The sequence below is a fragment of the Alkalihalobacillus sp. BA299 genome (assembly GCF_017745675.1).
Taxonomy (GTDB): Bacteria; Bacillota; Bacilli; order Bacillales; family Bacillaceae_F; genus Alkalihalobacterium.
Genome location: NZ_JAFLJM010000007.1, coordinates 56,721 through 114,391, shown reverse-complemented (window position 1 = coordinate 114,391; position 57,671 = coordinate 56,721). Strand labels below are relative to the sequence as shown.

At 36.9% G+C, this 57,671-nt stretch carries 56 protein-coding genes and 1 tRNA gene (2 of these 57 cut by a window edge); 7 read left to right on the top strand and 50 right to left on the bottom strand.

Going from position 1 to position 57,671, the window contains the following annotated elements:
* From bioB to cobA, 4 genes are all read right to left on the bottom strand, one after another.
* Nucleotides 1-63, bottom strand: the 5' portion of a protein-coding gene (gene bioB / locus J0N78_RS11295; protein ID WP_209123192.1) for a biotin synthase BioB. The gene continues 939 nt to the left of window position 1, outside the view; 63 of the gene's 1,002 nt are visible here — the first part of the coding sequence; it begins with the start codon at nucleotides 61-63; its stop codon lies beyond the left edge, outside the window.
* Nucleotides 64-163: 100 nt separating this feature from the next.
* Nucleotides 164-793 carry a precorrin-2 dehydrogenase/sirohydrochlorin ferrochelatase family protein gene (locus J0N78_RS11290; protein ID WP_209123191.1) on the bottom strand — a complete coding sequence of 210 codons (630 nt, stop codon included), beginning with the start codon at nucleotides 791-793 and terminating at the stop codon, nucleotides 164-166.
* The gene (locus J0N78_RS11285) at nucleotides 774-1,541 is read right to left on the bottom strand and encodes a sirohydrochlorin chelatase (RefSeq protein ID WP_209123189.1); all 768 of its coding nucleotides are present in this window, start codon (nucleotides 1,539-1,541) and stop codon (nucleotides 774-776) included. Before J0N78_RS11285 ends, J0N78_RS11290 begins: the two co-directional genes overlap by 20 nt.
* 12 nt (nucleotides 1,542-1,553) lie before the next feature.
* A complete protein-coding gene (gene cobA / locus J0N78_RS11280; RefSeq protein ID WP_209123188.1) occupies nucleotides 1,554-3,020 on the bottom strand; it encodes a uroporphyrinogen-III C-methyltransferase in 1,467 nt (488 codons plus the stop codon).
* Nucleotides 3,021-3,417: 397 nt separating this feature from the next.
* Between cobA and J0N78_RS11275 the strand changes: the two genes are divergently transcribed.
* The 4 genes from J0N78_RS11275 to J0N78_RS11260 all read left to right on the top strand — a co-directional run bounded on the left by J0N78_RS11275 (nucleotide 3,418) and on the right by J0N78_RS11260 (nucleotide 7,486).
* The gene (locus tag J0N78_RS11275; protein WP_209123186.1) at nucleotides 3,418-3,720 is read left to right on the top strand and encodes a MerR family transcriptional regulator; all 303 of its coding nucleotides are present in this window, start codon (nucleotides 3,418-3,420) and stop codon (nucleotides 3,718-3,720) included.
* Between the two features lie 107 nt (nucleotides 3,721-3,827).
* Nucleotides 3,828-4,730: an NAD(P)/FAD-dependent oxidoreductase gene (locus J0N78_RS11270; RefSeq protein ID WP_209123185.1), complete on the top strand. Its 903-nt coding sequence runs from the start codon at nucleotides 3,828-3,830 to the stop codon at nucleotides 4,728-4,730.
* Between the two features lie 18 nt (nucleotides 4,731-4,748).
* Entirely contained in the window at nucleotides 4,749-5,570 is an 822-nt protein-coding gene (locus tag J0N78_RS11265) for a divergent polysaccharide deacetylase family protein (RefSeq protein ID WP_209123184.1), read from the top strand.
* 140 nt (nucleotides 5,571-5,710) lie between these two features.
* On the top strand, nucleotides 5,711-7,486 hold the full coding sequence (locus J0N78_RS11260; protein ID WP_209123182.1) for a S8 family peptidase: 1,776 nt from the start codon (nucleotides 5,711-5,713) through the stop codon (nucleotides 7,484-7,486).
* A 104-nt stretch (nucleotides 7,487-7,590) separates the two neighbouring features.
* Here the strand turns inward: J0N78_RS11260 and J0N78_RS11255 are convergent, their stop codons facing one another.
* The 9 genes from J0N78_RS11255 to J0N78_RS11215 form a co-directional block, all read right to left on the bottom strand.
* Nucleotides 7,591-7,788, bottom strand: a complete 198-nt coding sequence (locus J0N78_RS11255) for a DUF3906 family protein (protein WP_209123181.1) — start codon at nucleotides 7,786-7,788, stop codon at nucleotides 7,591-7,593.
* Nucleotides 7,789-7,797: 9 nt separating this feature from the next.
* Nucleotides 7,798-9,417 carry a nitrite/sulfite reductase gene (locus J0N78_RS11250; protein WP_209123180.1) on the bottom strand — a complete coding sequence of 540 codons (1,620 nt, stop codon included), beginning with the start codon at nucleotides 9,415-9,417 and terminating at the stop codon, nucleotides 7,798-7,800.
* Nucleotides 9,418-9,445: 28 nt separating this feature from the next.
* The gene (gene cysC / locus J0N78_RS11245; RefSeq protein WP_209123178.1) at nucleotides 9,446-10,039 is read right to left on the bottom strand and encodes an adenylyl-sulfate kinase; all 594 of its coding nucleotides are present in this window, start codon (nucleotides 10,037-10,039) and stop codon (nucleotides 9,446-9,448) included.
* An 85-nt stretch (nucleotides 10,040-10,124) separates the two neighbouring features.
* Nucleotides 10,125-11,204: a sulfate permease gene (locus tag J0N78_RS11240; RefSeq protein ID WP_209123177.1), complete on the bottom strand. Its 1,080-nt coding sequence runs from the start codon at nucleotides 11,202-11,204 to the stop codon at nucleotides 10,125-10,127.
* Nucleotides 11,205-11,260: 56 nt separating this feature from the next.
* A complete protein-coding gene (sat, locus tag J0N78_RS11235) occupies nucleotides 11,261-12,403 on the bottom strand; it encodes a sulfate adenylyltransferase (protein ID WP_209123175.1) in 1,143 nt (380 codons plus the stop codon).
* Between the two features lie 33 nt (nucleotides 12,404-12,436).
* A complete protein-coding gene (locus J0N78_RS11230) occupies nucleotides 12,437-13,165 on the bottom strand; it encodes a phosphoadenylyl-sulfate reductase (protein ID WP_209123174.1) in 729 nt (242 codons plus the stop codon).
* A gap of 157 nt (nucleotides 13,166-13,322) precedes the next feature.
* Nucleotides 13,323-13,472: a YezD family protein gene (locus tag J0N78_RS11225; protein ID WP_209123172.1), complete on the bottom strand. Its 150-nt coding sequence runs from the start codon at nucleotides 13,470-13,472 to the stop codon at nucleotides 13,323-13,325.
* A 189-nt stretch (nucleotides 13,473-13,661) separates the two neighbouring features.
* Nucleotides 13,662-14,423: a DUF4097 family beta strand repeat-containing protein gene (locus tag J0N78_RS11220; RefSeq protein ID WP_209123170.1), complete on the bottom strand. Its 762-nt coding sequence runs from the start codon at nucleotides 14,421-14,423 to the stop codon at nucleotides 13,662-13,664.
* An 80-nt stretch (nucleotides 14,424-14,503) separates the two neighbouring features.
* Nucleotides 14,504-14,755: a hypothetical protein gene (locus tag J0N78_RS11215; protein WP_209123168.1), complete on the bottom strand. Its 252-nt coding sequence runs from the start codon at nucleotides 14,753-14,755 to the stop codon at nucleotides 14,504-14,506.
* Between the two features lie 428 nt (nucleotides 14,756-15,183).
* On the opposite strand from J0N78_RS11215, the gene cbpB reads away from it, so the two are divergent.
* Nucleotides 15,184-15,621 (top strand): cyclic-di-AMP-binding protein CbpB, encoded by a 438-nt coding sequence (cbpB, locus tag J0N78_RS11210; RefSeq protein ID WP_209123166.1) that lies wholly within the window; start codon nucleotides 15,184-15,186, stop codon nucleotides 15,619-15,621.
* A gap of 98 nt (nucleotides 15,622-15,719) precedes the next feature.
* Complete coding sequence (gene namA / locus J0N78_RS11205) at nucleotides 15,720-16,739, top strand: NADPH dehydrogenase NamA (protein WP_209123164.1); 1,020 nt, start codon at nucleotides 15,720-15,722, stop codon at nucleotides 16,737-16,739.
* A 120-nt stretch (nucleotides 16,740-16,859) separates the two neighbouring features.
* Here namA and J0N78_RS11200 read toward each other — a convergent pair whose 3' ends face one another.
* From J0N78_RS11200 to mce, 9 genes are all read right to left on the bottom strand, one after another.
* Complete coding sequence (locus tag J0N78_RS11200) at nucleotides 16,860-17,297, bottom strand: YaaR family protein (protein WP_209123162.1); 438 nt, start codon at nucleotides 17,295-17,297, stop codon at nucleotides 16,860-16,862.
* A 116-nt stretch (nucleotides 17,298-17,413) separates the two neighbouring features.
* On the bottom strand, nucleotides 17,414-19,096 hold the full coding sequence (locus tag J0N78_RS11195) for a flagellin N-terminal helical domain-containing protein (protein WP_209123161.1): 1,683 nt from the start codon (nucleotides 19,094-19,096) through the stop codon (nucleotides 17,414-17,416).
* A 21-nt stretch (nucleotides 19,097-19,117) separates the two neighbouring features.
* Nucleotides 19,118-19,540, bottom strand: coding sequence for a flagellar export chaperone FliS (fliS, locus tag J0N78_RS11190; RefSeq protein WP_209123160.1), 423 nt, complete (start codon nucleotides 19,538-19,540; stop codon nucleotides 19,118-19,120).
* Nucleotides 19,541-19,596: 56 nt separating this feature from the next.
* Complete coding sequence (locus J0N78_RS11185) at nucleotides 19,597-19,896, bottom strand: EscU/YscU/HrcU family type III secretion system export apparatus switch protein (protein WP_209123158.1); 300 nt, start codon at nucleotides 19,894-19,896, stop codon at nucleotides 19,597-19,599.
* Nucleotides 19,893-22,700, bottom strand: a complete 2,808-nt coding sequence (locus tag J0N78_RS11180) for a coiled-coil domain-containing protein (protein WP_209123156.1) — start codon at nucleotides 22,698-22,700, stop codon at nucleotides 19,893-19,895. The genes J0N78_RS11185 and J0N78_RS11180 overlap by 4 nt, the downstream gene beginning before the upstream one ends.
* 314 nt (nucleotides 22,701-23,014) lie before the next feature.
* Nucleotides 23,015-24,259, bottom strand: coding sequence for a DNA polymerase IV (locus tag J0N78_RS11175; RefSeq protein WP_209123323.1), 1,245 nt, complete (start codon nucleotides 24,257-24,259; stop codon nucleotides 23,015-23,017).
* A gap of 338 nt (nucleotides 24,260-24,597) precedes the next feature.
* On the bottom strand, nucleotides 24,598-25,104 hold the full coding sequence (locus J0N78_RS11170; protein WP_209123155.1) for a MarR family winged helix-turn-helix transcriptional regulator: 507 nt from the start codon (nucleotides 25,102-25,104) through the stop codon (nucleotides 24,598-24,600).
* A 132-nt stretch (nucleotides 25,105-25,236) separates the two neighbouring features.
* Nucleotides 25,237-26,358 (bottom strand): M20/M25/M40 family metallo-hydrolase, encoded by a 1,122-nt coding sequence (locus J0N78_RS11165; RefSeq protein WP_209123153.1) that lies wholly within the window; start codon nucleotides 26,356-26,358, stop codon nucleotides 25,237-25,239.
* Nucleotides 26,359-26,448: 90 nt separating this feature from the next.
* Nucleotides 26,449-26,874, bottom strand: coding sequence for a methylmalonyl-CoA epimerase (gene mce / locus J0N78_RS11160; RefSeq protein WP_209123151.1), 426 nt, complete (start codon nucleotides 26,872-26,874; stop codon nucleotides 26,449-26,451).
* 216 nt (nucleotides 26,875-27,090) lie between these two features.
* Between mce and prli42 the strand changes: the two genes are divergently transcribed.
* Nucleotides 27,091-27,183 carry a stressosome-associated protein Prli42 gene (gene prli42, locus J0N78_RS11155; protein WP_209123149.1) on the top strand — a complete coding sequence of 31 codons (93 nt, stop codon included), beginning with the start codon at nucleotides 27,091-27,093 and terminating at the stop codon, nucleotides 27,181-27,183.
* 47 nt (nucleotides 27,184-27,230) lie between these two features.
* On the opposite strand, the gene J0N78_RS11150 is transcribed toward prli42, so the two are convergent.
* From J0N78_RS11150 to J0N78_RS11015, 28 genes are all read right to left on the bottom strand, one after another.
* Nucleotides 27,231-27,740: a L,D-transpeptidase gene (locus tag J0N78_RS11150; protein ID WP_209123147.1), complete on the bottom strand. Its 510-nt coding sequence runs from the start codon at nucleotides 27,738-27,740 to the stop codon at nucleotides 27,231-27,233.
* 246 nt (nucleotides 27,741-27,986) lie between these two features.
* On the bottom strand, nucleotides 27,987-28,958 hold the full coding sequence (locus J0N78_RS11145) for an aromatic acid exporter family protein (protein ID WP_209123146.1): 972 nt from the start codon (nucleotides 28,956-28,958) through the stop codon (nucleotides 27,987-27,989).
* 120 nt (nucleotides 28,959-29,078) lie between these two features.
* A complete protein-coding gene (locus J0N78_RS11140; protein WP_209123144.1) occupies nucleotides 29,079-29,801 on the bottom strand; it encodes an amino acid ABC transporter ATP-binding protein in 723 nt (240 codons plus the stop codon).
* Entirely contained in the window at nucleotides 29,794-30,453 is a 660-nt protein-coding gene (locus tag J0N78_RS11135; RefSeq protein ID WP_209123142.1) for an amino acid ABC transporter permease, read from the bottom strand. Before J0N78_RS11135 ends, J0N78_RS11140 begins: the two co-directional genes overlap by 8 nt.
* A 25-nt stretch (nucleotides 30,454-30,478) precedes the next feature.
* Nucleotides 30,479-31,231 (bottom strand): transporter substrate-binding domain-containing protein, encoded by a 753-nt coding sequence (locus J0N78_RS11130; RefSeq protein WP_209123140.1) that lies wholly within the window; start codon nucleotides 31,229-31,231, stop codon nucleotides 30,479-30,481.
* Between the two features lie 312 nt (nucleotides 31,232-31,543).
* Nucleotides 31,544-33,016, bottom strand: coding sequence for a sodium:solute symporter family protein (locus J0N78_RS11125; protein ID WP_209123138.1), 1,473 nt, complete (start codon nucleotides 33,014-33,016; stop codon nucleotides 31,544-31,546).
* Nucleotides 33,017-33,029: 13 nt separating this feature from the next.
* Nucleotides 33,030-33,269: a hypothetical protein gene (locus tag J0N78_RS11120; RefSeq protein ID WP_209123136.1), complete on the bottom strand. Its 240-nt coding sequence runs from the start codon at nucleotides 33,267-33,269 to the stop codon at nucleotides 33,030-33,032.
* Between the two features lie 124 nt (nucleotides 33,270-33,393).
* Entirely contained in the window at nucleotides 33,394-35,067 is a 1,674-nt protein-coding gene (locus tag J0N78_RS11115) for a class I adenylate-forming enzyme family protein (RefSeq protein ID WP_209123134.1), read from the bottom strand.
* Between the two features lie 74 nt (nucleotides 35,068-35,141).
* Nucleotides 35,142-36,683, bottom strand: coding sequence for an acyl-CoA carboxylase subunit beta (locus tag J0N78_RS11110; RefSeq protein ID WP_209123133.1), 1,542 nt, complete (start codon nucleotides 36,681-36,683; stop codon nucleotides 35,142-35,144).
* A 20-nt stretch (nucleotides 36,684-36,703) separates the two neighbouring features.
* Nucleotides 36,704-37,147, bottom strand: coding sequence for a hypothetical protein (locus J0N78_RS11105; RefSeq protein ID WP_209123131.1), 444 nt, complete (start codon nucleotides 37,145-37,147; stop codon nucleotides 36,704-36,706).
* Nucleotides 37,148-37,333: 186 nt separating this feature from the next.
* On the bottom strand, nucleotides 37,334-39,292 hold the full coding sequence (locus J0N78_RS11100; protein WP_209123130.1) for a TRAP transporter permease: 1,959 nt from the start codon (nucleotides 39,290-39,292) through the stop codon (nucleotides 37,334-37,336).
* 194 nt (nucleotides 39,293-39,486) lie between these two features.
* Nucleotides 39,487-40,548, bottom strand: coding sequence for a TAXI family TRAP transporter solute-binding subunit (locus J0N78_RS11095; protein ID WP_209123128.1), 1,062 nt, complete (start codon nucleotides 40,546-40,548; stop codon nucleotides 39,487-39,489).
* A gap of 212 nt (nucleotides 40,549-40,760) precedes the next feature.
* Complete coding sequence (locus tag J0N78_RS11090) at nucleotides 40,761-41,810, bottom strand: DctP family TRAP transporter solute-binding subunit (RefSeq protein ID WP_209123127.1); 1,050 nt, start codon at nucleotides 41,808-41,810, stop codon at nucleotides 40,761-40,763.
* A 9-nt stretch (nucleotides 41,811-41,819) separates the two neighbouring features.
* Nucleotides 41,820-42,509, bottom strand: a complete 690-nt coding sequence (locus tag J0N78_RS11085; protein WP_209123125.1) for a response regulator — start codon at nucleotides 42,507-42,509, stop codon at nucleotides 41,820-41,822.
* The gene (locus tag J0N78_RS11080) at nucleotides 42,502-44,109 is read right to left on the bottom strand and encodes an ATP-binding protein (RefSeq protein ID WP_247747251.1); all 1,608 of its coding nucleotides are present in this window, start codon (nucleotides 44,107-44,109) and stop codon (nucleotides 42,502-42,504) included. The genes J0N78_RS11085 and J0N78_RS11080 overlap by 8 nt, the downstream gene beginning before the upstream one ends.
* Before the next feature lie 262 nt (nucleotides 44,110-44,371).
* Nucleotides 44,372-44,446 (bottom strand) — tRNA-Arg (locus tag J0N78_RS11075).
* Between the two features lie 174 nt (nucleotides 44,447-44,620).
* Nucleotides 44,621-44,986, bottom strand: coding sequence for a hypothetical protein (locus J0N78_RS11070; protein WP_209123121.1), 366 nt, complete (start codon nucleotides 44,984-44,986; stop codon nucleotides 44,621-44,623).
* A 165-nt stretch (nucleotides 44,987-45,151) separates the two neighbouring features.
* On the bottom strand, nucleotides 45,152-45,574 hold the full coding sequence (locus J0N78_RS11065; protein WP_209123120.1) for a BrxA/BrxB family bacilliredoxin: 423 nt from the start codon (nucleotides 45,572-45,574) through the stop codon (nucleotides 45,152-45,154).
* A gap of 124 nt (nucleotides 45,575-45,698) precedes the next feature.
* Nucleotides 45,699-46,862: a metal ABC transporter solute-binding protein, Zn/Mn family gene (locus J0N78_RS11060; RefSeq protein ID WP_209123118.1), complete on the bottom strand. Its 1,164-nt coding sequence runs from the start codon at nucleotides 46,860-46,862 to the stop codon at nucleotides 45,699-45,701.
* 387 nt (nucleotides 46,863-47,249) lie between these two features.
* Nucleotides 47,250-47,729, bottom strand: coding sequence for a hypothetical protein (locus tag J0N78_RS11055; RefSeq protein ID WP_209123117.1), 480 nt, complete (start codon nucleotides 47,727-47,729; stop codon nucleotides 47,250-47,252).
* A gap of 236 nt (nucleotides 47,730-47,965) precedes the next feature.
* Nucleotides 47,966-49,246 (bottom strand): dihydrolipoamide acetyltransferase family protein, encoded by a 1,281-nt coding sequence (locus tag J0N78_RS11050; RefSeq protein ID WP_209123115.1) that lies wholly within the window; start codon nucleotides 49,244-49,246, stop codon nucleotides 47,966-47,968.
* A 17-nt stretch (nucleotides 49,247-49,263) separates the two neighbouring features.
* A complete protein-coding gene (locus tag J0N78_RS11045; RefSeq protein ID WP_209123114.1) occupies nucleotides 49,264-50,247 on the bottom strand; it encodes an alpha-ketoacid dehydrogenase subunit beta in 984 nt (327 codons plus the stop codon).
* A gap of 12 nt (nucleotides 50,248-50,259) precedes the next feature.
* Nucleotides 50,260-51,252 (bottom strand): thiamine pyrophosphate-dependent dehydrogenase E1 component subunit alpha, encoded by a 993-nt coding sequence (locus J0N78_RS11040; RefSeq protein ID WP_209123113.1) that lies wholly within the window; start codon nucleotides 51,250-51,252, stop codon nucleotides 50,260-50,262.
* Between the two features lie 14 nt (nucleotides 51,253-51,266).
* Nucleotides 51,267-52,688: a dihydrolipoyl dehydrogenase gene (gene lpdA, locus J0N78_RS11035; RefSeq protein WP_209123112.1), complete on the bottom strand. Its 1,422-nt coding sequence runs from the start codon at nucleotides 52,686-52,688 to the stop codon at nucleotides 51,267-51,269.
* A complete protein-coding gene (gene buk, locus J0N78_RS11030; RefSeq protein ID WP_209123111.1) occupies nucleotides 52,689-53,807 on the bottom strand; it encodes a butyrate kinase in 1,119 nt (372 codons plus the stop codon). It lies immediately after the preceding gene.
* Between the two features lie 17 nt (nucleotides 53,808-53,824).
* Nucleotides 53,825-54,919 carry a branched-chain amino acid dehydrogenase gene (gene bcd / locus J0N78_RS11025; RefSeq protein WP_209123110.1) on the bottom strand — a complete coding sequence of 365 codons (1,095 nt, stop codon included), beginning with the start codon at nucleotides 54,917-54,919 and terminating at the stop codon, nucleotides 53,825-53,827.
* 14 nt (nucleotides 54,920-54,933) lie between these two features.
* On the bottom strand, nucleotides 54,934-55,854 hold the full coding sequence (gene yqiS, locus J0N78_RS11020; RefSeq protein WP_209123109.1) for a phosphate butyryltransferase: 921 nt from the start codon (nucleotides 55,852-55,854) through the stop codon (nucleotides 54,934-54,936).
* Between the two features lie 133 nt (nucleotides 55,855-55,987).
* Nucleotides 55,988-57,671, bottom strand: the 3' portion of a protein-coding gene (locus J0N78_RS11015; RefSeq protein WP_209123108.1) for a sigma 54-interacting transcriptional regulator. The gene runs 383 nt beyond the window's last position; 1,684 of the gene's 2,067 nt are visible here — the last part of the coding sequence; the start codon falls outside the window, past its right edge; its stop codon occupies nucleotides 55,988-55,990.

Sequence of the window (57,671 nt, the reverse complement as noted above, 5' to 3'; positions counted from 1 at the left end):
TCCATTTAACGATTTATCTGCATATTGCTCCCAAACACTTTTAGTTGATGTAGTAGATGTCATAAACCCTCTCCCTTTCGTTAACTTATTATTAATTTAAGTTAACATTTTAAACAGGAGTTGACAAGAATTATTTACCATTTAAAAAAGGAATAGCCAAAAACTATTCCTTCTCTTCACTCATATAGTCCTTCATCCGATCATGAAACCACTGATCTCTCGTTGAATTATTTATAATTTCTTCATCGACTAATTCTTTAAGAAATTGATGACATTTACTTTTATCACTGATTTTTTCCAAAATTCTTTTCCTTGCATGATATAAGAATTCTGTATATTCTTCATATTCTTGTCCATACTCTTCACTAATTTGGTTGACAATTTTTTTAGCTAATAAAGGACTCGCACCCTCTGTTGAAACCGAAATCGTAAGTCTTCCTCTTTGTAAAGTAGAGGCCATATGAAAATCACTTAAATCTGGGTGGTCAACAACATTAATTAATTGGTGTGGCTTTCTATCTTTATAAATCGATAAATTCACGACTGAATCGTTAGTAGCCGCTATAATGAGAAACGCTTTTTCTAAAAATTTTTTATGATACTCCGTACGAATCCATTGAATTGAACGGTTATTGACGAGCTCAAGCAACGATTCACTTATCTGTGGTGAGACAACCGTTACAATAGCGTTATATTTTAATATCTTTATAGCTTTTCGCTCAGCTACCTTACCACCACCAATTATAATGACGGGCTTATCTTTTATACTGATATTAATTGGCATTAGACTCATGATATAAACCTTCCAGTAACCCTAGTGTTTTAGATCGAATGACTTCTTTTACCTGATCGTGATAACCAAGAAAGTTACATAAATGTATTTGCTTATTTTGTGTTTGTTGTAACTCAATAATTTTTAGACCCATAGTTTTCATTAATACACCTGTAAACAATAAATAAGGAAGCACATAAATCACTTCATTTTCCTCATGCAAAATATGTTTTAATCCGTCTTCGAATGTAGGGGTAGTCGCTGCTAAATAACATGTATTTACTTGCTTTAACCCTAGCTTTACTTTTAACCGTCTAGCAATTTCTTCAAAATCTGCTTTTGCATCTTTGTCACTACTACCTCTTCCGACAAGTAATACAGAAATTTTTCCTACATCACTTTCTCGTAGTCCTTTTTCCTTCAGGCGATCAAACACGATATCAACCATTCGGTCATCTACACCAATTGGCGAACCATAAAAAAAATGGATGCTTGGATACTTTTCTTTTGCTCGTCTTATTTCTTCAGGAATATCTTTTTTGGCGTGACCAGCTTCTAATAGTAATACGGGCTGAATAAAAATTTTCGTTGCCCCTTGTTCAATACATCGGTCAATTCCTTCAAGTATCGTTGGGTTAGTTAATTCGATAAAAGCAACTTCTTGAATCGGTAACGGAAGCTCTTCCATCACTTGACGAATAAACAATAAAAATTGTTTATTACCTGCTTGTACTCTCGACCCGTGCCCAATAAACAGTACCGCTTCCACACTTCTCCCTCCTTAATTGCTTTCGATTAAAGATTTTTTGAGAAAATATTCAACTAAAGCCGAATGAGTTGGCTCGTCCAAAACATGCTCAATCATAAACCCTGCATCAGTTGCTGCTTGTGCAGATTTCTTTCCAAAACAAACCACGTTCAATTTTAATAGCTTATCTGCAAAGTACTGAGAAATTTGTTCTGCTCCACTTTTCAACTCAGCTACTGATTTTGCACTTGGGAAAACAATCGTTGATAAAAACTGGTCATCCATCAACCGTTGTACAACAATTTGTGAAGCTTTTGTGATTTGCATTTCGTGGGTAATAAATACATCTATTTCACGATATGCAGCTACCGTTTTTTTCTCTCCAACAACTAATTGCTTAGGACCTACTTCAACTTCCTGTGCCTTTTCAGCCATACATCCAAACTTTTGCAGCTCTTTAAATGATTTTTCAGAAAGAACTTGAAACTGTGCTTGGATAGTACGAATATCTATTTGCTCAATATTTAGCCATGAAAAAAAATAATGCACACTATCAGGAGATGTAAAAATAATTTTTTCGTATTCGCTGATTTTTTTACTCAAGTGGTCATTTCCAATAGCTTGTAGTAGTAAATTGGGCTTAAAAGAAGGATAGCTGTATACATCTGCACCTAAACCTCGCAGCTTTTCTTCCACTAAACTCTTCTCTGAACTCGTTCTTGCTAATAAAATTTGCTCTCCAAGTAGCGGCTTTTCCTCAAACCATTTGATCTTTTTACGCAAAGTAACAATATCTCCAACTAATGTAATCGCTGGGTTTTGAAAATTTGTTTTTTCTACTTCTTGAGAGATTGTTTCCAATGTTCCTTCTAACGTTTTTTGTCTTCCATATGTTCCCCACTGGATCAGAACAACTGGAGTTTTCGGAGCTCTTCCATGTTTCATCAATTGAGTGGAAATATGAGTAATGTTACTTACTCCCATATAAAAAGCGATCGTATCGATCCCATTTGCAAGTGAACTCCAATCTATCAACGGTTGGCCTGAAATTGATTTATCATGTCCTGTTACAACGGCAAAAGTACCACCAAACTCACGATGTGTAACTGGAATCCCCGCATAACTCGCTGCTGCAATACTAGAAGTAATTCCTGGGATAATTTCAAACGGAATACCTGCTTGAGCTAAACTTTCAGCTTCCTCACCCACACGACCAAATACACTAGGATCGCCACCTTTTAATCGAACGACTACTTTCCCGGCTTCTCCTTTTTCGACGAGTGTCTCATTAATTTTTTCTTGTCTCATAATATGACGATTTGGAAGCTTCCCCGCATAAATAAATTCAGCATTTGGCTTAGCAAGTTGAAGAAGGGTTGGATTAACTAACCGATCATATACAATGACATCCGCTTCTTCTATCTTCTTTTTCGCTTTTATTGTAAGCAACTCTTCGTCACCTGGTCCAGCACCGACTAAATAGACTTTTCCTTTTTTCATTTCAGCTTCCCCTTTGCCATTCGTTGTAGGTAATTTAGTTTATTTATGTACTTTTAACGAGTTCATATACACTCCTCATTAGTGTACACCATTTATAAAGGTACTTTTATTCCCGAGTTTTTTTATATGTTTTATAAAGTATAATAAAAATAAAACAAACGTGCAACTAAAAATGAAAGTGAACTTTATTTATTGTACATACTATTTCGTGTCAATAGGTGGTAAACTTACGTTAAATTTTTACAAATTTCAAACCAATTATCTTTAGATTTATATACAATAATACATGTAAGATTATCTTACATCGAAGCCATTTCTTAATTCCGAATATGTTATAGTAAATAATAAGAAAAATAAAAATAGAAAGAAAGTTGTACTAATGGAGAGGAGTACGTTCATGTCTTATAAAGATAAAAAAGTGATTACGATTGGTATGGTTAGTGAGCTAACAGGCCTATCTGAAAGGAAAATTCGTTACTACGAAGAGCGGAAATTAATTTTCCCAGAACGTACCAAAGGCGGAACAAGGAAATATTCCTTTCTTGATGTAGAGCGCCTCGTCGATATCGCTAATAAGATGGAAGATGGAATGCAAACCTTCGAAATACGGAAAATGGAACAAAAAGAACTTAAGAAAAAAGAAGTTCGCGAACGCATGTTACGTGGCCAATTAAATGCCGCTTTCAATATGAGGAAATAAGCAAAGGAACGATTTTCGTTTCATTTGCTTATTTTTTTGTTTTCATAAGAAATTCAGTTTATGGAAAACTATGATCAATCAATATGTGTTTCAAAAGGAGGACTCTTATGTACGACTGTATTATCATCGGTGGCGGTATTGGTGGACTTCAAGCAGCGATCCAATTAGGGCGTTATAAACACAATGTCGCAATTGTTGATAACGGAAGTGGTCGTTCTACTTTATGTAAAGAATACCATAATTTAATTGGTTGGCCTGATGGGGTGAGTGGCGAATTTTTTCGTGAAGTAGGAAGGAAACAAGCAATATCTTATGACATAGAACTTATCGATGCTACAGTGATCTCCATTTCAAAAGAAGAGAACAACGACACTTTTCTTGTTCACTTAAAGGACAAGCCAAGTCTACAAGGAAAAAAACTACTGCTTGCTACAGGAATGACTGAACGAATTCCAGATTTCGAAGGAATTTACCCGTGCTTAGGAAGATCGATTTATATTTGTCCGGACTGTGATGGGTATCAAATATCAAATCAAAAAACAGTCGTTATCGGATCAGGTAACAAAGGGGCTCATCTATCATTGATATTATCGTATTGGTCAGAAGACATTATATTTGTGAATCACGACCTAGAAGAAATCGACAGCAAACTGAAAATTAAATTAAAAGAAAAGCATATTCCTTTATATCAAGAAAATATAAATGAATTACATTATGAGAAAGAAGGTTATCTATCAGGAGTCACTTTATTAAACGGGTACAAAATAGAAACAAACCATGCATTTCTTGCCATGAAAGGAACAAGAGTCAACTCGGATATTGCAAAAGATATTGGCGTTGAACGATTAGAAAATATGCATATTAATGTAAATCCTCGGACAAAAGAAACAAATGTACCAAACGTCTGGGCTGTTGGCGACTTGATTAACCACTCTCAATTATTAAGTGTTGCCATGGGTGATGGTGCACAAGCTGCCATCTGGATACACAAAAGTTTAGTATCTTCATAAAAGGAGCTGGTTTCATACATGAAAAAGGTCATTCTATTTATCATTTTGATCACATTTTTTATGTCGCTACAACTACAAGGTTTCGCTGTAGAAAGAGATAAAAAAAATAATATACTAGATCAACCCCTACAGGTTGCAATTATTATTGATGATTTTGGAGGAGATGTGAAGGGAGTCAATGAATTTTTTGCATCTAAAATCCCCATTACTGTAGCAATTATGCCTTTTTTAACAAATAGCTCAGAACAAGCTCAAAAAGCCCATGAACTTGGATTAGAGGTAATGTTACACCTTCCTCTAGAACCTAAAAAAGGAAAGAAATCTTGGCTAGGACCGAACCCAATCACAAGTGATTTAAGTGAAGAGGAAATTAGAAAAAGACTAACTACTGCCATCGAAAGTATTCCTCATGTAGCTGGGATCAATAATCATATGGGCTCCAAAATTGTTGAAGATGAAAAAATTATGCGCGTAATTCTTGAAGTTGTAAAAGAATATGACTTATATGTTATAGATAGTGGAACGAGTGGTAAATCTGTCATTCCAAAGTTGGCAGAAAATATGAATATTCCATGGTCTACTCGAGATATATTTCTTGATGATACCCATTCCTCAAATAGTCATGTTTATAAACAAATGCTTAAATTGGCTAAAGTAGCCAATAAACGTGGAAAAGCTATTGGAATTGGTCATGTAGGTATAAAAGGCCATGAAACGGTAAAGGGTGTTCAATCTGCTTTATCACACTTTAAAGAACTAGGCATTCAAATTGTTCCAGCTTCTCATTTATTAGAAACAAAGATCGAACAAAATCCTGAAAGGTTTTGGCAGTCAGATTGATTATACTTTGATAAGGAGGTTATTATCTTGTTACTTAAAGAGCAACCTAAACGAGTTCAAAAAGAACAAGTGTGCTTAAAAAACACTTTTGATGATAAAATTTTTATGGCGTACTTTTTTAATAAGGCAGGTGAACAATCATGAGAAGGATCTACCTAGCCGCATGGTTCGTAGGAGGTTTTCTATTTCTAGGGTTGATTGCTCTTATTCTGACTAACAGTGATCAAATAGGCATGCAACAAACTTTTCCATTTACCGATAATATAGAACGACTTGAGCAAAAGGAGATGGATCACGTGTTAGCAGATGATTTATCGATGACAACATCGATGTTTCTTTCACAGCTTTCCTTGCAACTTGACCGCTGGGCTGAGCAGGATAAAAGTGATCAACAACTACAAAAAGAGTTTGCTAAGGAAGTCCGTGAGCATCCTCATTTTCACGCTTTTACTATAGTTGAAAATGGAAAAATGTCAGAGACAGTTGGTAACATCCGTCAGGAAAGACTAAAACAACTCCGTTACCAGCATGGAGACTTATCTTTTTCAGATCCATATAAAATAAACGGTGAAGACTATTTTATCATCGGAAAAAAACTTGAAGAAAACAAAATGGTTGCTGGTGAAATTGATTTAACATTCGTGAAACACTTTATTAAAGACATGGCTTCTGTAGCTGATGCCAATGGTAACTTTTTTGTTTCAGGACAAGACCCAGACGTCCAATGGAAAACAACAAAAGATTTACCAAAAGGGGCATCAGCGCAAACCGTACCAGAACTCGGCTGGCAAATTGTTGTACATTCTGACCTTAAAAAAGGTGAAGAACAACATTATATTGATGGACAAGCTGTAATCAAACTAAACGATAACGAAAATAGTGAGGCTTGGATCGAACAACAAGATGACCTTTCCTTAATAAAAAACAATGATCCTTATTACATCGTAGAATCGGCTACTAAATCAACCGATCAACTCCTAAATGAATTATCTAATCACCCTGATGTTGAATTTGTTGAACCGAATTTCTTATTTACTAAACAAGCAAAAGGAACTATTCCAAATGACGAATTTTTCCAACCATATCAATGGAATTTAAGTCAAATTTCAGCTGAAGAAGGCTGGGAAGTAACAGAAGGTTCACAAGGAACGACAATCGCTGTATTAGATACAGGTGTAGATCCAAAGCATCTGGACTTAAAAGGAAAGGTGCTTGAGGGCTTTAATGCCTTTGATGGAACAAACAATTCAATTGATCAGCACGGACACGGCACACATGTTGCTGGGATTGCAGCTGCTATTAGTAATAACGTTACAGGGATCGCCGGAATTGCTTGGCAAAATAATATCCTGCCTGTCAAAGTGCTTAACGAAAAAGGAGAAGGCTCTTCTTTCGAGGTTGCCCGTGGAATCAGGTGGGCTGTTGACAATGGAGCGAAGGTTATTAATATGAGCTTAGGTGACTACCATAACTCTTACATCTTACATGATGCTATCAAATACGCACATCAAAATGACGTTGTCTTAATTGCAGCTAGTGGTAATGATAACGTCGGTGACCCTATGTATCCTGCTGAGTATGAAGAAGTACTAACCGTTGCAGCGACAGACGACAAACGAGAACGTGCATTTTTCTCAAATTACGGGAACCACGTTGATGTATCAGCACCAGGTGAACACATCCCAAGCCTTTTTCCAAATAACAACTATGTGATTATGTCGGGAACTTCTATGGCCGCACCACATGTTGCAGGCTTAGCTGGATTAATACGGTCGATTAACCCTGAACTTTCTAATGATGAAGTATATGAACTTATCACATCCACAGCAATTGACTTAGGAGAAAACGGACATGATCCTTTTTACGGTGCTGGTGAAATAAATGTTGGTAATGCATTAAAACAGTTAGCTAATTAATTTTCCATCGCACAATCATTCCTACTCACTAAAGAGTAGATACCAATAAATAAGTAAAAATAGAGACTGACATAAACTTGTCAGTCTCTATGAAATGATTCAAATTATTTTATTAGAAACCCATTTCCTTTTCGGACTGGTTTCTTTTCTAATAGCACCAGTTCTTTAATAACAGGTAGCCGCAAGTATTCTTTCTCCACCTCGACTTCAGCAAGATGAAAAGCCATTTCTTCATCAGGAGCAGCAACGATTACTGTGACATTTGCATCCTCTAACGTAACTTCAAATCGATATAGATACATCGTGATCACTTATGCATGAGCAGTAAGAATTTGATCTAAACTCTCTTGAATCGCATCAATACCTACTCGTTGGCTAAACTGATAGAAGTTTTCTTTTGGCCGTTTCTTTTCTTTAAAGAAGTACAACAATTGTTCGAGTACTACATTTAGCTCATCAGCATCAACTTTTCCTTTGAGCTTCTCATTAAACTGAGCCACATCTTTTTCTAATGTACCACCAACATAAATTTCAAATGCCTCAACCATTCCTTTATCCGGCGTCTTCATTTTAACTCCTTGAAGGCCAATATCAGCAATTTGTCTTTGACCACATGAATTCGGACAGCCGACCATATGGAAACGAACCGGTACATCTAGTGATAATTTAGTATCAAGGTATTCAGCAACTCGTCTCATTCTTTCCTTCGTTTCTACGATTGCTAGATTACAATATTCAATTCCTGTACAGGATACAGAATAACCAATAAAACCATTAGGGTTAACATGGATACGTTCGAATAGCTTTTCTTCAAGAAGCGCATCTACTTTTTCATTCGGTACATTTGGTACAATTAAATTTTGTGAATTACATGTACGAATTTCACCGTTTCCATACTCTCTTGCAATTCGAGCAAGATCAAACCACTCATCAGAACTCATACGACCTACAGGTACATTAAAACCAACATAGCTTAAACCTTCTTGTTTTTGTGGATATGCACCATAAAAATAACCGGCATTCCAGTCTTTTACTTGACACGTTCCTTTTGCTGGGAGTTCACCGTAATATTCTACTAGCTTGTCTTTAAACTTCTCAACACCCCAGTCAGCAATTAAAAACTTTAACCGAGCACGATGACGCTTTTCACGATATCCAAAGTCTCGGTATATTGACGTAATCGCAATGGCAACGTCTTTTACTTGCTCTGGTCGAACAAAAACGTCAAGTTCTTCTGCTAGATAAGGTTTTGCAGATAATCCACCACCGACTTTTACGTGGAAACCTACAACTTCTTCGCCATCGATTTCTTTTACTGCTGGTGTAAATGCTAAACAGTTAATAAGGTCGTTTCCAGCATTATGTACATTAGCTGAAATGGACATCTTATATTTACGCGGTAAGTTTGAGAAATCTTCATTAAGTTGGAAGAAACGATACACGTCTTCGACAATTTCACGTGTGTCAAACAATTCATTTGGATCAATTCCCGCTAATGGATTTCCGACAATCGTACGAGGAATATCTCCACATGCTCCAACTGAAGATAAACCAACACTTTCTAAACGTTTAAAAATATCAGGCATTTGTTCAATTGTTAACCAGTGATATTGGATCGCCTGTCTCGTTGTAATATCAATGACATCACGGCCGTAATCACGTCCAATACCAGCAAGTACTTCTGCTTGTTCATTCGTGATAATTCCAGAAGGAATATTGACGCGCATCATAAAATACCCGTCTTCTTTCGGCTTTTGCAAATAAAGACCTGCCCACTTAAACAAGCCCCACTCCTCTTTCGGAATAGCATCAAAGCCTTCCTTTGCATATTTATCGATGTCATTTAAAATTTCAAGACCATCTTTAACTAACTTTTGTTTCTCCTCTTTACTTATCTTTTCGCTTTTAGCCCACGTTTTCTCATAAGCCATTCTCTTTTGCCCCCTAAAAACTTCTGTATTAAATGATTTCTTTGTCCTCTAAATATTGTACGACAAGGTTAGCTGCTTCTTCAATTGATAATTTATCCGTTTCAATCGTTAACTCTGGAGAAGACGGTTCTTCATATGGTGAGCTAATCCCAGTAAAGTCAGGTATTTCTCCTGCTCTAGCCTTCTTGTATAACCCTTTTGGATCTCTTTGTTCACACTTTTCAAGAGAGCATTTCACGTAAATTTCAACAAACTCATCAGCTTCAACAATTTTTCTGACATTTTCACGATCCTCACGAAAAGGGGAAATAAAAGCTGTACTCGTAATGACCCCTGCATCAACAAAAAGCTTTGCCACTTCTCCGATGCGACGAATATTTTCTTTTCGATCTTCATCACTAAAACCTAAGCCTTTATTTAATCCGTGCCTGACATTGTCTCCGTCAAGAACATAACTATTAATCTTTCTTTCAAATAATAGATGGTCAACCGCATTTGCTAACGTGGATTTACCTGATCCAGACAAGCCTGTGAACCATAAAATAACACTCTTATGTTTATTTTTAACTTGTCTTTGAGATTTGTCTATAGTAGATTGATGCCAAACGATATTTTTACTCATACTTTCACCGCCTAAAATTATAAATTCATATAGTTTTACTATGTTTTAAAGTAGAAGAAATTAAAGCTATTGTCAATAGCTTTTCTTATATTCCTCCACCTTGATCATGTAGAGCACGTTTTTCTTTTTTAACTGCTCTAGCTAAACTAATCGAGCCAACCGTTGCGATAAAGACACTTACAATGACGACGGCCGTGTAAAAATCTGCTTGTAAGAATACGAGAATAAGACCATAGCTCATTACTAATGAAAAGACTGGAGAAACAACCCACACTTTTATAATCTTTTTTATAATTCCCTTTTGCCATAATTGGAATCCGTTATCTGCCGTCCCAATCCCAACGATCGCAGAAGTCGTTACTTGTGTTAACGGAACAGGTAATCCGAAAATTGAAGCGATAATGACTAATGTACCACCTGTTGTTGAGACGGCAGTTCCTTGCATTAATGAAAGCTTCGTAATCCGCTTGCCATTGGTTTCAAGAACACGTCCACCTAATAGTATTGCTCCTAATCCAACCAATAAGCCGCCGAGGATTACTGCTGTATTAAGATCAATTAAGCCTGCCCCAACGAGAGGTCCGACTGCATTTGCTACATTATTCATCCCTGCAGCATACGCTTCTAAACACCCCGATAATATTAACAAAACAACAAGTATCTTCTTCCATTTTCCTTTCCCCTTCAGGCTAGGAAACTTCTTCTCAAGCTTCGTAATCAGCTTTCCTGACACGTAAGCTAACAGAAACGCAATGACCGGTACAATAACCCAAAAAGAAACGATTAGCATCAGCTTTTGAAAATATAATGATTGAAACGCAATACCTGCCCCAACAATTGCCCCAACGACTACTTCACTTGTCGATAAAGGGATCCCTAATAAATTAGCAATAAATAAAGTTAAACAAGCTGAACCTAGAATGATGATGACTAACTTAACATCTATAAGCGAGGAGGGAATAATCCCTCCTCCAATCGTTTTAACAACTTCACCACCGGCCAATGCCCCAATAAATGCACTAACCGCAACTAAAATCATCGCTACTCTCTTTTTCGGAATAGCACCACTACCATAAGCAGGTCCCATCGCTGCAGCTGTGCCACTAGCACCAATATTCATAGCAAAAAATAAAGCAATAATGAAAGCAATTGAAGTTAATAGCATATTCCAATCACCACATTAGTCCGATGATGATATTTCCTCATAGTGATCTCTTCTCCTTATGCATGAACCTTGCTCATGCCACGTATTAAAACTTCTACAACTTCTTTACGGCTAAATTCTGGTGGTGGTGTTTGACCGTTACTTAACATTTCACGCACCTTTGTTCCTGATAAAATGACATGATCTTCTTTACCATGCGGGCACGTTTTCGTACTTGCCATGTTACCGCAAGCTTTGCAATAAAAGCTATGCTCAAAGAATAAAGGCAAAATTCCTAGTTCTTCTTGAGTGAAATTTTTAAAGATTAATTGAGCGTCATACGTACCGTAATAGTCACCTACTCCTGCATGATCACGACCAACAATGAAATGTGTGCAGCCATAATTTTTACGTACCATCGCATGGAAAATCGCTTCTCTTGGACCAGCATAGCGCATCGCAGCTGGGAACACTCCTAAAAATACTCGATTTTCCGGATAATAATTTTTTAATAACACTTGATAGCTTTCCATCCGTACATCTGCAGGAATATCATCCGATTTCGTTTCACCAACGAGCGGGTTTAAAAATAATCCGTCAACTATTTCTAGTGCTGATTTTTGAATATATTCATGGGCACGGTGTACAGGGTTTCGTGTTTGAAATCCTACGACAGTTGCCCAACCTTTTTGATGGAAAATTTCTCTCGTTTCTACCGGGTCAAGGTAAAACTCTTTAAATCTGTCACGCTCAATTCGCTTAACGAGTGTAATTGAGCCTGCTACGTAAATATTCGGTCGTGAAAATAGCTTTGCAACCCCTGGGTGAGCCAAGTCTTTCGTACGGTATACATTTTCTGCTTCTACTTCCTTATTTGGCTCATATATTTCAGTCACTTCAATGACACCATAAACGGAGCCATCTTTTACAAGCTTCACTTGTTCACCAATTATGAGCTCCGCGCTTTTTTCTTTTGTCACAGGCAACGTGATTGGGATGCTCCAAACGGTTCCATCAGCTAATCTCATTTTCTCTACAACAGATTGATAATCTGCTTGATTCATGAACCCTGTGAGTGGGCTAAATGCACCGTTAGCGATTAATTCTAAATCGGATAAGGCAAAATCATCTAATTCTATTTCCTTTACGATATGAGAAAAATCGTAGGATTCATTGATTAAGTTGATTAATTTACCACCATGTGCTTGTATTGTTGTCATTATTAAATCTCTCCTTTGTTATCGTTATTTTTTCTATAGATTGGAACTATCTAGTGAAAGATGTAGTCCACACTCCGTTTTTTGTGTATTCGCCCACCGACCACTTCTAGGGTCCATTCCTTCAGCTACTTGAGAAGTACAATGAAAACATCCAATACTTGGATAGTTATTATCATGTAATTCGTTATATGGTAGGTTGTGAAGCTTGATATACATCCAAACCTCATCTTCCTTCCAATGAATAAGTGGACATACTTTTATGGAATTAAACCTATGATCGATATTGACATATTGTGTATTTCTTCTTGTTGGAGACTGTTCTCTGCGTAACCCCGAAATCCAAGCTGAGTACTTGGAAAGCTCCTTTTCTAATGGTTCAAGCTTGCGCAATTGACAGCAACGATCAGGATCTCGCTCCCATAACTTATCACCGTACTCCTCTTTTTGCTTCTCTACAGTAAGTGGAGGCTGGATCATTTGAATATTTAGCCTAGGATACTTCTGTTTTACTTTATCAATCAGTTCATACGTTTCTTTAAAATGAAAGTTAGTGTCAAGGAAAATGATTGTTGCATCAGGTTTGATTTTACTAATTAAGTCAATTAACACTACTCCCTCCGCTCCGAAACTACAGGAATACACTAATTGGTCTCCATACGTTTCGTATGCCCACTTTAAAACATCTAGCGTGTCCTTACCCTTTAGTACTTCTTCATTTAAATGTTGTATTTCTTTTTCAGAAACCGTTTGAAAAGTTACCATTCCTACACTTCCCCTTCCCTTGAATATTAAAAATTTCACTTTAAACAAGACATCTAACGACATGACTTATTCCGTATAAAAAAAGACGGCATTCAGCAATTGATAAACGAAACTGAACGACGCCTCTAGTTTTTCTAGTCAGCTATTTTTTTGGGTATTATTTCAAGCGGATCTTTTCATTTTTTTCAATTTGAATAATTTTCTCATCTTGAACGACAATAGTGATTGAGCCGTACTTTAAATCGTTGAGGAGGAGCTTTATTTTTTCATATACTTGCTCTAGATCCTGTTCATTTCTTTTCCCCATCGGCTCTGCCTCCCTAAAATTTTAATTCCTTGTAATTTCATCAGATTTATATGTTTAATAGCATTATATCCATCTTCCACCATAGTGTCAACCAACTTTTTAGAAAAATAAAAAAGCTGACTCCAAATGAAAGTGCCACCCACATCCAATAAAAAAATGGATGCAGCTGACACATCATGAGCCAACTATTTATTGCTTAATTTCACCCGATACATTTGTAATTTCGACTGAACCACTACGATTTTCTAAAATCGTTACGTCTCCTTCAATTTGATCAACATAAATTGATCCTGAACCGCTTCGAATTTGAACCATTCCCGTTATTCTTTCAATATTAATTTTTCCAGTGCCACTTATTAATTTCACGTCTCCCGTATTATTTTCAATATGAACAGCCCCTGAATTGTTATTAATAGTAATATTACCTAAAGTATTCAATATTTCTAAAGCACCTGTCCCATCCGTAATTGAAAGATTCCCTTCAAAGTTTTCAACGCTCATTTTCCCTGCACCTTGGTTAAGTATTAACGAACTAGACAAATCGCTTAACCTTAAATTGCCCCCATCATGGTTTATAACCACTTCAAGATGCTTTGGGATAAAAGCCTTAATATGAATTCGCGCCTCGATAGTAGACTGATTGTCACGATCTATGTTTGTAATTAAATGGGCTTGATCTCCTTTTTGATCTAATAATATCGTCATATTCTCTTCTTGAAACTCCTGTGCAAGCTCTTCTTCTTCACTTCTTGATGCAAATGTAGCGATCACTTTTATATCATCCCGAGTTTCACCAATAATTTCGACTTCTCCTTCATCTAAATCCATCATCACACTTTGCAACTCAGATGCATTCAATGTGATTTCTTGATCTACTTGAACCATTTTTAAATTACAGCCAGCTAAAAATAGAGAAATAAATACTACAACTAAAATACCAATTTTTTTCATTTTTTTATAAATACCCTTCTTTCACCTTTATCATAACGGCAATACAATACCACATGACACATTACGTGTACAGTGAAAACTTAGCGTCTTTTTACAAGGTCAAAAAAGTTTATTAGTTCTGCTGGTTGCTTATTCATAACGATAACTTCTGTTCGAAATCCTTCTTTTTCTCTTTTCAGGAACGTTTCTTTCGTAATTGGTCTTGGCGCTGACCAGGTTAAAGACTTAATATTCTCCCACGAATCATGGGTGATAATTTCTTGTTTATAATAATAGCAGTTTCCAGATGGATATTGCTTACAAATATACTTAACCGTCTGTTTTGTATGCATTGACGTTCAGCTCACTTTTCAACTTTTCATCTAGTCTGACCAGCTTTAGCGATTTTCAAACGAAAACTGCTTATTATAGCTAAGATAAGCGGAAGGTGTCTGCCTTATCGGCGACAAGCGCTGGACCGAAACGACCTCGAGCCGATGATACCTGAAGATAGACATCTTCGAAATTTTATACTCCCTTATTTTTAAAAATGTTTAGCATCATTAAGGGAACAAAGTTAACATAAGGAAAATATAACTATATTGGCCTGACTTAGCTGCAAATCATGTTTAGTATTCATCAGTCAACCCTTGACATACATATAATAAATCATTGGAGCGTTTTCCGTTGTTCTTGACAAAATTTTCTGTTCCCCCTAGTATTGAATTGTGCACAATTACTTCGTATTTACAATTTTTATAGAGAAGAAGTGATGCTAATCATGCTACAGAAGCTAAAAAATAGTAATATTATGGATAATGAAATTAAAGAATTAATGATATCCGCCGATAAAGTTGCTCATGTCCAATTAGGAAACCCTCTTGAGCATGCCCTTCTCGTTCTAATTAAATCTGGTTACTCTGCGATTCCTGTTCTGGACTCCTCATACAAACTACATGGACAAATAAGTAAAGCATTAATTTTGGATTCCATTCTCGGACTTGAACGATTTGAATTAGAACGACTGAATGAGCAGCGTGTGGAAGATGTAATGGAAGAAAAGATACCTTGGATTAATAAAAACTCTACCTTTTCTAGAGCATTGGCGATGTCTATTAATCACCCATTTATATGTATACTTGATGATGATCGCTCTTTTATAGGTATTTTGACAAGGAGATCGATCTTAGCTTTAATTAATCGTTACCTTCAAAAATAATGTCGGATAAACTGGTCACCTACAAGGTCGATCAGTTTATTTTTATTTCAATAGAATGGTAAAATAATTTTGTTACATCAAAAGAAAGGGGATTTAAAATGACCACTACAGCATTATTTTCTTCTATTACGATAAAGAATGTTACATTACATAATAGAATCGTGATGTCACCAATGTGCATGTATTCTGCCAATGATGATGGAAAAATTACACCTTTTCACCTCACTCATTACGGAAGTAGAGCGATAGGTGGTGCAGGGTTGGTTATGCTTGAAGCCACTTCTATCACACCAGAGGGGCGTATTTCAAATCAGGACCTTGGGATTTGGAGCGATGAGCAAATTGATGGATTACAAAAAGTCGTTGATGAAATTCACCAGTACGGTTCAAAAGCAGCGATTCAATTGGCACACGCTGGTCGCAAGGCGATGGCTGACGGTGAAGCGATTGCACCAACTGCACTTGCTTTTAATGAAAAAATGAACACCCCCATTGAAATGAACGAAAATATGATTAATGAAACAATTGAGGCATTTAAAAGGGGAGCAATGAGAGCAAAAGATGCTGGTTTTGACATTATAGAAATTCACGGTGCACACGGTTACCTAATCAACGAATTTTTATCACCATTAACAAATCATCGTGAAGATCAATTTGGTGGAAGTCGTGAAAATCGTTATCGCTTTCTCGAAAAAATCATTGATTCGATCAATAGCGTTTGGAATGGACCATTGTTTGTAAGAATATCAGCAAATGAATATACTAAAGGTGGAAACGAAATCGAGGATTTTATCTATTTTGCTATGCGGATGAAGGATCAAGGTGTAGATTTAGTGGACGTAAGTAGTGGCGGAGTTGTGGCCGTTCCGATTCAACCTTATCCGGGGTATCAAATCACTTTCGCCGATCAAATTCGAAGCAAAGCCAATATTAAAACGGGGGCTGTTGGTTTAATTACATCAGGTCTTCAGGGAGAGGAAATCTTACAAAACGGGCGAGCAGATCTCATTTTTATTGGACGAGAGTTATTAAGAAATCCTTATTGGCCATTACAGGCAGCAAAAGCGCTGAACACGAACATCACTCCACCAAAACAATACGAGCGTGGTTGGGTTTAATCAATTTTATTCGTCTTAATAGTGCGGCAAATCGCTGTCGCACTTTTTTATGTAGAGTTAACATAGTACACACTACTAAGTTAAAAATAGGATTGGATTTAAAAAACTCCAATCCTATTTTTATGCATATATATTGACGAGCAGTCCTTTAATTTCTCCCACCATATCTAGAATTTCTAAGCCTTTTTTCTGTTTATCTAAAACGGCATTCGTCAAATCTAGAAGCTTACGATCAACCTCTTGGACGATTTTATATACTTTCGTTCGGCCACGCCGGTTAAATCCACGTTTTTCCTCTAAGCGAAGACCCAATTCTACCGCATCTTCCATAAACTCCTTAATAAGCGCTTTATATTTGCGTAACTCATCTACTGTACGAGTATCAGCTAACACTTTTCCTTGATCATCAATTTTTTGCATCAATTGATTGATCCGTTCATATGCTTTTTCATCCCGTTGTTTCCCCATCACTTCAGAAAAAGAAACGGAAGCCGTCGGACCTTGTTTTTTTGGCTCGACTTTATTTAAATTGGCTCTTCCAATCCTCTGAACATCCATGTAATTCCCGCCTTCACTTAAAAGTCTTTATTTATTTTATCATACGGTTATAAAATGAATAAGTCCAAGAAACATGGAGACTTGGTCAAAATTGGCCAAGTCTCCACACCTATCCATTATTGAAGTAATTGAAGTACACCTTGTGGTAACTGATTTGCTTGTGCAAGCATCGCAGTAGCCGATTGGTTAAGAATATTATTCTTCGTAAACTCCGTCATCTCAAGTGCCATATCCGCATCACGTATACGAGATTCAGCTGCTGTTAAATTTTCATGCGTTACTTGTAAGTTGTTGATCGTATGCTCCATACGATTTTGTGTAGCACCAAGTTTTGATCTGGCTTCCGAAATTTTATTAATCGCTTGGTCTAATGCAAAAATAGCACTATTAGCTCCCTCATGCGTCGTTACATCGATCGTTTCAATACCAAGTGTTACAACGTCCATACGCGGAATATCGATCATGACTTGCTGGTTCGTATTAGGGCCAATTTGAAAAGCTAGGGCGTTATTCGTTACATTAAAGTCAGTTGCAGGAATGAAGTCTGCTTCGCTTGCAGTTTGATCTACATTAACAGGTCCATACTCTCGTCCATTTGCTACAATCGTCCATGCCTGGTCATCATTAAATAATGTATCTTCTGTCACTAGGTTATTATCTGGATTGTCTGGATCATAAGCAGTATATACTTTTGCATCTTTAAACTCTGTTCCAAGCTTACCTAATAATTGCTCTACAGAAATTGACCTTGGAGTTACCGCTCCTGGAGGGTTACCTTCACTTGCAATTTCAACTTCTATTGTATTTGTAGGTGAAACTACTGCAGTGAATTTTGAAGAAATATCACTATTGAATGTATACTCAATCCCACCGTGCGTTAATTTTCCATTGTTTGTTACATGATTTCTAAGTGCTGCGTATTCTTGACCATCTTTCATCGCTGAAGCATTTAGCTTTGCTTCCATTGATACTTTTACTGTACCAGCACTATCAATTTTAGATGCATCGATCAATAATCCGCCTACTTCTACTGAGTCTGCACCAGGTCCTACAGTAATTGATTTATCTGTTTGAATAGGCAACCCATCCGGTCCAAATACTGAAATTCTTGCATTTCTAATTCCCTCTTGATCATTACGATAATAATCACGAACTTCAACTCTATATTCACCTAATTGTTGCCCCAACTCTGGCAAAGCAAATGTAATATCATTTTTATCGTATCCTAATCCTGCGGATGGCTGCTTTACATCTTTAACAATTTCAACATCACTAACATTGATTTGATATTGTCCAGTTTCTAAATTAGCATTAACTACTTTCGGTGATCCAACTAAATTAGCAAAGTGCTGATTTCTATCAATAACCGTTAAAACAGCACTAGACCCATCTAGTAATTTCCGAGTATTAAATTCCGTTTTTTCTGAAATGCTATTAATCTCTAGCTTTAATTGCTCAATCTCTTTTTGAATTTGATCGCGGTCATACGTTGTATTCGTATCATTTGCCGCTTGGACTGCCAACTCACGCATACGTTGAAGCATCGTATGTACTTCTTGCATTGCCCCTTCAGATGTTTGCATTAATGAAATCCCGTCTAAAGCGTTACGTTCAGCTTGTTTAAGACCACGGATTTGTGATCGCATCTTCTCTGAAATCGCTAAACCTGCTGCATCATCAGCTGCACGGTTAATACGAAGTCCTGATGAAAGCTTTTCTAAATTTTTTGATGTATTAAATTGATTTTGATAAAGGTTACGATATGCATTGAGTGCTTGAATGTTATTGTTAATTTTCATGCAACGTGTACTTCCCTTCTATTATTCGTAAATTGACGTTTGCTCGTAAGCATTGGCCTTCTGTTTTATCGTTTTCGGTTGAATGTCGGTATTCTTTTTCATCGCTTGATTCCAAGCGGTCATAATTTCAGTTAAGAGGTTTAGAACTACTTTTACTAGCTCAGCGTTTTTTGTATAGTTTGCTTGAATGAGTTGGTCGGCCATATAGTTATAGATGCTATCTAACTGGTCAGCTACAATTCCAGCTTCGTAATTAATTCCTCCACCAAGGCGATAAATAATATCGTTAGCTTTTTGGAGGAAATCATTTGCTTTTGTAAATTCTTTATCATCAATTGCTTTTATTGCTAGTTCAAGATTGTTATAGCATGCTTCATAAAGTAATGCTGTTATTTCTTGTGGAGATTTTTTATGAAGTGCTTCATTCGTCAAAATTTGTGTCAAGACTACACCCCACTCCCATATTTCTACTTTTTTTATCGACATATACCTACTATTGTTTAATACTTTTTCTCCATTTCTTCTATAAGAAGTAATATTTCTGCCATAACTGAGTACAGCTGCGGAGGAATGTTATCTCCTAAATCCATATCCAATAAATTTTCTACTAGTAATGGATCTTCTTGCATATGGATATTATTTTTTTTTGCTAGATTAATAATTTGATTAGCTATATCACCTTTTCCTTGAGCAACGACTTTAGGAGCTCCTCCCTCTTCCTTGTCATACTGAATAACAGCTGCCGTTTGCCCATTTGTGACTCGTCGTTGTTTATGATTAAAGTGTTTGGATACCATCATATTTTTAAATCAAAACCTTTCTCTGTAAAAATAGGTTGCTGTGTTTGTTTCGAAGCATCATTTATTTCTGATGGAGAGGATTGTTTTTCATCTGCTGTTAATTTTGTATATTTAATTCCATTTACGTTATAGCCAATTTCTTTAATCTTATTAACGCAATGATCCACAAGTGGTTCCATTCTCGTTTGGAACATTGGTTGATTGTTTTTCAACGTAACAGATAAATTTCGATCAACAACAGAAACCATAATACCGACCTCACCTAATTTAGGAGTATCTATTAAAAAGTATAAATTACAGTTTTCCCAGTCAACTTGCTGACCTTCATTTCTTGAATTAACAAAAACTTGTAGATTTTCAACTTGCTCCTCTAGTAAAAATGGTAGATTAAAAAACATACTTTGAAGATTTCCTTGATCTGATTTACTAAGCAGTTGCTGACCAGTTAAATTATTTAACGCTTGATTCGCTTGTTGACTGAGTCGACTATTTTCTTCTTCTCCTTTCATTAAGGTCATTAATGCTGCCTTTAAGTTTCGCTGATTTGCCTCTTGCTCGACTTGTTCACGAGAATTGGCTAGTAGCATTCCTAGTTCACTATCGTGGTTCAAGCCTAGGTTTCGGACCATCTCAAAAGCTTGTCGCGCCGATGATTCTTGACCATATATAGGCTTTACGATCTCGTTCAATTGGTTTAAAACATGTTGATTAGGAGTCCTAGTGTCAAGTAGCTGTCTATCATTATTAATAAAATGCATCACTTTTGTTTCAGACGGTTTAAATTGCAAGCGTTCAACTAACCCTTTCACGTCTTGAACGATTCGATTTGCTTCTTGATGTTGACCTTTGGAAAGTAATTTTTTTGCTTCTGCCAATTGACTACTAGCTTGCATTAACCTTTTTTCTGTCTTCATATCTGTTAATAACATCATTTCACTTTTTAAGATCGCGTTATCTAGCTTTTTTATTGTTGTTTCTAATAAAGGCTTTGCTTGATGCTGTGCTTGGTTTTTATATTGGTCAATGAGACGAGTTGCCACATCTAGATGTCTCGTAATCTCCCGTTGAAGATTTTTAAAATCTACCGCAGCTTGTGCTAACTTTTCAGTAATTGTCGTTACCGCTATATCTTTACTATTTAATTGAACGCTCGTCTGGAATTGTTCATTGTTTATATAATGACTTTGCTCAGCAGACTGTCTAGCAACTTCTGTGATCTGTGTTTGTTCTTTAGCGACTGCTTGTTGTTCAAGTTCGGTTAGCACTTGCATTAATTGCTGCCTGGCCGCCATTTCTCTTCCTTGGTTTTGTAGCTGTTTACTTTCTTCTGTAGCTTGATTCAATTTATTAACGATTTGTATATCACTATTTGAATTTTGATTAATTTGTACCTTCATTTGTTCAATTGCACGTTCTATATTCGCTTCTTTTTGGAGGAGTTGTTGCATTTGTCGAATAGCTTCACTTAGACGCTGATCATTGAGCTGTCCTTGAAGGTTTACACTTGTTTGTTGTTCTTGTCGGTTAACCCCAGCTGCTTCAGACCTTGCTGTTGCATGTTCAGCATTTAGTAAAGCTTGTGATAACCGTTCTCGTGCAACATTTTCGATTTGCTCGGTTTGACTAATCACTCTCTCTACCTGGGCTTGGATACTTCGATCAATCTTCTGATTGGAAGTCTGATTTCGAAGTTGCTCTAAACTTCTTTGGGTATTTTGTTCACGCCCGAGCTGTTCTCTCACTTCACGGATCGCTTCGTGTGATCGAATATTTTCTTCAGTTCTTGGTTGGTTTGTAAGCTGTCTTTCCATTGCTTGGAGAGATTGAGCCATCCGGTCTTGACTTACTTGTAAGAGTTGTTTTGCTTCTTGATTAGCTTTTTGAACCGATTGTGCTGTATCACGCTCTATCACGGGGTTGTTTACCACTCGTTGCCGGACTTGTTCTACCACTCGTTGCATATTTGCTTCTCGTAGAACCTGATCACGTAACTGGCGTATTTGATCCCTTACTCGATGACCTGATACTTGTCGTTGCTCTGCACTACTTACATTTTCTGTAGGCTGCTTTCGACTGGCATTACTAGCTGCTTCGTTGCTCGCAACAGATCCTTTTTGGCCAAATTCGCTACGCTGTTGCTGTTCAAAGCTACGAACAGCGTCCCTTGCTTGCTGCTCTCTAATTTGTCCAGCCTTTTCAGCCTCTTCATTAGACTTTAGGTTCGAGTCGATTTGTCGTGCAATATCAGATAAAACATGGCCAATTGAGCGACCATGTAGCGCTTCATGGACAGCTTGCACTTGGGAAGGAGTTACTTCTATTTTTTTATTTGCCATCGCTTGGATCGTTTGTTGCCGCTGTTCTCTCGTCCCCTGATTAGAATTAAAGTATCGCTGTAGCTCTTGAACTGCTTCCCTTGTTAAAGGAACTCCTTTGTCGAGTAACGTTTGGGCGGCTTGACGTAACTCGGGTGTCGGCAATTGGGTTGCTCCAAGGTTTCGTAGGACATGATTTATACCTTTATGATCCTCTTGCTGAGTAGTTAACCCACTTCGATCGTCTCCAAGCGAGCGAACGACAGGAATATCTTGTCTATTATCACTTACTTGAATCGTTACTCGATCTCCAGATGGCACACTCCCTTCCCACCTTGTATGAACTTCTCGACCACGGATTTGAAGTATAGCTCCATTTCCCTTTAGGCGCTCTTTAACAGTTGCTCTATAAACTTCACCTTCACGCAAATTTAACGGACGATCTGATGGCTGATTAGCAGTATTTGTTGATTGGTTTGTAATTTGCATCTTGTTCACTCCCGGACATTATCTCTATCGTTAATATCGGTACAACTTACAAAAAGGTTTATGAACAAATTTTGGAGAGTTGATAGAGAAAACAATATAAATATTAGGCTCTTTTCTCAGAGATTGTTACTTTTAGCTTTTGGACCGTAAGCCAAGCGGATGCTTGGCTCTTCACGCATAGCGTGAAGGTTTTGAAAAAACGGTCCAAAAGCAACAAAGTTTACGAAAACAGCCAAATATTAAAAATTTAATAACTACTAGCAACTATATTTTGGATTAAACGAGTAGCTCAAACCCTTATGAGTCACCCGCACTCACTTTAGAAAATCTTTATCTAGACTCGTTCCGCGTGTTTTCTGATCCCGTAGTTGCTCACTTCTTTCTTCTCCTATCTGTCCCCCTTTTAAAAGTGAATGCTGGCCAAATTTCGTTCGAATTTCATCTACTGTTTTTGATAGCTTCCACTTTTTCTCATCATCTTTATATGAAAATAAATCCAGTTGTTTATAGGCTTGAGACTCTTCTATTAAATCCATCGCTGTAATACCGAGTAGACGTATCGGTTCTCCGTTCCAATATTTGCTCCAAAGGAAAAGTGCTGCTTCTAATATGTCATCACTCGTTTGAACCGGACTTGTTAGCTTCCTGCTCCTTGTAATGGTCTTTCGATCACGATACCGAATTGTAATCTGAATGTTTTCGCTACAAACTTTTTTTATCTTTAACCTTCTCCCTACTTCATGCGCTAAATTAGTAAACACTGTTTTAATTTTTACGTGATTAATCGTGTCTGCCGGCAATGTAACTGAATTTCCAACGCTTTTAAAATCAGAGACAGAGTCTGGATCGACTTGACGTTCATCGATACCATTGGCCCGCTCTACTAATTTTTGACCATAAATTCCAAGTCGTTCTTTAAGTACAGAAGAGTCGAATTGAGCTAAATCTCCAATTGTTTTTAAACCAAGTTGATTTAACTTCGTAGCCGTTTTTTCACCAATACCATGCATTTCCAGTAATGGCAAGGGCCAAAGCTTAGTAGAAAGATCTCGTTTTCTTAGTACTGTAACACCAAGAGGCTTTTTCATTTCACTTGCCATCTTAGCAAGAAACTTATTAGGAGCTATGCCAATACTACAAGGTAAAATTAAGTGCTCCAGTAAACGTCTTTGAATATCTTGTGCTTTTTGAAGAGGTTCAGCTCCTTCATAATGGGACATGTTCATGTAGCCTTCATCAATTGATACCGGTTCGACCAATGGGGAATACTCACGAAGAACTTCAAACATTTGTAAGGATGCTGACCGATATTTTGTAAAATCAGGAGCTTTAATGATCAAGTCTGGACACAAACGCTTCGCTTGCCAAACAGGCATCGTTGCTTTTACTCCTTTTGCCCTCGCTTCGTAGCTACAAGTTACAACAATCCCTCGTCTTTCTTCTACATTCCCAGCAACCGCTACAGGCTTTCCTCGTAAACTTGGATCATAAGCTGCTTCCACTGATGCATAAAACGAATTCATATCAATATGAAAGATAATTTGTCTTTTCAAAATCATCACCTGTAATAATTATAAATTAAAATCGATCATGAGATTCCATCCTCCGATAATTTGCCACAAGGTTTAACAAGGTAAATAAAAACGAGTGCAAGTTTTTATTCAACCTACACCCGTTTGGATATCACCTATACTTTATCTGTTAGTAGTACTTCTTAGTTAGGATTTAAGTTTAATAGTTCACATGCTGTAAAAATACCGGCTGGTCCTGCTCCTATGATACATCGTACTTATTCATAGTCCGGTCACCTTCTATGTCATATTTATGAGCCTTAACTATATTATCAGGCGAGGTGGAGAGTTCCAATCATATACCGAACGTTTTTTTATATTTTACTTCATTGTTCGTCTTCACTAATTTTACTTGAATTGCTCGTTCTTTCTACCCATTGAACAAAATCATGCCCATGGTAATGCTTACAAAAGTCTTTAACAAATAGGAATGCACCTTCTAACCTTTTCCTTTGTTCTTCATTATGGTTTAAATAATCCATAATATATTCGGAAAACCGGTATGAAAATTCTGAAGTTTCCTTTCGTTTTTCCTCTCCTGCTGGCGTTAACATTACATATGAGATCCGTAAATCATTTTCGTCTTTTATTGTTTGTACAAGACCTTTTGTCTTTAGCCGTTTTATGACTTGCATAACAGTGGATAAATCCCACAAACCAACCTTCGCAATTTGCGACATTGAAACCTTTTTCTCAAAGTAAATAATCCAAATCATATGTTGTTCTGATTGAGTAATTCCAACCTCTTGAGCAGATTTTTGCCAATCTTCATCAACTACTTTATATGTGGCTCGAAAATAATTTAACATTTGATGAATAGAATTATAATCCAAATTTTCCCTTCCTTTCTCCTAAACCATAATCTTTTGTATTTAACTATATTTTACTTTTATTCACGTACTTTTCCAATATAGTGTACCAAAAAATTGAAAAGAGCCCAAAGTATTTGGACTCCTTCATAGGTTTTATTTATTTGTAACCGTTTGAACAATCGAGACAACAGCTTCAGCTAATTTCACTAACTCTGAAATTGGCATACGCTCATTTTTTGTATGTATTTCTTCATACCCAACTGCAAGGTTAACTGTTGGGATACCAAACCCAGCAATGATATTAGCGTCACTTCCACCACCACTTTTTAATAAACGCGGTGTACGTTCGATAGATGTCATTGCAAGCTTTGCGACCTCAACTACTTCATCACCATCTCCAAGTTTAAATCCTGGGTACATGATATCAATATCAACATCTGCCGTAGTACCAAATTCCTTTGCTGTATCTTCGAATGCAGCTTCCATTGCTGCAACTTGTTTTTCCATCTTTTCTGGAAGAAGTGAACGTGCTTCAGCTAAGATCGCAACATAGTCGCACACAATATTTGTTTGTGATCCACCTTCAAACCGGCCGATATTAGCTGTCGTATCTTCATCGATTCGTCCTAGTGGCATTTTTGAAATAGCTTTGGCGGCTACTGTAATTGCTGATATCCCTTTTTCAGGTGCAACACCTGCATGAGCTGTTTTCCCATGAACGACAACCTTTACTTTCGCTTGAGTCGGTGCAGCAACGATTATATCACCAACAGGACCATCGCTATCTAAAGCAAAACCAAATTTCGCTTTTAACAAAGAAGGATCCAGCTCTTTTGCCCCAACCAACCCTGATTCTTCACCTACTGTAATGATAAATTGAATCGTACCATACTCTATATTCTGTTCCTTTAATACTTTGATTGCTTCAAGCATGACCGCTATTCCAGCTTTATCGTCAGCCCCTAAGATCGTTGTCCCATCAGTTACGATATATCCGTCCTTAATCGATGGCTTTACGTCTTTACCAGGAACGACGGTATCCATATGAGAGGTAAAATAGATCGCATCTACACCTTCTTTTGTACCTGGTAAAGTACAAATTAAATTTCCAGCTCCATGGCCCGTTTTTTCGATCGTATCATCCTCAATAACCTCTACACCAAGCTCTTCGAATTTTCTCTTCAATACAGGTGCAATCAATTCTTCATGTTTGGTTTCGGAATCAATTTGAACGAGCTCTAAAAACTCATCAACTAGACGTTGTTCATTAATCATTTATCTGCCTCCATCTGCTATTGTCACTATAAATGGTACAATACTTTCCCAGCAATTTCACCTTTTAAGAAGGTCAATAAATAGTAAAGATTATTCCGTCTTATTCTTTTCACAAAACTCATAAAGAATACCACCTGCTGACTTCGGGTGAATAAATGCAACTTGAGCACCACCTGCACCACTTACAGCTTCATTATTAATCATTTGTATACCTTTCTCTTTTATTTCATTTATACGATCTTGAATTCCTTCAACACCTAAAGCGATATGATGAATACCTTCTCCTCGTTTAGCTATGAACTTGGCGATGGGGCTATCCTCATGTAAGGGTTCTAGTAACTCAATTTTTGATTCACCAATTTTAATGAATGCGACTTTAACACCTTGTGAAACGACTTCTTCAATAGCTAGTAGTTTTAAATTTAATTGCTCTGTGTAAAAAGGCAATGCCTTTTCTATTGATTGAACTGCAATGCCAATATGATCAATTTTTTTCGGGGCATGTAGATTTTCCATAAGACTTCCACTCCTATTCAAGTACTTTTTTACAAATTACTACATAATTAGATGTGCTATCATTTAGGTATTCTCTAACATAATCGTTTTTCCTGCTTTATTGTTAACAATGAGAAACTTGTTTAAGTGTTCGTACATAAGCATAAAAAAACCACCTTGTTCAAAAGCCTAATACAAGGTAAAATAAATGTAGTATGTCTTTAGGAGGGTACTCATATGTCACGCAAATTCCAAAAAGTGATCATTTACGTTATGATTGCAACATTAGTATTAGGAAGTTTACTTACTGGAGCTGCTTTTTGGCTTTAATCTCATATGAAGAGGCTCACTCATTTATAGGAGTAAGCCTCTTTTTTTTATTCGATTGCTCCTGCTTTTCTTGCTAAGTCATCAAAGCTCTCAGATGTATTTATTATTAATACTTTGGTACCTAGTGGAACTTTTTCATATAGTTCTTCAACGCTTTGATTTTCCATCCTCACACAACCTGCCGTCACATAGTGTCCTATCGATTGCGGGATATTTGTCCCGTGTACCCCATACATTCTTCCGTCTGTTTCTAACGCATCAAAGCCGATCCACCTTGTTCCTAAAGGGTTGTCTTTAGCACCACCTTGAATGTCTTTTTTGCGATAATAAGGGTTAGGGGCTTTAACAACAATCATAAACTCCCCTTCAGGTGTTAAGTCTGTCTGCTTTCCTGTTGCAACGGAATACACTTGTTGAATAGCTCCATCATTGATATAAGCTAATTGATTCGTTTTTTTATTTACGATAATATACGGATCCCCAACTAGAGGGTTTTCCCCTAATGGCCAAATCGGAGAGACCACGAGTATTATAGATAAGAAAAGAGTTTTAAACATAGGAACGCCTCCAAAATGTGCTCTTTTCCTTATTTTTCTTATTCCCCTTGTTTTTATTCTTGGCTGTTTTCGTAAACTTTGTTGCTTTTGGACCGTTTTTTGAAAATAAAATAGCCTTTTCAAGACAAATTCATTTGTCTGAACGGCTATTTTATTTTCAAAACCTTCACGCTATGCGTGAAGAGCCAAGCATCCGCTTGGCTTACGGTCCAAAAGCTAAAAGCAACAATCTTTGAGAAAAGAGCCTTATTCTTTTATTTGATTTATCATCGATTTTTTAATCAAAGAATCTTTAATTAATAAGTATTTTTCTAGTTCATGCATAACGTAATAAAGCGATGACCTGATCTCAAATTCTTGCCTAGTTTTTGGTAATTCCATCTGTTGAAACTCTTCTTTCATTTGAGCAAGTTGATCAAGGAAATAACTAGCCGTATTTAATGGGCCAACAGCTTGACTTAATTGTTCTAGAAAGCTAGATATTTTTATACTTTGAACGACAGTTTCATCTAATGAAGAAATAAACGGCATCACTCTTTCAATAATTTCAAACTGTTTTTCACGCATCTTAAAATAGTGATAATACTGATCTTCATACCGTAATAAATGATTTTCAATATTTTTTATTGCGATATCTTTAGCATCCTGTATTAATTCATAGGTTTCAGTAAGTTCTTTACCATCCCATAAATTATTACTATCTCGTAGGTAATTTGAAAACTCACTTAAAATTAATTTAAAATTTTCTTCGATCTTTTTTTGATACTTATATAAATCATTATCTACACTAGGCATATATAAGTTCATTAGCAATGCAATGCCTATTCCAATAATGATAATGTATAATTCATTTAAAAAAATGCTTACAGAAACTGTTCCAAGGCTATAAATATGTAATATGATTACGCAACTTGTTACAATACCTTCTTTTACTTTCAGCTTGACAGAAAGAGGGATAAAGAATAAAAGCAACAGCGTTAAGGAAATTGGATGGTAACCAATTAGTTCAAAAACCAGAAAAGCTAATACTAATCCTAATAAGCACCCTACAAACCGTTGCCATGAAACCGATAATGAACTTCTTCGCGTTACTGAAATACATAATATCGTAAGAATTGCTGCGGATACATAAAAATCTAATGAAAACCACTGAGCAATCGCAATCGAGATACCAGCTCCAACTGCCGTCTTCAACGTTCGATACCCTATTTTAAACATGAAGTTCTCCTATCAATTAGTATAGAAAAAAGGTGATCACTTATGACCACCTTTTATTATAAGGCAAAAAATATAAATTACCATCTACATGCTAGCTGTTTTAAAAATACAACCGTAATTTCACAGAACCTTTTGCAGAAAATCACGCGCACGTTCAGTTTTAGGTTGAATAAAAAATTCACTTGGAGGTGCATCTTCTAATAGCCGTCCATGATCCAAGAAAAAGACACGGTCTGCTACTTCTTTAGCGAAGCCCATTTCATGAGTAACAATTGCCATCGTCATCCCTGTTTTCGTTAAGGATTTCATAACATCTAACACTTCTTTTACCATTTCTGGATCTAAAGCAGATGTAGGTTCATCAAATAGCATTACTTCAGGATCCATTGCTAATGCACGAGCAATGGCAACCCGTTGCTTTTGTCCTCCCGAAAGGCGACTCGGATATTCGTTTTTCTTTTCTAGAAGACCAACTTTTTTCAGAAGATCTTCAGCTTTAGCAACAGCTTTAGCCTTATCCATTTTCTTTACAGCCATTGGTGCATACGTCAAATTTTCTAGTACTGTCATATGCGGAAATAGGTGAAAGTGTTGGAAAACCATTCCGATTTGCTGCCTTATTTTCATAATGTCTGCTTTGAAATTCGTTAACTCTATATCATTAAACCACACTTGACCTGACGTTGGCTTTTCTAACATATTTAAACAACGAAGAAATGTAGACTTCCCAGATCCAGATGGGCCGATAATAGCAACAACTTCACCTTTATTTATCGTTGCTGAAATTTCTTTCAAGACTTCTAACTTTCCAAACGATTTAGATAAATTTTGAACATTAATCACTACGTTTTAGTCTCCTCTCAATTAGTTTACCAAGGAGAGTTAATCCCATTACTAAAATATAATAAATTAAACCTGCAATCAGCAATGGTTCAAAATAGGCAAATGTATTGGAAGCAACAACTTGAGATCTTCGTAAAATGTCCATTACACCGATGACCGAGACAATCGCCGATTCTTTTGTAAGTGTAATAAATTCATTAAAAAGTGCAGGTAAAATATTTCGGAATGCCTGTGGCAAGATAATCTTGACCATCATTTGATTATAAGGGATCCCTAATGCTTCTGCTGCCTCTTTTTGACCTTTATCAACTGCCTGAATTCCAGCACGGATAATCTCAGATATGTAAGCAGCGGAGTTAAGACCAAATGTTAATACACCTGCTTCATATGCAGAAATATTATAGTCAATTAACTGCGGAGTCGCAAAATAAATAATGGATAGTTGTAAAATTAGTGGTGTACCACGAAATATAGATGTATAAATGTCCGATAAAATAATTAAAAATCTTATTTTTCCAATCTTAAGAACTGCCAGCATTGTGCCTAATAGCAAACCAATTATTAAAGACACACTAACAAATTTTAACGTGACCCATATCCCTCCCATAATAAAAGGGATAGAGGGCACGATTTGGTTAAAATCCAAATTCATGCCCGTATCTCATTCCTCTCTCCAATTATTCGTCAAACCATTTTATAATTAACTCTTCTAATTTTCCATTCTCTTTCATTTTATTAAGTTCTTCATTAAATGGATTTAATAGTTCACTACCTTTTGGAAAAGCAATCGCAGATCCTGCTTCTTCTGTCTGTGGTAATAAGAAAGAAGCTAATTCTTCATTCTTTTCTAAATATCCTTTAGCCACAGTATCTTCAATTATAGCAGCATCAATACGACCAGCTAATAATTCTTGAATTAATTCCGGTATACGATTACGCTTTTCAACTTGTAATCCCTCTAGTTCAGGTGCTAGTACACTTTCTGCCTCTTCTTCCTGAATTGAACCTAGTTGCACACCAAGCGTTTTACCCGTTAAATTTTCTACAGTATTAATTTCACTATCGGCTCTTGAAACGATTAAGTTATTCGCCTCATGGTAGATATCAGAAAAATCTGCACGCTCTAATCGATCTGGTCTTGGAGTCATACCAGCTAAAACAAAATCAACACGTCCACCTTCTAAAGCAGGAATTAGTCCATTAAACTCCATGTCTTTTACTTCAAACTCATATCCTAATTGCTCCGTAATATGGCGAGCTAAATCTACATCAAATCCAACAATTTCACCTGTAGCTTCATCAATGGATTCGAATGGTGGGTAGTCTGCAGATGTTCCCATTACTAGTACTTTCTTGTCTTCTTGTCCGCAGCCAGCTAATAATCCTATTGAAACTAAAGCTGTTAAACTCAATTGTAAAAATCTCTTCATTTTTTATCCCCCTGATAAGCTTATAATTTTGTATATTCATTAATATTTATTCACCTTGACGTATCTTAACACACCAAAAAAAATTTGAAAAGCTTTTTTTATAAATTAAATCGTACATTTATAACTGTTTAAAACTTCATTAAATTAATAATAGTGACAAAATTTTTTAGTAATTTAATTTTATTGCAATACTATTATTAGCATTTTTTTAAGAAAAACACCTATTCAACTATTTTCTATTAAATTTTTATTCATAACAAAGAGACACAAAGAGCAAAACATTCAATGCTCTTTGTGTCTCTATACCAAAACCTATAAAGTTATAGTCCCTTCGCGATGGTACTCATCCATCTTCCGAATAACCTCTTGTGAAGGTTGTTTCCCTAACGATGATATGATGAACATCGTTACTAAAGAAAGTGGTAGCGCTATCAATATTTCCGAATTATAAGGCATGCTAAACCCTAAAAAGAGGATCATAAATGATACTCCACCAACAAGCAATGACCAGACTGCTCCTTTGCGAGTAGAACGTTTCCACCAAATTCCAAGTACGAGCGGACTAAATAATGCTGAAACCATAAAACCAACCGCGGCAGTATATAGGACAATTAAGAACGGAGGTGGATTTAATGTTAATAACATTACAGCTATACCCACCACCCATGTAAAAATAACAGAGGCCCGTAATACTTGTTTATGACTCGCCTCGGGTGAGAAAAACCCTTTATAAAGGTCATACGCAAATGCACTACTTACTGCTAATAAGAGGGCATCGGTAGACGACATAACAGCCGCCATAATTCCTGCAGTAATGATCCCCATAAAGATTGGACCAAAAAATTCATTGGCTATTAACAACAGCCACATATCAGGTGCATAATTTTGTAATGCTGCTGCCTCTAAAGTTGCGACATATGGAACAACTACTAATGTCGCCCCTAGCATTAGTAGTCCAAAAATTAACATACTTATATTTAGTGAAAGTTTTGCTGAACGTGCATTTTGCGCTGTAAATATTCTCATCACTAGATGCGGTGTTACACAAACTGCTGTAGCCCAAGTAATAAATGCACCTATATAAGCTGCTACAGGTACAGTTGCTCCAACAACTCCGAGAGCCGGGTTGGCTACTGTCGCTTCCATTAGAAACGAAGGCCAACCAACCGGAAGATGGTAAATTCCTGCAATTACAATTGATAAAATTAAAAAGATCATCATAAACCCTTGTAAAATATTTGTCCAAGTTACAGCTAACATCCCGCCTAAAGATACATAAAAAATGAAAACTAATGTAATTATTACTAAGCCCCATTCATATGAAAAACCAGTTACATATGAAGCAATCAGACCTCCGGCTCTCATTTGTGACATCAAATACATTGCTGAACCTATTATTATAACAAGTGGAATAGCGACTTTAAAAAAAGTTCCCCCATATCGATCATTAATAAATTCTGAAACAGTAAACTTTCGCGAGTTTCTTAGAGGTTTAGCAACGAGGATACTTGCAATTGAAAATCCAACAATTGATCCAACTGTCATCCACGCAAGGAATGGAAAGCCTAAGCTCCAAATCGTCCCTACTCCAGCCATAAATGAACCACCACTTCCGAGCGCAGCAAGCATCGCTAATGAGTTGACACCTGTCCCTATATTTCTTCCAGCCACGTAATAATCATCGATACTAGTGTTTGACTTAGCAATTCGTTGCTGTGTAATTAAACCAAGAATTACTAGGAACAATAAATAAGCAACCATTATTGTTAACTCAACAGTTTTCATTTACTACACCTCCTTATAATTGTTGATGCTTTGACTGATCTACGATAATCTTGGACTTACTATCGTTTAGAATAAACAATATTGCAACAATTGGAGCAATCAAATGAAGACCATACGCCCCCCAGGCTAGTAACGTAACATTAAAAATCATAATGTTATAACTCCACGGTAAAAAGAAGATCAGTGAGTAAACAATAATTCCAATTAATAAACAACTGTCACGGCGTGAAAGAGAGTACCACTGCTTATTCATGAAAAATCCCTCCTATTTAAAATAATTCATGTTGCTCTTCAATGTTTCTTTTATTGGATTTAATGTGCGCGAATAGCTTTATCACTAGATCTTTGAGCGTAAATTCATCAACTATTAGAAAATTTTATCCGTAGTTGCTCTTTGTTAATTCTTCTTCCTTTAATAGTCTTCTAAGCACCTTTCCTGCCCCTGTCGCAGGCAAGCTTTCTTTAAACTCTATATAACGTGGATATTTGTATGCCGCCATATGTTGTTGGCACCAGTTCATCAGCTTATTTTCCGTCACTTTTCCAACCGCATCTAGCTTTAGCACGACAAATGCTTTAACAGCTTCACCTTTTTTCTCATCAGGAATGCCAATAACAGCTACTTGAGCAACAGCAGGATGTTCCATGACTAGTGCTTCAACATCTTCAGGGAAAACGCTGTATCCTGAAACTTTAATCATTTCTTTTACCCTACCTTGAAAGTACAAATAGCCTTCTTCACTAACACATCCAATATCACCGGTATAAACCCAACCGTCTTTTAGCGTTTCATTCGTTGCGTCAAGACGCTTCCAATATCCTTTAAATACACCCGGATTTTTTATAACAATCTCACCTGATTGACCTATTGGCAATTCTTCTTTTGAAGTCAAATCTAAAATTCTAATTTCGGTTTCAAACGTCGGAATGCCGCAGCTTCCAAACACAACCTTATCTACTGGCATAAACGTATCACAAGTATGGGTTTCGCTTAGACCGTAGGCTGCTTCAAACAATAGACAACCACCTGTAACTGATTTCCATTTGTTCGAAAGCTCTTCTGTGACAGGTGTACCAAAGCTTGTTGCTAAATTTATCTTTAAAGATGTTAGATTTCGCTTTTGTATATTAGGGTATGTTAATAATGCGGCATTCATCGGTGCAATACTGTACCACATCGTCACCTTATTCTTTTCTATCGCTTGTAATACTGCTTCAGGGTCATAACGAGTAAGTAAAACACAAGGATTATTAGTATAAACTGGAATATTTACCCCCATAACCATGCCAGCAATATGACACAGTGGCATGACAGACAACCATGTATCATCGGCTTTTATCCCATAAGCATGGACTGAAGCAGCTGTTTTAAATAAAGCGTTTTCATAAGTGAGCATAGCTCCTTTAGGGCGTCCTGTCGTACCAGAAGTAAATACCATTAGACAAACATCTTCTCGAAGGTCCACTTTAGGTTTAGAAAACTCCTCTAAATCAGTATTAAAAATAAACATCAAGTCAGTCGTACCATCAGGTGTTTCTTTTTTTAGTAGTAATTCATCTGGTAATGGTAAATCAGGGGACGATGGTAGAAATTCAGCATAATTTGTAGTAATAACAAACTGCAGTGATGCAGCACTAACGCTTTTTAAGTTAGGATATAATTCCTGAGCTGCAATAACCGCTTTAGCTTCAGTTTCATTCAATAAATACTCTAGCTCTGATGATTTAAACATTGGATTTAATGGGCATACAATGGCTCCTACTTTTTGTACTGCGTAATGAGAGAATATATATTGAGGACAATTTTGCATGTATAAACCAACTCTATCTCCTTTTTGTACTCCAGCTGCAATTAAGTAGTTTGCTAGCTTTTCTGAATATTTATCTACTTCACTCCAGGTAATGTTTCTTCCATAATATATATAAGCAACCTGGTGCGGTGTTTCGATTGCGTTTTGACGTACATAATCATGTAACGGTTTTTTTCCATACCGATAATGGATTGATTTTGAAACCCCTTCCGGCCAATTTTCCAACCAAACTTTTTCCATTAAAGACCCATCTCCTTTATTGTTTAATTCAAAAGAAAAAGTTCACCATAATCTTTGTCTTCTCCATCTACTTTTTAGAACCCTGTAGGCCAACCAGCTAAAAGTCTCTTACTTTTCCCCCCATCTCGATGGCATGCATATTCAATGGTTTGACATAAGATTTTTCGGGTATCACGAGGGTCAATGATATCATCAATATAGTATTTTCCTGCTGCTTTATATGGTGAACTATCAAACTCCCATTTCGCCAATAACTCTTGCCGTGCTTCTTTAGGGTTTTCAGATTGCATTAGTTTTCTACCATATACGACATTAATCCCTACTTCAGGACCTGTAAAATTAATTTCTGCTGTTGGCCACGCAAAGACAAAATCACCTCCCATCGTCGGTCCACACATATTTCCATAAGCCGCACCAATACTTTTTCGAAGAATAATTGAAATTTTAGGAACTGTCGATCTCGCCAGCGCCTGATTCCAAACCATAATTTTTGTAGGTATTCTTTTCTTTTCAGCCCCACTACTTACTCTAAAGCCTGGAATATCATGTAAAAATATAATGGGTAAATGGAACGAATCACATAGACATATAAAATCCGTTGCCTTGTCACATTCGTCAGAACCACTTGAACCTGCAAACTGAATCGGTTGGTTAGCAATAATTCCGACTGCTCTTCCGTTCAAACGAGCTAATCCTGTAATTAAGGATTTACCAAACATGGGCTTTAGTTCAAAAAAGTAACCATCATCTACGATTGCCTTAATCACTTTTTTCATATCATAAGCCCTCGTCCTTCGAGTTGGTACAAGATCGAGTAGTTCTTCAATCTGCCTGTTTGGATCATCACTTGATCGGTTTACAGGTGGTAGATCATTTTGATGAGATGGTAAAAAACTGAAAAACTCTTTCATTGCAGCTATCGTTTCTTGTTCATTATCACCTGTATGATCAACCTGCCCTGTCAATGCAGAGTGAATTTTCCATCCCCCTAATTCCTCTAGCTCGACCTGTTCTCCTGTTGCTATCTCTAACATTCTCGGACCTGCAACGGCCATACAGCTTCCTTTAACCTGAGAAACAAAGTCAGAAGATACCGCCATCCAAGTAGGTCCACCGAAACTATCGCCAAAAATTCCTGTCACCATTGGGACTTGACGACTTACTGTCAGTAAACTTTCTGGAAACAGTTTATCACTTATACCGTCTGATCCCATTCCATCTGGCATCCTTAACCCCCCTCCCTCTGCCAAATTGAAAATGGGTAAGCCTCGCTTAATCGCATAGTCATGGATCATATGTGACTTGCGTAAATGAACGGCACCTTCTGTTCCTGCCATCACTGTTTTGTCAATTGCTTCAACAACAACCGGCCTGCCGTCTATTTTGGCTAGTCCACAAACAATTCCATCAGCGGGCGTCTTCTCTTCGTATCCTGGCACATCAGAGTGTGCCAGCATTCCTAACTCTAAAAATGAATTGAGATCTACTAGTTTTTCTATACGTTCCCTTGCAGCTAATTGGTTGTCTAGTTTTTTCTTTTTTTCGCTAAACTCTAGTGAACGTCGCTTTCTATCTTGCAATTCACTAATGTATTGCTCCATATTTACTTCTTCCATTTATTTTTCTCCTTTCATTTTTAATGACAAATCTTTTTCCATTTTCTTTGATTTAAAAACTGCAAGAGAATAGCAAATTGGAATCGCGGGTGGCCCACTATTCTCCATGGTTCAATCGGTGATTGGTTATAAAAACTTGATAGTATCTTTGATAATAGCTGCTTTGATTTGGGAGTGAACGTAATTGAGAGATAACTGATTCCTTTCAAATGTTTCCGCGTATCTATTAAAGTTGAGAAAAACCTTGTTAACGGATCAGCTGATACATAGATAATAGAAAATTCGAGGTCATTTACATTGTAGATGATTTGTTCATGCGTAGAATCGTAGATATATATTGGTGGCTTTTTTGATTTTTCAAATTGAATATGTTCAGAGATTAATATTTTTTCGAGAAGATCTGAAACTTCTTTTTGAGTTAAACCGACATAAGCTTCCCATTTATTTCTATAAAATGATAACAAGCCGCACCTCCTACTTCATATACCAACCGGTTAGTATCCACAGTACATATATTAATCTAAATTTTTAGAATTTTCAACTATTAATATTATATTTAGTTAAACAAGTTATGTTTATGTTCTACTATTAATGCATCATAAGGAAGAAAAATAGAGAAAAACAAGGCTAAAAAATAGCCTCGTTTAATATTAACCGATCTTTTGTGTTAACGGTTCCTCATTCACTCTCATTCTTTGAACAAATACTGCTCCGACAATAATCGCTATTGCAATTAGATCCATCGTCCAATTTGAATTAATGAGACATAGTGAAGCTACTATTAACAGTATCCGAACAAAGATGTTGGCACTTTTCTTTGCAAACCACCCTTGAACGGCTGCTGAAAGTAAGTAAATACCAACTGCAGCTGTAATACACGCTACAGCTATACTTAACCCAGTACCTTCCATCAGAAGTTGCGGACTATAAATAAACATAAACGGTACGATAAATGCTGCAATTCCTAGTTTAAAGGCTGTTACACCTGTCTTAAATGGATCTGTTCCAGCAACACCGGCTGCAGCATAAGCCGCTAGTGCAACTGGTGGTGTAATCGCAGACATTACAGCATAATAGAATACGAACATATGAGCAAAAATCGGTTCAATTCCAATTTGGATTAAACCAGGAGCAACAACTGATGCTGCTACCGCATAGGCTGCAGTTGTCGGCATTCCCATTCCTAAAAGAATTGAAATACCCATTGCAAATAGTAATGCTAAAAACATGTTGTTATCAGCAATTCCTAGTAACATCGAACTAAAACGTAACCCAACTCCAGTTAACGCAATAACACCTACGATAATACCTGCACAGGCACATACTGCTAGTAATTGAATTGTATTTTTCATCCCTAGTTCAAGAGCATGAAGTACTTTCTTCAATCCCATTCGCGTAGATGGATGAATCCAGCTTACAACAAAACAAGCAAAAATAGCGACAGTCCCTGAGCGAATAACTGAGTATCCAGCTAATAAAGCTCCAATTAATAAAATGATTGGGATAAATAAATAAGCTTGTTTTAAAATTCCCTTTAATGAAGGAAGCTCTTTACGAGATAATCCCTTCATTCCATTTTTTAATGCTTGGAAATCTACCATAAAATATACAGATAAGAAATACAAAAGTGCTGGAATTGTAGCAGCAATAATAATCTCAGAATAAGGGATACCTGTAACCTCTGCCATAATAAAAGCACCAGCACCCATAATTGGGATCATAATTTGTCCACCTGCTGAAGCAGTTGCCTCAGTAGCAGCTGCAAAGCGACCAGAATATCCTACTCGTCTCATTAATGGAATTGTTAATGAACCAGTTGCTACAGCATTTCCTGCAGATGTTCCATTCATCATCCCCATTAAACCACTTGAAATAACTGAAACTTTTGCAGGGCCACCACGCATGCCACCTGCTAATGAGAATGAGAAGTCAATAAAATATTTTCCTACTCCGGACAATTGAAGAAATGCACCAAAAATAATAAATAGTAAAATATATTTTGAAGAAACATCGAGAGTTACACCAAATACACCATCCATACCAAAGATGTAAGTGGCAAAACGACCAAAGCTATAACCATTATGATTTAAAATCCCAGGTAACCATGGCCCAGCAAATACGTATAGGATAAAAATACCAGCTAATATCGGGAGTGTCCAACCACTTGTGCGTCTAGTTAACTCTAATACGATGATTAATCCTAATACAGCAACAATTGTATCCTGTGTTTGCGGCATAACCCCAAAACGGAATAATAACGCTGAAACATTTGTGTAAATATAAAAAGATACATAGATTGTTGCTCCAATTAACAACCAATCAAAAATATTAACTTTTTTACTGGATTTCCAACTTTTAAATAGAATGAAACCTAATATTGCACCTAATGCTAAGTGAATACTTCTAAATACCCAAGGTTCAATTGGGTGTAAATTTAAAACATAAAGATGAAAGAGTGCACCAACGATAGCGATCGTCATAAAGGTGTACTTCAACCAGCCTGTTAATTCACGGTGATGAGATGCACCATCGACAGCTTCTTCTAGCTCTTTTGCTTTTTCTTCGCTGACAACTGCTTTTTGCTCTAAGTCTTTGAGATCTTTACTCATAGCTTTTGCCCTCCTTAATTTTTCTACCATATTAGAACTTCCTTATAGAGGATCTATCATCTATAAACGGTATTCAAAAGACTACCTCTTCCTAAGAGATGGCCTTTTGAATAACAATTATTAATAATCTATATATGAGGCTGACATCTTGTGGCAGCCTCATCGCTTACAATACGATTTACAAAAACTTCTCTCTATTTTTGATATTCCGGTGGATAAACGGATTCAGGAAGCTCAATACCGATTTCCTCATAATAACGAATTGCACCTGGGTGTAATGGAAGCGAATCGTTGAAAAGGATTGCTTCTGCTACAGCCTCTTCTGCAGAAGAGTGTGTAGTTTTTAATAAATCCTGGTTCTCATGATAAGCTTTTACAAATTCATAAACGAACTCTGGATCCATTTCTTTGTGCACAATACCAAAGTTGAATTGGGCAATAGTTTCTAGATCTTCTTCCAACTGATTGTATGTTCCAGCTGGAATTGTAAACGGATAGAAAAACGGATACTTTTCAATAACTAGGTCGCGTTTCTCCCCATCAATACCAAAGAAGTTTAATTCACGTTGTGCTTCAACTTCAGATACTGCAGAAATTGGAATACCAGCAGCGAAACCAATTACATCTAATTGACCATCCATTTGTTGGCTTGTCATATCACTTGCACCTGCTTGAACTGAAGTAACGTTTAATCCTAGTGCTTCATGAATTAATGGTAAATATGTGCCTGAAGTACCACCTGAAGGTCCAACACCTACACGTTTACCGTCCATATCTTCTAAAGACTTGACACCGCTGTTCTCAAGTGCCCACCAGTGGAAAGGTGTTGTATACATTGGAAATGCTACGCGAATATCTGTTAATTTTTCGCCACCTGTCCATTCACCTGTACCATTGTACCCTTCATAACCAGGTCCAAGAGTGACCATTCCGATATCTTGCTGTTTACCATTGACTAATTGCATATTATGAACGGGACCACCAGTTACCTCTACGTTAGCTGTTACTCCAAATTCGCGTTCTAATAAAGAAGCTAAACCACCACCATAGATGAAGTAAGTTCCACCTTGAGATGCTGTTCCGATTACAACAGTTGACGGACGTTCACCATAATTAACTTCTACTTCTTCTGATGCATCAGCTTGACCTCCATCATTTGCTGGCTCACTACTTGAGTCACTTCCACAAGCAGCTACAAACGCTAAGCTTAAACTTGCTACTGCAGTTAACATTGAACGTTTTAAAAATTTTCTCATATCTGCTCCCCCTTATTTTTAATATATAATGTTTTCTTACAATTCTAAGTATAAAGCGCTTTCATTAGTATGTCATAATTAAAACTTAATGTTCTTTTTGGTCTTTTTGGTCTTTTACATAATCTTCAAAATAACCTTGAACAGCCCATAAACAAACACATACAAAAGAAAAAAGACTGAGTTATAAACTCAGCCTCTATTGGTACCTTTAATTATTTTCCTTGTAATTTAATTACCTCTTTCATCAATTCATCACCAATGATTTGTCCATATTTATCATAAATCGGTTTTAAAGCCTGTCTCCATATTTTTTTTTCACTTTCGGTCTGGTAGTGAATTTCTAATTGTCCACTATTTTCGATTCGATACAACATCTCATCATTGATTACTTTAGAGTGTTCACGTAACCACATCGTTACTTCATTCATTGCTTCTATAATGCTATTTTGATAATCAACCGGAAGCGTATGAAAAAAATTACTATTCATTAAAACTGCATAACCTAAGTAATTATGATTACTCACCGTCATATACTTTTGTTGTCGGTAAAAGCCTTTAGAATAAATATTAGATAATGTATTTTCAGTTCCATCGACAATACCAGTACTAAGCACATTATAAACTTCATTAAAAGAAAATAAACGAGGTTTAGCATCTAACACACGGTACGTATCCACTAATGCCTCACTTGGCATAACACGAACAGAAAGCCCTTTAATATCTTCAGGTTCAACCACAGGTCTAATATTATTTGTAAACTGCTTAAAGCCATTATCCCAAAAAGCAATACCATGTAAACCATAGTCTCCAATACTTTCAAATAGAAGTTCTCCAATTCTTCCATTAAAAGCAGCCTCAACCATTTGTTCATTTTGAAACACATATGGTAAATCCATAACGAGCCATTTACGATCAAGTACACTAACTTCAGAAAGTGCAGGTGCAATAATGTGAATATCATTTCTCATAAGTGCATCAAATTCATCTTGGGCTTCATATAGCATCGCATTGGGAAATACTTGGACTTCTACCCATCCGTCTGTTTTTTCTCTTACTAATTGAGCAAACATGGATGCAGCAAGTCCCTTTGGTGTATTTTCAGCTACCACATGACTAAATCGCAATAAATATTTTTCATTTAAACCTTCTAATTCTTTATCTATTGCTCGAGGCTTTGGTTGCTCTTGAAAACCAAACCCAATATAATAGGCTGTCAATATCCCTACTAATAGGAAAGAACAAATGGTAATTAACCCCTTCATAATGCCCTCCTATTGTTTCAAACGATATAGTTGAATAGGCCGACCAATTGTACCATATGTCAATTCCATTTCGACTTGTCCAACTGTTTCTAAATAATTTAAATACCGGCGTACTGTAACCCGAGCTAACCCGACCTCATTACCAATTTCCTCTGCAGATTTTGCAGTGTTCATACTTTTTAGGTAGTCATTAACTTGATTTAATGTGTGTTCGTGTAAACCTTTTGGCAAACTAACGTCTTGTTTTTTATTTTGTTGAATGATAATATGGTCTAACTTTTCCTGTGAAACTTTATCCATATAATTTAATTGTTTATATACATTTTTATATTGTGTTAACGCTTTTTCCAATCGCTCAAAAGTAAACGGTTTAACAACATAATCCAACACACCATGGCGTAATAGCGTTTTTACTGTTTTAGTATCATTTGCAGCCGTAACTGCAATAATGTCAACATCTACTAACTCTTGTCGAAGCTGTTTGATAAGTTCCACTCCATCTTTTCCAGGCATATACACGTCTAAAAGGACTAAATCTGGATTAAGCTTTTCAATCTGTTTTCTTCCTAATTCTCCCGAGGAAGCTACACCAATTACTGAAAAACCATTGACTTTCTCAATAAACATCCGATTGACTTCTTGAACCATCGGATCATCTTCTACTAATAATACTTGAATAAGATTATTCTTATCACGCATAGCCATTCCCCCTCTTTAAAGGTAGTGTAATGGAAATAGTCGTTCCTTCATTTTCCTCACTATCAATATCGATTGTTCCGTTGACCCGCTCAACAATCGATTGAATAAGAAATAACCCAATTCCCCTGCCTTCTTTTTGTTTCGTTGAAAACCCTCTTGAAAATACTTTTTCTTGAATTTCCATTGGAATTCCAATCCCATTATCAGAAACTTGAATGAAGAGTTCTTCTTCTAACTCCTTAATTAACACATAAACCGATTTTGAGTCTATTTCTGAATCTATCAATGCGTCATAACTATTATCTATTAGGTTGCCAATAATGACGACAAGGTCGTGATTTGTAATTCCTTCAGGATAATTTACAAAAGAACTTGCTTTATTTATTTTTAGTGAGATGCCTATTTCTTTCCCTCGGCTTACTTTTCCTAATAATAAACCAGCAATGCTATCATCATGAATTTGTTGCATGAGTATATGTGAAAGAGCATCTTGTTCATCTTTTAATTCAAAAATATATTCGAGTGCTTTACTTCCTTGATTAAGCTGAATAAGTCCAGCAATCGTATGAAGTTTATTTGAATACTCATGATTTTGAACTCTCAATGCATCTACAAAGGCTTGTACACCCGTTAACTCTTTAGCTAACCGATTGACTTCCGTTTTGTCTTGAAAAATAGCGACTGCACCTATTGTTTTTCCGTTATCTATAATAGGAATTCTATTACTTAAAATAGCACGGTTTTGTACATAAAATTCTCGTTGATAAACAGGTTCACCTAGAGCTAATATCTCAGGTAAACGTGTATCAGGAATCACTTCGGAAATCTGTTTTCCAATTACATTTCCTCTAACATTTAACATCATCTTCGCAGATTCATTAATTACTGTTATCTTTTCAAATTCATCTATGGCTATTACACCATCATGAATCGCATTAAATGTCGCTGTTCTTTCTTCAAGAACGCGTGCTAATTCATCTGGCTCCATTTCAAAGGTTTGTTTTTTAATATGATTAGCTAATAACCAGGCACCCCAAAATCCAAATAAGGTCGTTATTAATGTAATGAGAATCGCAGTCTGACTATATTCATAAATAATATCAGTAAGTTTAGGAAGGACACTCCCGACAACTACCACTCCTATTTGCTGCCGATCTCTATTTTTAATAGGGACAAATGCTCTTACTGTTTCTGTTCCGTCCTCTGCTGTTGCTTTTGAAGTATATATATGTTCTGAAAATGCCGCATTTTCATCCCCACCTGTAAATACTGTTCCTAAACGTCCTGGAATCGGGTGCGTTAAACGTACACGCTCCATATTCAAAATCACAATATAATCATGGTCATTAATAATCCTAATACGCTCAATTACTGGTTGTAATATATCCGATGCACTTTCTTCTTCAATACTATTTTGAATGGTTTGGTTCTGCGCCACCAATTGAGCAGTATGCATTGCACGTTGTGATAGCTCTTTTTCTTTATTTTCAAGACTGTATCCTAATAAGATGATACCGATAATTATAAGAGAAAAAGCAACGATGCCAAAAGCTAATCCTGTAATTTTCCAACGAATAGGTAATTGTAATAACGCTTTCAAGATAATCTCCATTCGACTTTATTCAACATATTATTCCTTATACTATATCATACATACCGTCCATTCTCATCTGAAAATAATAAAGTGAAACTTCATTCAGTAGAAGTTTTCCTCAATTCTCACAAATGTTTCCTCAAAGACTTGAAGTAGGGGGCTTAGCGCCAGTTAAACGGGATAATATAAACAAATACCTGACAAGAGATCTCTTTAACAAAGAAAAAACCTGAAGAAATTAATCTTCAGGTTCAATATGTAATATATATGGCGCGCCCACCAGGATTCGAACCCAGAACGCGAGAGCCGAAATCTCGTGTGATATCCATTTCACCATAGGCGCGTTTTTTAGCGACAGAATTATTGTATAACATGAATACTTAAATGTCAACATACTTTAATAAAATTGGAAGAAGCCTATTGTGATAAAACCTACACGATATATAGATGTTGGTCTACTAATAAGACATTCATCAATATATCGTGTATTTTTCGAGGGTTTAATCTTAAAATGTTATTATCCTTGGTTAACCTCAACAGGACCTTCTTCAAACATCTTCTCAAACCGTTCATTAATTTGGTCATCATTATAACCAAACTTATGTAGTCTAACAACAAAATTCTTTGCCCATAGTTCTGTACGTTGTGTCATTTTCTTATATTTTTTTACTAATGCACCTTTTGATTCTTTTGATCTCGCATCAGCATTTGACATTAAATTTTCAACAATGAATAATGCTTTCCAAACTTCATCTTCATTGAATTGTTCACTTCTTTCACTAAGGACATCTAATACTTTTTTATAGTATTGGTCGAATTCTTCAAAAGAAATCTCTTCATCCATATTTAAATACCCTTGTATTTGGTTATACAACTCTTCCATGTTGACACCCTTCCTAATCATATTCGGGTATTATTATATCACATTTCCATAATAGAAAAACACGAAATACCGCCAAGTGCAGTGAAAGTGACTATCTTTTCTTCATTAAAACCCTTTAATGAAATTAAAAGTTCTAGGCTGACTTATAGCGTCAGCCCCATAGTGTTAGCCACAAAATTGATCGAAAGCAGCTTCTAATTTTTGAACAACTTCAATTGGTTCATGTCCTTCAATTTCATGACGCTCAACCATCATTTTAATTTCGCCGTCTTTTAATAAAGCAAAGGATGGTGAAGATGGTGGATATCCTTCAAAAAATTCTCTAGCACGTGCAGTCGCTTCCTTATCTTGACCTGCAAAAACAGTAACAAATTGATCTGGTTTTTTTTCATAATTTGCCATATACGCTGCTGCTGGCCGAGCAATCCCACCTGCACACCCGCAAACAGAATTTACCATTACTAACACAGTTCCTGTTTGTGAAAACGCCTGATCTACTTCTTCAGGTGTAGTCAGTTGCTTATATCCAGCATTGACCATGTCTTGTCTTGCCATTTGAACAACATCGTTCAAAAAATTAAATTGCATTATTTATCACTCCTTGATGTTGTTAAGTCTGTAATTATTTTACCCGTTTTTTTACGAACAACCAACTAAAACGCATTACAATTCCTATAAAAAATGAACGAGGATTTCTCCCCGTTCATTTTTCCTATTGTAATACTATTCGTAACGCTTCAATATTTTTTCTCATCAAACTAAAGTAGTCTTCATTATTATCAATGTCTTCTTGAACTAATGCCTCTAAATTATGAATAAAAACAGGCTCTGCACCTACTTCATCTTTCACAACTTCTGCCACGTTAGATGTGAAGTTTTGTTCAAAAGCTACATATTGAATATTATGTTTTTCCGCAAATTGAATGATCTGCTCTAATTGTTTTCGTGTCGGCTCATTTGTTGGTGATAATCCAGAAATCCCAATTTGGTGTATTCCATACCGATGTTCCCAGTACCCGAATCCTGCGTGAGAAACGATAAATGTATCGTTTGCAACTTCATCTACCATTGCAGAAAATTCTAAATCAAGTTGTTCTAACTCTGCTTTCAATTCGTGAAAATTAGCTTCAAAAACGTCTTGTTGTTCTGGTAATAACTGGCCAAGAGCATTTTTGATGTTTTCTGCTAATTGAATAGAAAGTATAGGATCTAGCCAAACATGTGGATCCCCTTCTTCATCACCATGCTCGTCATGCGCGTGATCTTCATGCTCTTCTTCATCACCATGCTCGTCATGCGCGTGATCTTCATGCTCTTCTTCATCGCCATGCTCGTCATGCGCGTGATCTTCGTGCTCTTCTTCATCGCCATGCTCGTCATGCGCGTGATCTTCGTGCTCTTCTTCATCGCCATGCTCGTCATGCGCGTGATCTTCGTGCTCTTCTTCATCGCCATGCTCGTCATGCGCGTGATCATGGTCATAATCAATTAATTCAATCCCATCGATTGCCTTAACCACTAATACATTTTCATTAGCAACTGTATCAATAATTGCATTAGCAAACCCTTCCATTCCAGCACCATTGTAAATAAACAAATCACTTTCTGCCAAACTAATCATTTCCCGTGCTGTTGGTTCATATGTATGAGCATCTCCACCAACCGGAATTAAATTAGTGACATTGACGAACTCTCCACCTATTTTATTTGTAAAATCTTCTAGCGGAAACAACGTTGTATATATCTCTATTTTTTCCACTTCTTCTACTACTTCTTCTTGTACATTTTCTTCAGGCTTCTCTTGTCCTCCGCAGGCAGCTAAAAAAGACGTAGTTACTAACATGCCTGCAAACAAGCTCGCTTTTATTTTTTGCATTAGAATCCCCTTTCGTAATCATTACGTTTTCCGATTATAAATTATAACGTAACAATTCCGCTTTGTAAACAAGAAAAGCACAAGCGCCCGTTTAGCGGTGTATGGACTGGAGCCCCACCGTATGAGATAAAGGAAACACGGCAAGTGCTAACGAGCCGATGTTGACTTATCGTAAGGAGGAGGAGCGAAGTCCACTAGACGCTGGGCGCTGAAGCTAAACAAGAAAAGCGCAAGCGATCTCGAGCCGATGACATCTGCAGCTAGACAAAAAGCTGACTATAAAGTGTATTAACCTCAAGATATACGATATATAGTGTAACAACGTACAATATATATCGATGAACATCTTAAAAGGTCGATGACACTTTTTAGTCAGCAAAACTTAAATTAATTTATCATCGCTAATCTTTTCTTATACATTTTGTTTAAGTTTTTTTGTTGTTGGAAAACTTTTGGCAAAACTTTTTTTAATGCTTTTTCATTCCGCTGTTCAACAGCCTGAACAAATAAATTTTGAAGCTCTTCATGTTTTTTATACCATTCTTCGTCAATAACATCCCCATGCATCAGTTGCCCATTTTTCATTGCTTCTGAAAGTTTTCTTTTAAGCACAGCTTGTTCTTTACTTATTTCTCGCCAAGCATCCACATATTCAGGTGCATACTTCTCAGCTAACAATTCATAATACATGTTTAAATGAGCAGCAAAACCGTTATTCATCATTAAACATGTGTGTGTACAACATTTTTCATCTTTTTTCTGTTGACTCTCAAATTCAAATGCATATGTAACATTTTGACTACTGATCAATGTTAATACTGAAAAAACACACGCTAAACTGAATGATAAAAATTGTTTCTTTGTCAACTTTAACACTACTCCTTTTTCATTAGTATCACGTGTATAATACCCATTTCTATATCATTTATTCGAAAGTGCCTGCTATTTTACAAGAACTTACTTTAGGAGCTTTATTTTTCACTTTGTATAAAAAAGGCTCTTTGCTAAAAGATTGTTACTTTATGTTCGAAAACGGTCTAATAGCAACAGGGTCTACGAAAACAACCATGTAAAAAAGAGTGCCGGAGCACCCTTTTCAAAATTTAATAGATCGATGTAGTTTCTTTCCCCATTTTCTCTAGCTTTTCTTTAACTCTCGCTAGGAAGCGTCCGCAAACTAAACCATCCAGTACACGATGATCTAAAGATAAACAAAGGTTAACCATACTACGTACAGCAATCATGTCATTTTCCATAACGACAGGACGTTTGACAATTGACTCTACTGATAATATCGCAGCTTGAGGATAGTTGATGATCGGAGTTGATAAAACAGATCCGAAAGAACCTGTATTATTTACCGTAAATGTACCACCTTGCATATCTGCTCCAGACAGCTTTCCTGTGCGAACTTTTTCAGCTAATTCATTGACTTCACGAGCGATACCTTTAATATTTTTTTCATCAGCATGCTTAATAACAGGTACAAATAATGCATCATCTGTTGCCACTGCAATTGAAATATTAATGTCTTTCTTTTGAATAATTTTATCGCCTGCCCACATTGAGTTAAGCTGTGGAAATTCTTTAAGAGATTCAACAACCGCTTTAATAAAGAACGGTAAAAATGTTATATTAAATCCTTCTTTTTGTTTAAAATCTTTTTTAACTGAGTTACGGAAATTGACTAAGTTTGTTACGTCCACTTCTACCATAGTCCACGCATGTGGTGCTTCATGCTTACTTCGCACCATATTCGCTGCGATCGCTTTACGCACACCAGATACAGGTATTTCAATATCCCCAGCTGCTACTGGAATGTCAATTGGAGCTGTTTCTTTTGCCGGTTTAGGTGCAGATGTCGGCTCTACTTTTGCTTCTACTTCCTGAGCAGATGGAGTTTCAGATTTCGCTTGTGGAATATCGGCACTTTCAATTACAGCAAGAATATCTTTTCGTGTAATTCGTCCACCTTTACCAGACCCACTCACTTGTTCAAGATCAATATCATTTTCTTGTGCTAAGCGTAGAACCGCAGGGGAATAGCGCTTTTTCTGAGATTGGTCACTATCTTTTGTTGCCTCAGGGGCCACAGAAGAATTTTCTTCTACTTTATTTACCTTCTCTTCAGCTGCCGGGGCTGCACCTTCTACTTCAATTGTACAAATGACATTTCCTACTGCTATCGTTTCATCCTCATCAGCAACCAATTCTTTTATAACACCAGTAAATGAAGACGGCACTTCTGCATTTACTTTATCTGTCATTACTTCAGCAATTGGATCGTACTTGTTCACCTTATCTCCTGGTTTCACAAGCCATTTACTAATTGTACCTTCTGTTACACTTTCACCTAGTTGGGGCATTGTAATTTCTGTCGCCATGAATGAACCTCCTTTTCTTAGAATTCTGCTAAGTCTCTCATTGCTTTTTCAACTTTATCAGGATTGATCATAAAGTATTTCTCCATCGTTGGTGCATACGGCATTGGAGGTACATCCGGACCTGCTAACCGATTTATTGGAGCATCTAAATCAAATAGGCACTCTTCTGCGATAATCGCAGAAACCTCACTCATAATGCTACCTTCCTTATTATCTTCTGTTACTAAAAGGACTTTACCTGTTTTCTTAGCCGCTTCCACGATTGCTTCTTTATCTAAAGGATAAACCGTTCTTAAATCAAGAATATGTGCAGAAATTCCGTCCTTGGCTAATTTCTCAGCTGCTTGGAGGGCAAAGTGAACCGCTAGTCCATACGTAATTACGGTAATATCCTCACCTTCACGTTTTACATCTGCTTTACCAATCGGTAATGTGTAATCTTCTTCCGGCACCTCTCCTTTAATGAGGCGATACGCACGTTTATGTTCAAAGAACAATACCGGATCGTCATCTCGGATGGCTGCCTTAAGTAACCCTTTTACATCATAAGGAGTAGACGGCATGACAATTTTTAAGCCCGGTACAGAAGCAAACATTGCTTCTACTGACTGCGAATGATAAAGAGCTCCATGAACGCCTCCACCGTAAGGCGCACGAATCGTCATTGGACAAGTCCAATCATTATTTGAACGATATCGAATTTTTGCTGCTTCACTTACAATTTGGTTTACCGCCGGCATAATAAAATCAGCAAACTGAATTTCTGCAACAGGTCTCATACCGTACATTGCAGCACCAACTCCGACTCCAACTATCGCCGATTCAGCAAGAGGAGTATCAATGACTCGTTGTTCTCCAAATTGGTCATATAAACCTTTTGTTGCCCGGAATACTCCACCGCGTGCACCAACATCCTCTCCTAGTACAAACACTTTAGAATCCCGTTCCATTTCTTCTTTTAACGCTAATGTAACTGCATCAATGTATGAAATAACTGCCATTGCTTCTCCCCCCTATTCTCCGTACACATATTTCATGGCATATTCTGGTTCAGCATATGGAGCTTGTTCTGCATATTCTGTCGCTTCATTAACTAACGCCATGATTCGATCATTGATTTCCTTTTCTTTTTCTTCTGTTAATAAATCTAAGCCTTTTAAGTACTCCGCAAAAGTATATATAGAATCCTTTTTCTTTGCTTCTTCAACCTCTTCTTGTGATCGATATGTGCGGTCATCATCATCACTAGAGTGAGGTGTTAAACGATAAGATACGGTTTCAATAAGAGAAGGCCCATCTCCTCTTCTACCACGATCAGCCGCTTCTTTCACTGCCGCGTAAACTGCTAGAGGATCATTCCCATCCACTGTGACACCTGGCATCCCATAACCAATGGCTCGATCGGAAACTTTTTCACAAGCTAATTGTTTCTCAATTGGAACAGAAATCGCATACTTATTATTTTCACACATAAAAATAACTGGAAGCTTATGAACCCCTGCAAAGTTAGCTCCCTCATGAAAATCTCCTTGGTTAGAAGACCCCTCACCAAATGTTGTAAACGTGACAAAGTCTTTCCCTTCCATTCGACCACCTAAAGCAATTCCTACAGCATGTGGAACTTGAGTAGTTACAGGAGATGAGCCAGTAACAATCCGATTTTTCTTTTGTCCAAAGTGTCCTGGCATTTGACGACCACCTGAATTCGGATCTTCCGCCTTAGCAAAAGCAGACAGCATTAAATCCTTTGCAGTCATTCCAAACGTCAAAACAACCCCCATATCACGGTAATATGGTAAAATATAGTCATTTTCACGATCTAGTGCGAAAGCAGCACCTACTTGAGCTGCTTCTTGACCTTGACATGAAATAACGAATGGAATTTTTCCTGAACGATTTAATAACCACATTCGCTCATCTATTCTACGAGCGAGTAGCATCGTTTCATACATTTCTAATACCGTATCATCAGATAAACCTAGAGCTTGATGACGATTTTCTGTCATGGAAATCCCTCCTATTATGAATGAATCGCTTTTCCTTCAACAGCTAATGCTGCTTCACCAATGATTTCAGATAGCGTCGGATGTGGGTGAATGGTATGGGATACTTCCCAGTTTGAAGCGTCTAAGACTTTAGCAATTGCTGCCTCAGAAATCATATCTGTTACATGAGGTCCAATCATATGAACACCAAGTAAATCATCTGTTTTTTCATCAACTACTAATTTAACAAAACCATCACTTTCCCCAAATACAAGTGCTTTACCAATTGATTTAAATAAAAATTTCCCTGTTTTCACCTTAAATCCTTTGTCTTTTGCTTCCGTTTCAGTTAAACCAACAGAGGCTACTTCAGGATGACTATAAATACACTTAGAAACCGTATCATAATTAATAGGGTCAGGAGTTAGACCGGCAATATGCTCAACAGCAACAATACCTTCATGTGATGCAACATGAGCAAGCTGTAAACCACCAATTACATCTCCAATCGCATAAATATGCGATTCCTTTGTTTGATAAAATTCATTGGTTAGTATAATGCCATTTTCAACTTGAATGTCTGTATTTTCTAATCCAATCCCTTCCACATTCGCTGCTCGCCCGACAGATACTAGAATCTTTTCTGCAGTAAATATTTTTTCTTCACCTTTATGTTCTGCCTTAATAGTAACACCATTAGCTTTTTCAAGTGTTTCTGGAAGTACTTTTGCCCCTGTAATAAGCTTAATACCTTTTTTCTTCATTAGACGCGCAGCTTCTTTTGAAATTTCATGATCTTCAGTCGGTAAAATTCGATCACTGTATTCAATAACTGTAACTTCAACTCCGAAATCTGCAAGCATTGAAGCCCATTCGATACCAATGACACCTCCACCAACAATGATCATTGATTCCGGGAGTTCTTCAAGCTGCAAGGCCTCATCTGAAGTTAAAATGTGCGTTCCATCTACTTCCATACCAGGTAATGTTCTAGGTCTTGAACCCGTTGCAACAATGACATTCTTCGGGACTAACATTTCATTTTCCTCGCCATTATTCATTTCTACAGAGATCGTTCCTGGAGTTGGCGAAAAAATTGATGGGCCTAAAATACGCCCTGTGCCTTCATATATATCTATTTTTCCTTTTTTCATAAGATGTTGAACCCCATTATGGAGCTGATCAATAATGGTTTGTTTCCGTTCTTGGACTTTTAGAAAGTTGAGTGAAACATCGCTCGTTTCCACTCCAAAATCACTTGCTCGCTTTGTTGTTGCAAAAACTTCTGCACTTCTTAATAATGCTTTTGAAGGAATGCATCCTTTATGTAAACAAGTTCCACCTAGCTTTTCTTTTTCTACTACCGCAGTTTTAAGTCCTAATTGAGCAGCTCGAATCGCAGCAACATATCCACCAGTACCTGCCCCAAGTATGACTAAATCGTATTCATGAGCCATTTACTTACCTCCTATTATTCCTAATTCGCCTATCCTATTTCCACTAGGATAATGCTTGGCTAGTTCTTCACTATTTATAACACGAATCGCCCCTTTTGCGAGCGCTAACATCTCATCTTCACCTGGGTAGACGAGTACATCACTAATCCATTCAAGCCTTCTCATAAGCAAGGCTATTAGATGCCGACTAAAAGCCAACCCACCGGTTAACACGATCCCATCTACTCGTCCGAATAGCACTGTACTTGCCGCACCTACTTCTTTAGCAATTTGATATGCCATAGATTCATAGTAAAATATTACTTCTTCATTCCCCATTTCAATTTGACGCTCGATCTCATGCCCGTCTTGAGTTCCAATATAGCTTACTAATCCACCAGATCCAGCCACTTGGTTTAGGGCTTTTTCTTTCGTCATTCCTTCTGAAAAGCATAGATCAATAACCGCCCCTGTCGGTAATGTACCTGCTCTTTCTGGAGAAAAGGGGCCTTCGCCATAAAGCCCATCATTTACGTCTATGACACGCCCCTCTTTATGAACACCAACCGTAATTCCTCCACCCATGTGAACAACGATAAGATTTAAGTCCTCATAACTCTTTCCAATATCTTTAGCTGCTATACGTGCTATTGCTTTCTGATTTAATGCGTGAAAAATACTCTTTCGTTCAATCCCTTGAAGACCTGATACTTTAGCTATTTGATCCATTTCATCCACAACAACTGGGTCAACGATAAACGCTGGAATGTTTAACTGGTTAGCAATTTCAAAGGCGATTAGTCCTCCATAGTTCGAAGCGTGCCAGCCAGAATATCCATTTTTTAAATCTTCAAGTAAGCGGTCATTCATTACATACGTTCCACTCGGAATCGGACGAACTAAACCTCCACGACCGACTACAGCATCTAGTTTTGAAAGATTAATACCTTCTTCATCTAATGTTAATAATACCGTTTGTTTTCTGAAATTGTAATGATCTTCAACGGATATCAACGATTGTATTTCAGCTAAACTATGGTCGATCTTGGTTGTAAACAATGGGGTGTAGCCTTCATAGATTGCAACCTTGGTTGAAGTCGATCCAGGATTAATGACTAAAACTCTCTTGCGACTATCCATCCATTTATTCACCTAACTTATCTACGACTTAAAATATGTTGGCCGTTTTGTAAAAATTGCTTTCTTGAATTTCTCATTCTTCTAATTCGCTCTTCAGCCATACGGTCTGCTGCTAAATACGTTGGAATTTGATCACGGCTGGAAATTTCAATCACTTTTTCAATGTTCTCATATATTCCTTCTACTTTTTTCATTGCTCGATCTCTATTATAGCCATACAACTCATCTGCTACATTAATAACACCACCTGCATTAATGACATAGTCTGGAGCATAGACGATACCCATTTCATGAATGAGGTCTCCATGGCGTGTTTCTTTCAATTGATTATTTGCTGCACCAGCAATCACTTTAGCTTTTAATTTCGGAATTGTTTGATCATTAATAATTGCTCCAAGTGCACAAGGTGCAAAAATATCACAATCCACTTCATAAATATCATTAATATCAACTGCTTTTGCATCGAACTCGTCAACAACTCGTTGAACTGCTTCTTTATTAATATCAGTAACAACTAGCTTAGCCCCTTCTTCATGAAGGTGACGGCAAAGGTTATATGCGACATTTCCAACCCCTTGAACCGCTATTGTTTTCCCTTCTAAAGAATCCGTACCAAACCCAGCTTTAGCAGCAGCCTTCATTCCAACATAAACACCATATGCTGTAACAGGCGAAGGGTTACCTGATGAACCGAAGGCTGGGGAAATACCAGTAACATAATCTGTTTCCTCATGAATAAGATCCATATCTGCTACAGTTGTTCCTACATCTTCTGCTGTAATATATCGACCATTTAGTCCTTGAATGAAGCGTCCAAATGCGCGGAACATTTCTTCATTTTTATCTTTACGGGGGTCACCGATAATAACTGTTTTTCCCCCACCTAAATTTAACCCTGCTGCTGCATTTTTATATGTCATACCACGAGCTAGGCGTAATGCATCCTCAAAAGCAGCTTCTTCACTTTCGTACATCCACATTCTCGTTCCACCTAATGCCGGACCCAATGTAGTATCATGAATAGCAATAATGGCTTTTAGCCCCGATTCCTTATCTTGACAAACAACCACCTGCTCGTAATTATATAACTCCATATATTTAAAAAGTTCCATTCTGTTTCCTCCTATTATACTTGATGTACTAAAACTTTTTCGGTACGAATTGCCGTTAAGGCAAATGCAATTGAGTACAATTTATTTCTTGTTGAATCTGCCCTTGAGGTTAATACAATCGGAGCTTTAGCTCCTGTAATAAAACCGCCCACATTGGCTTTTGCAAAATAAACTAACGATTTATACAGAATATTACCAATTTCTAAAGTCGGTACTAATAATATATCTGCTTCTCCTGCAACATCTCCATTTATCCCTTTACATTCCGCTGCATCTTTTGAGATTGCATTATCTAATGCAAGCGGTCCATCTATGATACAATTTTTGATTTGACCTCTACGGTTCATTTGGGTTAATACCGCAGCATCGACAGTTGTTGTCATATCTGGATTAACTACTTCTACAGCTGCTATTGGTGCTACTTTTGGTAACTGCACTCCGACACTACGTGCAACATTAACGGAGTTCTTAACAATCTCGATTTTCTGTTCGAGTGTAGGTGTGACATTCATTGCAGAGTCTGTAATAAATAACAGTTTGTCATAACTAGGGATATCAAAGGCCGCTACGTGTGAGAACAATTTACCTATCCTTAAACCATAATCCTTATTTAAGACCGCCTTTAAAAGAACAGAAGTAGATACCATCCCTTTCATCAATAAATCGGCACTGCCATTATAAACAGCCTTAACTGCTTCATGAGCTGACTGTTCTTTATTTTCCGTCGGAATAACGTGAACGAATTGTAAGTTAATACATTTTTGCTCGATTAACTGACGAAGTTTTGTTTCATTTCCAAACAGCAAGAAAGACGCAAGGTTTAAACGAACCGCTTCTTCCACAACAGTCATCATTCGTTCATCATCTGCAGCAGCGACTGCAATTATTTTCTTTGGGAAATCTGTCACCCGTGCTAGTATGTTTTTTAATAACATAACTTCTTAACCTTCTTTCTACCTTTCTAAATCCTTATTTGCAAGAACCATGCCAAAACCATCATAAGTGTAAGCGCTTTATATTAGAGTACATTAATAAGAAAAGTCTGCAACTTTTTTCACGACATGAAAATTATTGCATGAAATTTTTTTCAATTTGGTATTTCTCCATTTTATAATATAAATTCCTAACCGACAATCCTAAAGATTTTGCAGTTGCGGTCTTATTCCATTTACAAGCTTCTAAAGTATCGATAATTATTTTGCGTTCAAACTTCTCTACTCGCTGAGTTAATGTCATAGCTTCTAATTCTTGAAATTTCGTCTTTAATTCTATGGTTCCTTTTTCGATAGTGGGTAAATGTTGAAAATGTTTCGTTTCAATTACATGCTCATTTAAACTCATATAAATCATTGCTCGTCCCAAAACATTTTCAAGTTCGCGGACATTCCCAGGCCAATCATACTTATGTATTAGAGCTAGTGCTTCACTTGAGATTTGGTCAACCGCACGTCCATAATCTTGATTTAACTTATGTAAGAGGTGCATACAAAGCTGTGGTAAATCCTCCTTACGCTCTCTAAGTGGTGGAATAAATATCGGCATTTTATTTAACCTATAATATAAATCCTCTCTAAAAGTATGGTCATTCATACCTTTTTCTAAATTTACATTCGTCGCAGCAATTACCCGAACATCAATTGATATTGGCTTTGTACCACCAACCCTAACGATTTCTTTTTCTTGTAATACTCGCAATAGCTTTGCCTGCATATTTCCCGATAATTCTCCTATTTCATCAAGAAAAATGCTGCCTTTATTCGCTTCTTCAAACAAGCCTCGCTTACCGCCGCGCTTAGCGCCAGAAAATGCACCTTCTTCATAACCAAACAATTCACTTTCTAATAACGTTTCAGAAATGGCCGCACAGTTTACTCGAATAAACTTATTATATTTTCGATCACTTTCATTATGTATCGCATGCGCGAATAGTTCTTTACCTGTTCCTGACTCCCCGCGTAATAATATAGTCGCTGGGGTAGTCGCAGCTAATTTTGCTTGTTCGATAGCTACCTTCATCTCTTCTGCATTGCCAATAATATCATCAAATGTATATTTCGCCTCTAATGTACGTATGATTTGTCTTGCTCTTTGCAATTGATCTGTTAATGTTTTAATTTCTGATGTGTCATGAATTACACCAACACTACCCTTCAACTTACCATCAACAATAACTGGTGCAACGTTAACTAAGACGTCCTTTCGTTTTGGGCCGACTTTCAGTTGAACGCCCCTAACTGCTTTCCTCGTTTTCAGTACGTGCATATGCATACTTTCACCTTCATATATGTCAGCTGTTGCTGGTTTACCAATTACATCTTCAGGTTGTAAACCTGTTAACCTAGTATAGGCTGGGTTAATCATAATTCCTAGCCCTTCTTCATCTACAACTGAAATCGCATCATCTGAAGAGTGAATAATCGCTTCTAGCATCGTTTGAATGCTTTTTAAGTTCGTTACTTCCTCTGCCATCTGAACAATTTCCGTAATATCTTTGAATACAGCTAGAGCACCAATCATTTCATCCCCACAAATTAAGGGGACACGTGTTGTAATAATTTTACGGCCGTTATCTAAAAGTTGTTCTTGATTGGTTTCCTCTTTTTTCGTTTGTAAAATTCGAGGTAAGTGACTCGAAGGTAATACATCTTCTACCCTTTGTCCGATTGCCGTTTTTGCATCTATATCTGCCATTTTTCCAGCTGCTTCGTTAAATAACGTTACTTCCCTATCCAAATTGATGGCGATCATTCCA

Coding starts and splice junctions, on each gene's coding strand:
- J0N78_RS11290 (WP_209123191.1), bottom strand. CDS start 793: ATGAGTCTAATGCCAATTAATATCAGTATAAAAGATAAGCCCGTCATT.
- cobA (WP_209123188.1), bottom strand. CDS start 3,020: ATGAAAAAAGGAAAAGTCTATTTAGTCGGTGCTGGACCAGGTGACGAA.
- J0N78_RS11275 (WP_209123186.1), top strand. CDS start 3,418: ATGTCTTATAAAGATAAAAAAGTGATTACGATTGGTATGGTTAGTGAG.
- J0N78_RS11270 (WP_209123185.1), top strand. CDS start 3,828: ATGTACGACTGTATTATCATCGGTGGCGGTATTGGTGGACTTCAAGCA.
- J0N78_RS11265 (WP_209123184.1), top strand. CDS start 4,749: ATGAAAAAGGTCATTCTATTTATCATTTTGATCACATTTTTTATGTCG.
- J0N78_RS11260 (WP_209123182.1), top strand. CDS start 5,711: ATGAGAAGGATCTACCTAGCCGCATGGTTCGTAGGAGGTTTTCTATTT.
- J0N78_RS11255 (WP_209123181.1), bottom strand. CDS start 7,788: ATGTATCTATATCGATTTGAAGTTACGTTAGAGGATGCAAATGTCACA.
- J0N78_RS11250 (WP_209123180.1), bottom strand. CDS start 9,417: ATGGCTTATGAGAAAACGTGGGCTAAAAGCGAAAAGATAAGTAAAGAG.
- cysC (WP_209123178.1), bottom strand. CDS start 10,039: ATGAGTAAAAATATCGTTTGGCATCAATCTACTATAGACAAATCTCAA.
- J0N78_RS11240 (WP_209123177.1), bottom strand. CDS start 11,204: ATGCTATTAACTTCAATTGCTTTCATTATTGCTTTATTTTTTGCTATG.
- sat (WP_209123175.1), bottom strand. CDS start 12,403: ATGACAACAATACAAGCACATGGTGGTAAATTAATCAACTTAATCAAT.
- J0N78_RS11230 (WP_209123174.1), bottom strand. CDS start 13,165: ATGGTAACTTTTCAAACGGTTTCTGAAAAAGAAATACAACATTTAAAT.
- J0N78_RS11225 (WP_209123172.1), bottom strand. CDS start 13,472: ATGGGGAAAAGAAATGAACAGGATCTAGAGCAAGTATATGAAAAAATA.
- J0N78_RS11220 (WP_209123170.1), bottom strand. CDS start 14,423: ATGAAAAAAATTGGTATTTTAGTTGTAGTATTTATTTCTCTATTTTTA.
- J0N78_RS11215 (WP_209123168.1), bottom strand. CDS start 14,755: ATGCATACAAAACAGACGGTTAAGTATATTTGTAAGCAATATCCATCT.
- cbpB (WP_209123166.1), top strand. CDS start 15,184: ATGCTACAGAAGCTAAAAAATAGTAATATTATGGATAATGAAATTAAA.
- namA (WP_209123164.1), top strand. CDS start 15,720: ATGACCACTACAGCATTATTTTCTTCTATTACGATAAAGAATGTTACA.
- J0N78_RS11200 (WP_209123162.1), bottom strand. CDS start 17,297: ATGGATGTTCAGAGGATTGGAAGAGCCAATTTAAATAAAGTCGAGCCA.
- J0N78_RS11195 (WP_209123161.1), bottom strand. CDS start 19,096: ATGAAAATTAACAATAACATTCAAGCACTCAATGCATATCGTAACCTT.
- J0N78_RS11185 (WP_209123158.1), bottom strand. CDS start 19,896: ATGATGGTATCCAAACACTTTAATCATAAACAACGACGAGTCACAAAT.
- J0N78_RS11180 (WP_209123156.1), bottom strand. CDS start 22,700: ATGCAAATTACAAACCAATCAACAAATACTGCTAATCAGCCATCAGAT.
- J0N78_RS11175 (WP_209123323.1), bottom strand. CDS start 24,259: ATGATTTTGAAAAGACAAATTATCTTTCATATTGATATGAATTCGTTT.
- J0N78_RS11165 (WP_209123153.1), bottom strand. CDS start 26,358: ATGATTAATGAACAACGTCTAGTTGATGAGTTTTTAGAGCTCGTTCAA.
- mce (WP_209123151.1), bottom strand. CDS start 26,874: ATGGAAAATCTACATGCCCCGAAAAAAATTGATCATATTGGCATTGCA.
- prli42 (WP_209123149.1), top strand. CDS start 27,091: ATGTCACGCAAATTCCAAAAAGTGATCATTTACGTTATGATTGCAACA.
- J0N78_RS11150 (WP_209123147.1), bottom strand. CDS start 27,740: ATGTTTAAAACTCTTTTCTTATCTATAATACTCGTGGTCTCTCCGATT.
- J0N78_RS11145 (WP_209123146.1), bottom strand. CDS start 28,958: ATGTTTAAAATAGGGTATCGAACGTTGAAGACGGCAGTTGGAGCTGGT.
- J0N78_RS11135 (WP_209123142.1), bottom strand. CDS start 30,453: ATGAATTTGGATTTTAACCAAATCGTGCCCTCTATCCCTTTTATTATG.
- J0N78_RS11130 (WP_209123140.1), bottom strand. CDS start 31,231: ATGAAGAGATTTTTACAATTGAGTTTAACAGCTTTAGTTTCAATAGGA.
- J0N78_RS11125 (WP_209123138.1), bottom strand. CDS start 33,016: ATGAAAACTGTTGAGTTAACAATAATGGTTGCTTATTTATTGTTCCTA.
- J0N78_RS11120 (WP_209123136.1), bottom strand. CDS start 33,269: ATGAATAAGCAGTGGTACTCTCTTTCACGCCGTGACAGTTGTTTATTA.
- J0N78_RS11115 (WP_209123134.1), bottom strand. CDS start 35,067: ATGGAAAAAGTTTGGTTGGAAAATTGGCCGGAAGGGGTTTCAAAATCA.
- J0N78_RS11110 (WP_209123133.1), bottom strand. CDS start 36,683: ATGGAAGAAGTAAATATGGAGCAATACATTAGTGAATTGCAAGATAGA.
- J0N78_RS11100 (WP_209123130.1), bottom strand. CDS start 39,292: ATGAGTAAAGATCTCAAAGACTTAGAGCAAAAAGCAGTTGTCAGCGAA.
- J0N78_RS11095 (WP_209123128.1), bottom strand. CDS start 40,548: ATGAGAAAATTTTTAAAACGTTCAATGTTAACTGCAGTAGCAAGTTTA.
- J0N78_RS11090 (WP_209123127.1), bottom strand. CDS start 41,810: ATGAAGGGGTTAATTACCATTTGTTCTTTCCTATTAGTAGGGATATTG.
- J0N78_RS11085 (WP_209123125.1), bottom strand. CDS start 42,509: ATGCGTGATAAGAATAATCTTATTCAAGTATTATTAGTAGAAGATGAT.
- J0N78_RS11070 (WP_209123121.1), bottom strand. CDS start 44,986: ATGGAAGAGTTGTATAACCAAATACAAGGGTATTTAAATATGGATGAA.
- J0N78_RS11065 (WP_209123120.1), bottom strand. CDS start 45,574: ATGCAATTTAATTTTTTGAACGATGTTGTTCAAATGGCAAGACAAGAC.
- J0N78_RS11060 (WP_209123118.1), bottom strand. CDS start 46,862: ATGCAAAAAATAAAAGCGAGCTTGTTTGCAGGCATGTTAGTAACTACG.
- J0N78_RS11050 (WP_209123115.1), bottom strand. CDS start 49,246: ATGGCGACAGAAATTACAATGCCCCAACTAGGTGAAAGTGTAACAGAA.
- J0N78_RS11045 (WP_209123114.1), bottom strand. CDS start 50,247: ATGGCAGTTATTTCATACATTGATGCAGTTACATTAGCGTTAAAAGAA.
- J0N78_RS11040 (WP_209123113.1), bottom strand. CDS start 51,252: ATGACAGAAAATCGTCATCAAGCTCTAGGTTTATCTGATGATACGGTA.
- lpdA (WP_209123112.1), bottom strand. CDS start 52,688: ATGGCTCATGAATACGATTTAGTCATACTTGGGGCAGGTACTGGTGGA.
- buk (WP_209123111.1), bottom strand. CDS start 53,807: ATGGATAGTCGCAAGAGAGTTTTAGTCATTAATCCTGGATCGACTTCA.
- bcd (WP_209123110.1), bottom strand. CDS start 54,919: ATGGAACTTTTTAAATATATGGAGTTATATAATTACGAGCAGGTGGTT.
- yqiS (WP_209123109.1), bottom strand. CDS start 55,854: ATGTTATTAAAAAACATACTAGCACGGGTGACAGATTTCCCAAAGAAA.